The 56,394-nt window shown below is 33.5% G+C and carries 66 protein-coding genes (1 of these 66 only partly in view); 53 read left to right on the top strand and 13 right to left on the bottom strand.

What is annotated here, in order from left to right:
• The 3 genes in view from ACZIYX_RS15590 to ACZIYX_RS15580 are tightly spaced (at most 19 nt apart) and all read right to left on the bottom strand, a layout consistent with a single transcriptional unit that may run on beyond the window.
• Nucleotides 1-90, bottom strand: the 5' portion of a protein-coding gene (locus ACZIYX_RS15590; protein WP_462683177.1) for a hypothetical protein. Its footprint begins 777 nt before the window's first position; 90 of the gene's 867 nt are visible here — the first part of the coding sequence; it begins with the start codon at nt 88-90; its stop codon lies beyond the left edge, outside the window.
• Between the two features lie 16 nt (nt 91-106).
• Complete coding sequence (locus tag ACZIYX_RS15585; RefSeq protein ID WP_462683176.1) at nt 107-1,735, bottom strand: SusD/RagB family nutrient-binding outer membrane lipoprotein; 1,629 nt, start codon at nt 1,733-1,735, stop codon at nt 107-109.
• A 19-nt stretch (nt 1,736-1,754) separates the two neighbouring features.
• Nucleotides 1,755-4,979 carry a SusC/RagA family TonB-linked outer membrane protein gene (locus ACZIYX_RS15580; protein WP_462683175.1) on the bottom strand — a complete coding sequence of 1,075 codons (3,225 nt, stop codon included), beginning with the start codon at nt 4,977-4,979 and terminating at the stop codon, nt 1,755-1,757.
• A gap of 482 nt (nt 4,980-5,461) precedes the next feature.
• Between ACZIYX_RS15580 and rpsL the strand changes: the two genes are divergently transcribed.
• The 39 genes from rpsL (at nt 5,462) to ACZIYX_RS15385 (ending at nt 30,163) form a co-directional block, all read left to right on the top strand.
• The gene (gene rpsL, locus ACZIYX_RS15575; RefSeq protein WP_024770883.1) at nt 5,462-5,836 is read left to right on the top strand and encodes a 30S ribosomal protein S12; all 375 of its coding nucleotides are present in this window, start codon (nt 5,462-5,464) and stop codon (nt 5,834-5,836) included.
• Between the two features lie 22 nt (nt 5,837-5,858).
• A complete protein-coding gene (rpsG, locus tag ACZIYX_RS15570) occupies nt 5,859-6,335 on the top strand; it encodes a 30S ribosomal protein S7 (RefSeq protein WP_462683174.1) in 477 nt (158 codons plus the stop codon).
• A gap of 10 nt (nt 6,336-6,345) precedes the next feature.
• The gene (gene fusA, locus ACZIYX_RS15565; RefSeq protein WP_462683173.1) at nt 6,346-8,472 is read left to right on the top strand and encodes an elongation factor G; all 2,127 of its coding nucleotides are present in this window, start codon (nt 6,346-6,348) and stop codon (nt 8,470-8,472) included.
• Nucleotides 8,473-8,483: 11 nt separating this feature from the next.
• A complete protein-coding gene (rpsJ, locus tag ACZIYX_RS15560; protein ID WP_010181931.1) occupies nt 8,484-8,789 on the top strand; it encodes a 30S ribosomal protein S10 in 306 nt (101 codons plus the stop codon).
• 179 nt (nt 8,790-8,968) lie between these two features.
• On the top strand, nt 8,969-9,586 hold the full coding sequence (gene rplC / locus ACZIYX_RS15555; RefSeq protein WP_462683172.1) for a 50S ribosomal protein L3: 618 nt from the start codon (nt 8,969-8,971) through the stop codon (nt 9,584-9,586).
• Nucleotides 9,586-10,215 (top strand): 50S ribosomal protein L4, encoded by a 630-nt coding sequence (rplD, locus tag ACZIYX_RS15550; RefSeq protein WP_462683171.1) that lies wholly within the window; start codon nt 9,586-9,588, stop codon nt 10,213-10,215. The genes rplC and rplD overlap by 1 nt, the downstream gene beginning before the upstream one ends.
• 5 nt (nt 10,216-10,220) lie before the next feature.
• Nucleotides 10,221-10,511 carry a 50S ribosomal protein L23 gene (gene rplW / locus ACZIYX_RS15545; protein ID WP_462683170.1) on the top strand — a complete coding sequence of 97 codons (291 nt, stop codon included), beginning with the start codon at nt 10,221-10,223 and terminating at the stop codon, nt 10,509-10,511.
• A 9-nt stretch (nt 10,512-10,520) separates the two neighbouring features.
• On the top strand, nt 10,521-11,345 hold the full coding sequence (rplB, locus tag ACZIYX_RS15540) for a 50S ribosomal protein L2 (protein ID WP_462683169.1): 825 nt from the start codon (nt 10,521-10,523) through the stop codon (nt 11,343-11,345).
• Nucleotides 11,346-11,351: 6 nt separating this feature from the next.
• A complete protein-coding gene (gene rpsS, locus ACZIYX_RS15535) occupies nt 11,352-11,630 on the top strand; it encodes a 30S ribosomal protein S19 (RefSeq protein ID WP_019386271.1) in 279 nt (92 codons plus the stop codon).
• Nucleotides 11,631-11,638: 8 nt separating this feature from the next.
• A complete protein-coding gene (rplV, locus tag ACZIYX_RS15530; protein ID WP_462683168.1) occupies nt 11,639-12,046 on the top strand; it encodes a 50S ribosomal protein L22 in 408 nt (135 codons plus the stop codon).
• Between the two features lie 8 nt (nt 12,047-12,054).
• Entirely contained in the window at nt 12,055-12,789 is a 735-nt protein-coding gene (gene rpsC / locus ACZIYX_RS15525) for a 30S ribosomal protein S3 (RefSeq protein WP_462683167.1), read from the top strand.
• 20 nt (nt 12,790-12,809) lie between these two features.
• The gene (gene rplP / locus ACZIYX_RS15520; RefSeq protein ID WP_462683166.1) at nt 12,810-13,229 is read left to right on the top strand and encodes a 50S ribosomal protein L16; all 420 of its coding nucleotides are present in this window, start codon (nt 12,810-12,812) and stop codon (nt 13,227-13,229) included.
• A 13-nt stretch (nt 13,230-13,242) separates the two neighbouring features.
• Entirely contained in the window at nt 13,243-13,437 is a 195-nt protein-coding gene (rpmC, locus tag ACZIYX_RS15515) for a 50S ribosomal protein L29 (RefSeq protein WP_462683165.1), read from the top strand.
• Between the two features lie 12 nt (nt 13,438-13,449).
• On the top strand, nt 13,450-13,707 hold the full coding sequence (rpsQ, locus tag ACZIYX_RS15510; protein ID WP_024770871.1) for a 30S ribosomal protein S17: 258 nt from the start codon (nt 13,450-13,452) through the stop codon (nt 13,705-13,707).
• A 2-nt stretch (nt 13,708-13,709) separates the two neighbouring features.
• Nucleotides 13,710-14,078 (top strand): 50S ribosomal protein L14, encoded by a 369-nt coding sequence (rplN, locus tag ACZIYX_RS15505; RefSeq protein WP_027411971.1) that lies wholly within the window; start codon nt 13,710-13,712, stop codon nt 14,076-14,078.
• Between the two features lie 13 nt (nt 14,079-14,091).
• Entirely contained in the window at nt 14,092-14,403 is a 312-nt protein-coding gene (gene rplX / locus ACZIYX_RS15500; RefSeq protein ID WP_462683164.1) for a 50S ribosomal protein L24, read from the top strand.
• 2 nt (nt 14,404-14,405) lie between these two features.
• Nucleotides 14,406-14,957: a 50S ribosomal protein L5 gene (rplE, locus tag ACZIYX_RS15495; RefSeq protein ID WP_462683163.1), complete on the top strand. Its 552-nt coding sequence runs from the start codon at nt 14,406-14,408 to the stop codon at nt 14,955-14,957.
• Between the two features lie 2 nt (nt 14,958-14,959).
• Entirely contained in the window at nt 14,960-15,229 is a 270-nt protein-coding gene (gene rpsN, locus ACZIYX_RS15490) for a 30S ribosomal protein S14 (protein WP_149624741.1), read from the top strand.
• Nucleotides 15,230-15,251: 22 nt separating this feature from the next.
• A complete protein-coding gene (rpsH, locus tag ACZIYX_RS15485; RefSeq protein ID WP_462683162.1) occupies nt 15,252-15,650 on the top strand; it encodes a 30S ribosomal protein S8 in 399 nt (132 codons plus the stop codon).
• Between the two features lie 20 nt (nt 15,651-15,670).
• Complete coding sequence (gene rplF, locus ACZIYX_RS15480; RefSeq protein WP_462683161.1) at nt 15,671-16,213, top strand: 50S ribosomal protein L6; 543 nt, start codon at nt 15,671-15,673, stop codon at nt 16,211-16,213.
• A gap of 11 nt (nt 16,214-16,224) precedes the next feature.
• Nucleotides 16,225-16,581, top strand: coding sequence for a 50S ribosomal protein L18 (gene rplR / locus ACZIYX_RS15475; protein ID WP_462683160.1), 357 nt, complete (start codon nt 16,225-16,227; stop codon nt 16,579-16,581).
• A gap of 6 nt (nt 16,582-16,587) precedes the next feature.
• A complete protein-coding gene (rpsE, locus tag ACZIYX_RS15470) occupies nt 16,588-17,112 on the top strand; it encodes a 30S ribosomal protein S5 (protein WP_462683159.1) in 525 nt (174 codons plus the stop codon).
• Nucleotides 17,113-17,123: 11 nt separating this feature from the next.
• Complete coding sequence (gene rpmD, locus ACZIYX_RS15465; protein ID WP_024770862.1) at nt 17,124-17,303, top strand: 50S ribosomal protein L30; 180 nt, start codon at nt 17,124-17,126, stop codon at nt 17,301-17,303.
• Between the two features lie 9 nt (nt 17,304-17,312).
• On the top strand, nt 17,313-17,765 hold the full coding sequence (gene rplO, locus ACZIYX_RS15460) for a 50S ribosomal protein L15 (protein ID WP_462683158.1): 453 nt from the start codon (nt 17,313-17,315) through the stop codon (nt 17,763-17,765).
• A gap of 11 nt (nt 17,766-17,776) precedes the next feature.
• The gene (gene secY, locus ACZIYX_RS15455; protein ID WP_462683157.1) at nt 17,777-19,114 is read left to right on the top strand and encodes a preprotein translocase subunit SecY; all 1,338 of its coding nucleotides are present in this window, start codon (nt 17,777-17,779) and stop codon (nt 19,112-19,114) included.
• Complete coding sequence (infA, locus tag ACZIYX_RS15450) at nt 19,114-19,329, top strand: translation initiation factor IF-1 (protein WP_010181908.1); 216 nt, start codon at nt 19,114-19,116, stop codon at nt 19,327-19,329. Before secY ends, infA begins: the two co-directional genes overlap by 1 nt.
• 118 nt (nt 19,330-19,447) lie before the next feature.
• On the top strand, nt 19,448-19,564 hold the full coding sequence (ykgO, locus tag ACZIYX_RS15445; protein WP_013621733.1) for a type B 50S ribosomal protein L36: 117 nt from the start codon (nt 19,448-19,450) through the stop codon (nt 19,562-19,564).
• A gap of 2 nt (nt 19,565-19,566) precedes the next feature.
• Nucleotides 19,567-19,941, top strand: coding sequence for a 30S ribosomal protein S13 (gene rpsM, locus ACZIYX_RS15440; RefSeq protein ID WP_462683156.1), 375 nt, complete (start codon nt 19,567-19,569; stop codon nt 19,939-19,941).
• A gap of 8 nt (nt 19,942-19,949) precedes the next feature.
• Complete coding sequence (gene rpsK / locus ACZIYX_RS15435) at nt 19,950-20,333, top strand: 30S ribosomal protein S11 (protein WP_027411960.1); 384 nt, start codon at nt 19,950-19,952, stop codon at nt 20,331-20,333.
• Nucleotides 20,334-20,460: 127 nt separating this feature from the next.
• A complete protein-coding gene (gene rpsD, locus ACZIYX_RS15430) occupies nt 20,461-21,066 on the top strand; it encodes a 30S ribosomal protein S4 (RefSeq protein WP_462683155.1) in 606 nt (201 codons plus the stop codon).
• A gap of 23 nt (nt 21,067-21,089) precedes the next feature.
• Nucleotides 21,090-22,082, top strand: a complete 993-nt coding sequence (locus ACZIYX_RS15425) for a DNA-directed RNA polymerase subunit alpha (RefSeq protein ID WP_462683154.1) — start codon at nt 21,090-21,092, stop codon at nt 22,080-22,082.
• A gap of 60 nt (nt 22,083-22,142) precedes the next feature.
• Nucleotides 22,143-22,616: a 50S ribosomal protein L17 gene (gene rplQ, locus ACZIYX_RS15420; RefSeq protein WP_462683153.1), complete on the top strand. Its 474-nt coding sequence runs from the start codon at nt 22,143-22,145 to the stop codon at nt 22,614-22,616.
• A gap of 111 nt (nt 22,617-22,727) precedes the next feature.
• Nucleotides 22,728-23,441, top strand: a complete 714-nt coding sequence (locus ACZIYX_RS15415; protein ID WP_462683152.1) for a hypothetical protein — start codon at nt 22,728-22,730, stop codon at nt 23,439-23,441.
• 97 nt (nt 23,442-23,538) lie between these two features.
• Nucleotides 23,539-24,654: a glutamine-hydrolyzing carbamoyl-phosphate synthase small subunit gene (carA, locus tag ACZIYX_RS15410; protein WP_462683151.1), complete on the top strand. Its 1,116-nt coding sequence runs from the start codon at nt 23,539-23,541 to the stop codon at nt 24,652-24,654.
• 183 nt (nt 24,655-24,837) lie between these two features.
• Complete coding sequence (gene eno, locus ACZIYX_RS15405) at nt 24,838-26,127, top strand: phosphopyruvate hydratase (RefSeq protein WP_462683150.1); 1,290 nt, start codon at nt 24,838-24,840, stop codon at nt 26,125-26,127.
• A gap of 162 nt (nt 26,128-26,289) precedes the next feature.
• Nucleotides 26,290-27,576: a citrate synthase gene (locus ACZIYX_RS15400; RefSeq protein ID WP_462683149.1), complete on the top strand. Its 1,287-nt coding sequence runs from the start codon at nt 26,290-26,292 to the stop codon at nt 27,574-27,576.
• A gap of 193 nt (nt 27,577-27,769) precedes the next feature.
• Nucleotides 27,770-28,732, top strand: a complete 963-nt coding sequence (locus ACZIYX_RS15395) for an arginase (protein ID WP_462683148.1) — start codon at nt 27,770-27,772, stop codon at nt 28,730-28,732.
• A 36-nt stretch (nt 28,733-28,768) separates the two neighbouring features.
• On the top strand, nt 28,769-29,677 hold the full coding sequence (gene ctlX, locus ACZIYX_RS15390) for a citrulline utilization hydrolase CtlX (RefSeq protein ID WP_462683147.1): 909 nt from the start codon (nt 28,769-28,771) through the stop codon (nt 29,675-29,677).
• Between the two features lie 75 nt (nt 29,678-29,752).
• Nucleotides 29,753-30,163 carry an RrF2 family transcriptional regulator gene (locus tag ACZIYX_RS15385; protein ID WP_462683146.1) on the top strand — a complete coding sequence of 137 codons (411 nt, stop codon included), beginning with the start codon at nt 29,753-29,755 and terminating at the stop codon, nt 30,161-30,163.
• Between the two features lie 57 nt (nt 30,164-30,220).
• On the opposite strand, the gene ACZIYX_RS15380 is transcribed toward ACZIYX_RS15385, so the two are convergent.
• Both ACZIYX_RS15380 and ACZIYX_RS15375 read right to left on the bottom strand, forming a co-directional pair.
• Nucleotides 30,221-30,838, bottom strand: coding sequence for a chromophore lyase CpcT/CpeT (locus ACZIYX_RS15380; protein WP_462683145.1), 618 nt, complete (start codon nt 30,836-30,838; stop codon nt 30,221-30,223).
• A gap of 80 nt (nt 30,839-30,918) precedes the next feature.
• Nucleotides 30,919-32,346 carry an SDR family oxidoreductase gene (locus ACZIYX_RS15375; RefSeq protein WP_462683144.1) on the bottom strand — a complete coding sequence of 476 codons (1,428 nt, stop codon included), beginning with the start codon at nt 32,344-32,346 and terminating at the stop codon, nt 30,919-30,921.
• A 164-nt stretch (nt 32,347-32,510) separates the two neighbouring features.
• On the opposite strand from ACZIYX_RS15375, the gene argS reads away from it, so the two are divergent.
• From argS to ACZIYX_RS15355, 4 genes are all read left to right on the top strand, one after another.
• The gene (argS, locus tag ACZIYX_RS15370; RefSeq protein WP_462683143.1) at nt 32,511-34,292 is read left to right on the top strand and encodes an arginine--tRNA ligase; all 1,782 of its coding nucleotides are present in this window, start codon (nt 32,511-32,513) and stop codon (nt 34,290-34,292) included.
• A gap of 143 nt (nt 34,293-34,435) precedes the next feature.
• Nucleotides 34,436-34,903 carry a GNAT family N-acetyltransferase gene (locus tag ACZIYX_RS15365; protein ID WP_462683142.1) on the top strand — a complete coding sequence of 156 codons (468 nt, stop codon included), beginning with the start codon at nt 34,436-34,438 and terminating at the stop codon, nt 34,901-34,903.
• A 150-nt stretch (nt 34,904-35,053) separates the two neighbouring features.
• The gene (gene ffh / locus ACZIYX_RS15360) at nt 35,054-36,382 is read left to right on the top strand and encodes a signal recognition particle protein (protein ID WP_462683141.1); all 1,329 of its coding nucleotides are present in this window, start codon (nt 35,054-35,056) and stop codon (nt 36,380-36,382) included.
• Between the two features lie 53 nt (nt 36,383-36,435).
• The gene (locus ACZIYX_RS15355) at nt 36,436-37,323 is read left to right on the top strand and encodes a bifunctional 5,10-methylenetetrahydrofolate dehydrogenase/5,10-methenyltetrahydrofolate cyclohydrolase (RefSeq protein WP_462683140.1); all 888 of its coding nucleotides are present in this window, start codon (nt 36,436-36,438) and stop codon (nt 37,321-37,323) included.
• 1,242 nt (nt 37,324-38,565) lie between these two features.
• On the opposite strand, the gene ACZIYX_RS15350 is transcribed toward ACZIYX_RS15355, so the two are convergent.
• From ACZIYX_RS15350 to rho, 3 genes are all read right to left on the bottom strand, one after another.
• Complete coding sequence (locus tag ACZIYX_RS15350; RefSeq protein WP_462683139.1) at nt 38,566-39,744, bottom strand: SH3 domain-containing protein; 1,179 nt, start codon at nt 39,742-39,744, stop codon at nt 38,566-38,568.
• Between the two features lie 543 nt (nt 39,745-40,287).
• Entirely contained in the window at nt 40,288-40,950 is a 663-nt protein-coding gene (gene msrA / locus ACZIYX_RS15345; RefSeq protein WP_462683138.1) for a peptide-methionine (S)-S-oxide reductase MsrA, read from the bottom strand.
• Between the two features lie 186 nt (nt 40,951-41,136).
• Nucleotides 41,137-42,855, bottom strand: coding sequence for a transcription termination factor Rho (rho, locus tag ACZIYX_RS15340; RefSeq protein ID WP_462683137.1), 1,719 nt, complete (start codon nt 42,853-42,855; stop codon nt 41,137-41,139).
• Between the two features lie 199 nt (nt 42,856-43,054).
• Between rho and ACZIYX_RS15335 the strand changes: the two genes are divergently transcribed.
• Nucleotides 43,055-43,465, top strand: coding sequence for a DUF4293 domain-containing protein (locus ACZIYX_RS15335; RefSeq protein WP_462683136.1), 411 nt, complete (start codon nt 43,055-43,057; stop codon nt 43,463-43,465).
• Nucleotides 43,466-43,644: 179 nt separating this feature from the next.
• Here ACZIYX_RS15335 and ACZIYX_RS15330 read toward each other — a convergent pair whose 3' ends face one another.
• Nucleotides 43,645-44,139 carry a metallophosphoesterase family protein gene (locus tag ACZIYX_RS15330; protein WP_462683135.1) on the bottom strand — a complete coding sequence of 165 codons (495 nt, stop codon included), beginning with the start codon at nt 44,137-44,139 and terminating at the stop codon, nt 43,645-43,647.
• Nucleotides 44,140-44,343: 204 nt separating this feature from the next.
• On the opposite strand from ACZIYX_RS15330, the gene truA reads away from it, so the two are divergent.
• Both truA and ACZIYX_RS15320 read left to right on the top strand, forming a co-directional pair.
• The gene (gene truA / locus ACZIYX_RS15325) at nt 44,344-45,090 is read left to right on the top strand and encodes a tRNA pseudouridine(38-40) synthase TruA (protein WP_462683134.1); all 747 of its coding nucleotides are present in this window, start codon (nt 44,344-44,346) and stop codon (nt 45,088-45,090) included.
• Nucleotides 45,091-46,854 carry an ABC transporter ATP-binding protein gene (locus ACZIYX_RS15320; protein WP_462683133.1) on the top strand — a complete coding sequence of 588 codons (1,764 nt, stop codon included), beginning with the start codon at nt 45,091-45,093 and terminating at the stop codon, nt 46,852-46,854.
• A gap of 15 nt (nt 46,855-46,869) precedes the next feature.
• Here the strand turns inward: ACZIYX_RS15320 and ACZIYX_RS15315 are convergent, their stop codons facing one another.
• The 3 genes from ACZIYX_RS15315 to folP all read right to left on the bottom strand — a co-directional run bounded on the left by ACZIYX_RS15315 (nt 46,870) and on the right by folP (nt 49,349).
• Complete coding sequence (locus ACZIYX_RS15315) at nt 46,870-47,643, bottom strand: DUF3667 domain-containing protein (RefSeq protein WP_462683132.1); 774 nt, start codon at nt 47,641-47,643, stop codon at nt 46,870-46,872.
• A complete protein-coding gene (locus ACZIYX_RS15310) occupies nt 47,643-48,419 on the bottom strand; it encodes a diadenylate cyclase (RefSeq protein ID WP_462683131.1) in 777 nt (258 codons plus the stop codon). Before ACZIYX_RS15310 ends, ACZIYX_RS15315 begins: the two co-directional genes overlap by 1 nt.
• Nucleotides 48,420-48,518: 99 nt before the next feature.
• Nucleotides 48,519-49,349 (bottom strand): dihydropteroate synthase, encoded by an 831-nt coding sequence (gene folP, locus ACZIYX_RS15305; RefSeq protein ID WP_462683130.1) that lies wholly within the window; start codon nt 49,347-49,349, stop codon nt 48,519-48,521.
• A gap of 172 nt (nt 49,350-49,521) precedes the next feature.
• On the opposite strand from folP, the gene ACZIYX_RS15300 reads away from it, so the two are divergent.
• The 7 genes from ACZIYX_RS15300 (at nt 49,522) to ACZIYX_RS15270 (ending at nt 55,997) form a co-directional block, all read left to right on the top strand.
• Nucleotides 49,522-50,067, top strand: coding sequence for a DUF1599 domain-containing protein (locus ACZIYX_RS15300; RefSeq protein ID WP_462683129.1), 546 nt, complete (start codon nt 49,522-49,524; stop codon nt 50,065-50,067).
• Nucleotides 50,068-50,249: 182 nt separating this feature from the next.
• Nucleotides 50,250-51,344 carry a BT_3928 family protein gene (locus ACZIYX_RS15295; protein WP_462683128.1) on the top strand — a complete coding sequence of 365 codons (1,095 nt, stop codon included), beginning with the start codon at nt 50,250-50,252 and terminating at the stop codon, nt 51,342-51,344.
• A gap of 33 nt (nt 51,345-51,377) precedes the next feature.
• Nucleotides 51,378-52,451, top strand: coding sequence for an ABC transporter permease (locus ACZIYX_RS15290; RefSeq protein WP_462683127.1), 1,074 nt, complete (start codon nt 51,378-51,380; stop codon nt 52,449-52,451).
• A 53-nt stretch (nt 52,452-52,504) separates the two neighbouring features.
• Nucleotides 52,505-53,257: a triose-phosphate isomerase gene (tpiA, locus tag ACZIYX_RS15285; protein ID WP_462683126.1), complete on the top strand. Its 753-nt coding sequence runs from the start codon at nt 52,505-52,507 to the stop codon at nt 53,255-53,257.
• An 83-nt stretch (nt 53,258-53,340) separates the two neighbouring features.
• Complete coding sequence (gene prmA / locus ACZIYX_RS15280; protein WP_462683125.1) at nt 53,341-54,177, top strand: 50S ribosomal protein L11 methyltransferase; 837 nt, start codon at nt 53,341-53,343, stop codon at nt 54,175-54,177.
• Between the two features lie 65 nt (nt 54,178-54,242).
• Nucleotides 54,243-54,518: an ATP-dependent Clp protease adaptor ClpS gene (locus ACZIYX_RS15275; RefSeq protein WP_462683124.1), complete on the top strand. Its 276-nt coding sequence runs from the start codon at nt 54,243-54,245 to the stop codon at nt 54,516-54,518.
• Nucleotides 54,519-55,160: 642 nt separating this feature from the next.
• The gene (locus tag ACZIYX_RS15270) at nt 55,161-55,997 is read left to right on the top strand and encodes a M57 family metalloprotease (protein WP_462683123.1); all 837 of its coding nucleotides are present in this window, start codon (nt 55,161-55,163) and stop codon (nt 55,995-55,997) included.
• Between the two features lie 81 nt (nt 55,998-56,078).
• Here ACZIYX_RS15270 and ACZIYX_RS15265 read toward each other — a convergent pair whose 3' ends face one another.
• Nucleotides 56,079-56,324, bottom strand: a complete 246-nt coding sequence (locus tag ACZIYX_RS15265) for a hypothetical protein (protein WP_462683122.1) — start codon at nt 56,322-56,324, stop codon at nt 56,079-56,081.
• Between the last annotated feature and the right edge of the window lie 70 nt (nt 56,325-56,394).

Here is a 56,394-nt window from a genome sequence, read left to right as displayed (position 1 = left end):
TGGATCCTTATCATCATCTTTACACGAAACAACCAAAGCGAATGATGTAGCCAATACAAATATGGTAAAAAATTTATTTATTTTTTTCATCACTATTTTTTTAAAATTAATCTAAGTTATCTGGGTTTATATCCCAAAACGTTTTTTCACTAACTTGCTTCTGGCTAATGTTAGAATTAGAATTTACTACAGCAGCAGGGTATAACAAAGTTCTTGGGAATAATCCAGGAGTATCAACATGATTAGATAGATCACTTGGGAAGCTAGTTCTTCTGTAGTTATTCCAAGCTTCATATCCATTACCCCAAAGAGCAATATAATACTCTTTTATAATAATATCTAATCTTTCTTTGTCTGTTGTAGCTGTATCATATAGATTTTTTACAAAAGCAACATAAGCTTCAATCTCCGTAGGTTTCGCTGCAAAAGTAGGATTTACTTTAGCAATGTTAAAGTTAATTACTTTGTCTATAGATGCTCTGATCCCTTCTTCCATTAAAGCTTTAGGATCTCCGGTAGTACCACTCATTAAAGCAGATTCTGCCTGCAAAAATTTAACATATGATGATAGCATGATAGGGAAAATACCAGCTCCCTCTGCACCTCTATTGTTATTTGTATTAGTGAAATTATCAGCATCAAAAGCACCTCCAATAGGATATAAACCATAAGTAGACCTTAAACGTTGATCTGGTTGAACTCCGTTCTTATTACCGTGATCTCTGGTCCAATAACCATTACCTATATAGCAAAAGTTAATTACCGCATCATTAGCGCAAACTAAAAAGTCCCCTTGTGGATCGTTTTTTGTCTGTCTATAGAAATAATATCTTAATCTTGGGTCAGCGAAGCCATTACCATCTTTGTTTTTTAAAAGATTTACATAATAACTATTTAAGTAATCATCTGGACCACCTTGATCGTAGTTTAATATATAATATGGATGTCTACTATCATTAGGGCTATTTATTGTTGAATATTCGAACTGAAAATCACCATCTTTTCCAGTAATTACTCCTAGGCTAAGAACCTCATTAATTTCATTAGTAAAATCCCCTATAAGGCGCATTTGAACATACATCTTTAACTTAAGTGTTCTACCCAAATCCATCCATTTTTTTCTGTTACCATGATAATAAAGGTCATTTGGCATAATGGCATCATCCGTTTCATTAATTGAAGCAATTCCTTCATCAATTATTTTCAACATGGCATTATATATATCTCGTCCGCTATCCGTTTTTGGATTTTGAAAATCATTACCCAGAAGTGCTTCAGAATAAGGAACATCACCAAATGCATCTACTAAAATAACATAAGTATAAGCTTTAAGAATTTTGGCTACACCAGTATGTCCCGTCAATCCAGATTCTTTGGCTATTGGGAATAACGTTTCTATATCTTTTAGAGTCTCTCTGTAGAAAGGAATCCAAAGATTATTATTAATATTGGTAGCGGTCAAAGAAAATCCACCAGTGTAGGAACCAAATAAATGTTGCATTCTCACAAATTCAGCGGCTCTTACATTCAAGCCGTCTTCATTATCTTCATTATGAGCAAGAGCAAAAACAAAGTTCAATTGTGCATTATTCAGAAGAGATTCAGCATCAGAACTTTCTGGTGTTAGTCGACTAGGATTTGTAGTCAAATCCAACTCGGTCGTTTCGCAACTTACCATACAAAGTACAGCAAGGGCTACGACTAATATATTTAGTCTGTTTTTTAATGTTTTCATTTCTTATTATTTTAATAGTTTAGAAGGAAGCTTTTACGCTAAATCCATATTTTTTTGACGAAGGAGCCGTTTGTAAATCTAAACCTGCACCATTTCCTACTCCAGTACTAATTACTTCTGGGTCGAAATTTGTATATTTAGGTACATTAGGAGCCCAATACCACATGTTCTGCCCTAATAGTGAAAATGAAATAGAACCAAAAGGAGTATTGTCAATAAACTTTTTCGGAACGTTATAAGATAATGATACTTCTCTTAGTCTCACTACAGATCCGTCATATATTCCTTTGTTAGCTGGATCAACTAAGTTAAGAAAATAAATATCATTTGCTCCTAATTGAATTGTGTTAGAGATCTTATTGCCAGAAGCATCTAATAATGGACTTCCAGTATTTGGATTTGCTAAAACACCTACTATTGCTTTAGTTCCTTCCCTGTTTTCAGTATCTCTGGTTACTCCTCTTCTAATCAAACTATTGATAGTAGTAGATGAAAAATCACCTCCATGAGTATACTCCATTTGAGCGGATAGGCTAAATCCTTTATAAGAAAAAGTATTTATGTTAGTAAGTTTCCAATCGGGATTAGGATCTCCAATAACTTTGTCAGCTAACCCAAGATCGCCACTACCAATTACCTTACCATTACTTGGGTTAATTAATAAATTACCTTCATCATCAGTTACAGCATAGCTACCTCTTAAAACTCCAAGAGGCTGCCCTTCAATCGCATAGTTACCTATATTAGAGAATCCCGCAATAAAAACATCATCACCACCTGGTAGTTCTTTAACTTCGTTTTGAGTAGCGTTAAAGTTTAAGTTAGAAACCCATTTAAAACCATCGATATCAGAACTGCTAAAAGGAGTCACAGCTAAATCAATCTCAATACCTTGAGTTTCAATTTTACCTGCATTTATAGTAGTACTTGTAAATCCGGTAGAGGCATCCAAGGTTTTAAATAATATCTGATCTTTTGAATCTCTTTGATATACACTTACTTCAAGACTAACTCTGTTATTTAATAATTTGGCTTCGACTCCTGCTTCAAGTTCTCTGTGCAATTCAGCTTTAAGACCTGGATTAGGAAGAGTACTTGAATTAGAAACTGTATTAACAACTCTTGACCCTCTATCAATAAATGCAGAAGTAGTTTGTATAAGTTGTGGTCTTGTTTGATATGTAGATGGAAAACCTGCTGATGTACCATAGCCAAATCTTAATTTTAAGAAATTTAAAGCATCAGATTTTAACTCAGGTATGGCAGATGTCGGTACAAATGCTATAGATGTACTAGGGTAAAATAAAGAACGATTTTCTTTTTCTATAGTAGAACTCCAGTCATTTCTTCCTGCTAATGTAAGATATAGATAGTCATCATAATCAAACTGGAATTGTCCATATAAACCAATAGTATTTTGCTTATCTATAAAATCTAATGAACTGCCAAAAGGATCTTGGTTGCTTTGAGTCTGGAAATTGTTATGATCTATAAATCCAAAAACAACTTGATTGCTGCTAAAAATACCAAATTTGTTGTATGTTTCAGAATTTAAGTTAAACCCAGTAGAACCACTGAAACCAAGTTTTTCTGATATAGCGATATTTTTAATATTGAAAATTAAACTGTGATCCCAAGTAGTGTTTGTAGCAGCAGTAGATTTTAAAAATCCGATTGTTGCAAGGTCTGAACTAACACCTCCCTTGTTTACATAAAAATGTTGTTTTTCAGTATAAGTATCTAATCCTACTCTATAGGTTAATGCAAAATTGTCATTAAAGTCATAAGCAGTACTTATAGAATTATAAAAACGATCTGTTTTTATACCTTCTTGCGAATTTGCAACTAACCAACGAGGATTTTCAATATCTGTTCTGTAAAATACATTTTCTCCAGTATTTGGATCTTGAAATGGAAGACCATTAAGATCAAAATTTCTTGGAAGGTATAATGTTCTTGTAAAAATTGAGAAGTTATTTGTTCCACCACTAGCTGCAATTGGAGGAGTAGTAAAGTCACTGGTAGCAAAGTTGAAAGAAGCATTAACTCTCATCTTGTTGCTTAGTTTTATACTTCCACCTATACCAAAGTTTGTTCTTGTAATATTGTTGCCAGGAACGTAACCATCTTCATCAGTATGACCAAAGTTTACATTATAGGAAAGGTCTTCAGTACTCTTAGATACATTTAAAGAAGTAGTAGTACCGAAACCTTGTCTAAAGAAATCTTTTATATTGTTCTTAACTGGAGCATATATAACATTAACTCCTTGGTATTCTGGAAAAGATCTTGCAAAACCAGATTGGTTATAATGATGACGAACTTCAGTTTCACCATCAAATCTGCCTCCCCAACTCCCAACAAATCCAACATTAATATTGTTGTCACCACCTTGTCCGTATGTGTTTTGATAATCAGGTAGTCCGGATATTTCATTTACAAATACAGATTGGTTAAAAGTTACTTCAAAACCTTTGTTAACCAGAGCTGTTGATCCAGTTTTTGTTGTGATTAAAACCACACCATTTCTTCCTGCATCACCATATAGTACAGTTGCACTTAGTCCTTTAAGGACACTTACATCAGTAATACTGTTGGGGTCGATGTCTAAGAATCTACTGGATGCTGAAACAGAACCATTTCCAGTAGTAGTATTGCTTTCGGCATTTGTGCTAGTGTTAAAAGGTACACCGTTAACCACAAAAAGAGGTTGGTTGTTACCAGTAATAGACACATTACCTCTAATAGAAATATTTGTTCCACTACCTGCAACACCACCAGTTCCTACAACATTTACTCCTGCAATTTTACCCGTTAATATCCTACCTATATCTGCTTCAGGTCTGCTTTCAACAGCTTCAGATTTAAGAGTAGTAACGGCATATCCAAGAGATTTCTTTTGTCTGGAAATACCTTGTGCTGTTACAACAACTTCTTCAAGCTCTGCCGCATTCTCTAATAGTTGAACATTAATTGTGTTGTTATCTCCGATAACAATTTCTTTCGCTGCAAAGCCTACATAACTATAGGTTAACACAGCACCTCTGTTTGCACTGATGGAATAATTACCATCAAAATCGGTTTGTGTACCTGTAGCAGTACCTTTTACAACGATATTTACCCCGGGTAAAGGAAGACCACTATTGTCTGTCACATTACCAGAGATCGTTTTTTCTTGTGCAAACGATAGTTGCACTACAAACGCTAGGATTAGCGTTAGAATTCCACTAAACTTTGTTCTCATTTTTATGATTTATTTGAATTAGCCAATGCCAAAAATCACAATAATATCTTTATTAAACAACTTTTTATTGCAAAAATTTAACTATTCTTTATAATTTATAATGGTATTCTTAATTACTATATGTGTTTTTATGCATATTTATAAATATTAGATTTTGTTTGTTAAGACAATGTTGGTTTTGTATAGCTCTTGATTTCTAATGTTTTAATGCTAGTGTAAGTTGTTTTTGATTTGGTTGTACTATTGTATTATGTCTTTTTTGATCTTTATATAAAATAACAAGAAACCTTTTTGTAAATTTTGGATAATAGTGCGTTTTTTTTTGATTAGGGTAGTGTCTTTTAATTAGGTATTTGAATAAAATAACGGCATGTGTTTTAAAATTAATCCCTTAAGATTTGATTTACTGAAAATTATTTCTACCTTTGCAGCCCTTTAAGAAGGATATTTGAAAAAATAATAATAATAGTGTAAAGCAAATTATGCCAACAATTTCACAATTAGTAAGAAAAGGTAGAGCCAAAATAACTAAGAAGAGTAAATCGGCTGCTTTGGATTCGTGCCCGCAACGCCGCGGTGTTTGTACGCGTGTTTATACTACAACTCCTAAAAAACCAAATTCAGCTATGCGTAAAGTAGCGCGTGTTAGGTTAACAAATGGAAAAGAAGTAAACGCATACATCGGTGGTGAAGGTCATAACCTCCAGGAGCACTCGATAGTATTAGTTAGAGGTGGAAGGGTAAAAGATTTACCAGGAGTTAGATATCATATTGTTCGTGGAGCTCTGGATACCGCAGGTGTCGAGGGTAGAACACAACGTAGATCTAAGTACGGTGCAAAACGCCCTAAGAAGTAATTAAAAACTTTAAGAAGAAGACATGAGAAAAAGAAAGGCTAAAAAAAGACCTATTTTGCCAGATCCACGTTTTAATGATCAGTTAGTCACACGTTTTGTTAATATGATGATGTGGGATGGTAAAAAGTCAACTGCTTTTAAAATTTTCTATGATGCTATCGATATCATAGAGGAGAAAAAACAAAACGAAGAAAAAACTGCATTAGAAATGTGGAAAGACGCATTGTCTAACGTAATGCCTCACGTAGAAGTGCGAAGCAGACGTGTTGGAGGAGCTACTTTTCAGATACCTAATCCAATCCGACCAGATCGTAAGATATCTACCGCTATGAAGTGGTTGATTCAGTTTTCTCGTAAAAGAAACGAAAAATCAATGGCTCAAAAATTAGCTGCAGAGATTATAGCTGCAGAAAAAGAAGAAGGAGCTGCTGTTAAGAAAAGAGTAGATACTCATAAGATGGCTGAAGCAAATAAAGCATTCTCACACTTTAGATTTTAATCCTTAAGAAATGGCTAGAGATTTAAAATATACTAGAAATATAGGAATTGCTGCTCATATTGATGCAGGGAAGACTACTACAACAGAGCGTATCCTTTATTATACAGGGGTAAGTCACAAGATTGGAGAAGTTCATGATGGTGCTGCGACTATGGATTGGATGGAGCAAGAGCAAGAAAGAGGTATTACTATTACTTCTGCGGCAACAACATGTACTTGGAATTTCCCTATAGAAAATGGTGAAGCTGTTGAAGATACTAAAGGATATCATTTTAATATTATTGATACTCCTGGGCACGTTGATTTTACTGTAGAAGTAAACCGATCTCTGCGGGTTTTAGATGGTCTTGTTTTCTTGTTTAGTGCAGTAGATGGTGTAGAGCCGCAATCTGAAACAAACTGGAGACTTGCAGATAATTATAAAGTTCCAAGAATTGGATTTGTAAATAAAATGGATCGTCAAGGATCTAATTTTATGTCAGTTTGTCAACAAGTAAAAGATATGTTAGGTTCTAACGCAGTTCCTATTGTATTAAACATCGGTGATGAAGCTGATTTCAAGGGTATTGTAGACTTAGTAAAGAATCGTGCAATTATTTGGCATGATGAAAGCCAGGGAGCTACATTTGACGTTGTGGATATCCCTGAAGATTTAAAAGAAGAAGCAAGAATCCTTCGTGGTAAACTTATTGAAGAAGTTGCTGCTTATGATGAAGATCTTTTGGAAAAATATATGGAAGATGAAGACTCGATAACAGAAGAAGAAGTGCATGCTGCACTTCGTGCTGCTGTAATGGATATGTCTATTATTCCTATGATCTGTGGATCAGCCTTTAAAAATAAAGGAGTTCAATTCCTTTTGGATGCAGTATGTCGTTACTTGCCTTCTCCTATGGATAAAGAAGGTATTGTGGGAATTAACCCAAAAACAGATAAAGAAGAAATACGTAAACCAGATGTAAAAGAGCCTTTCGCTGCTTTAGCATTTAAAATCGCGACAGATCCTTTTGTTGGTCGTTTGGCATTCTTCAGAGCGTATTCGGGACGTTTGGATGCAGGGTCTTATGTGTTAAATAATCGTTCAGGTAATAAAGAGCGTATTTCGCGTATCTATCAAATGCATGCCAATAAGCAAAATGCAATTGATTATATAGAGGCAGGAGATATTGGAGCAGCTGTTGGATTCAAATCTATAAAAACTGGAGATACACTTTCAGATGAAAAACACCCTATAGTTTTAGAATCAATGAATTTCCCTGATCCTGTAATAGGTATTGCGGTGGAGCCTAAAACTAAGGCAGATGTTGATAAGCTTGGTATGGCTTTATCAAAATTAGCAGAAGAAGATCCTACGTTTACAGTAAGGACAGATGAGGCTTCAGGTCAAACAATTATTTCAGGAATGGGAGAGCTTCATTTGGATATTATTGTGGATCGTTTAAGACGAGAATTTAAAGTTGAAGTTAATCAAGGGCAACCACAAGTAGAATACAAGGAAGCAATTACTGCTAAAGCTGAACATAGAGAAGTTTATAAGAAACAATCTGGTGGTCGTGGTAAGTTTGCGGATATTGTATTTACACTTGAGCCTGCTGAAGAAGGAAAGGTAGGATTAGAGTTTGTTTCTGAAATCAAAGGAGGTAATGTTCCTAAAGAATTTATACCTTCTATTGAAAAAGGATTTAGATTAGCAATGGTCAATGGTCCTTTGGCTGGATATGAAGTAGATGCAATGAAAGTTACTTTAACAGACGGATCTTATCATGATGTCGATTCAGATCAGTTATCTTTCGAATTAGCAGCAAAAATAGGGTTTAAAAACTCAGCAAAAGCAGCTAAAGCCGTAATTATGGAGCCAATTATGAAGCTTGAAGTTATTACTCCGGAAGAAAACATGGGGGATATTGTTGGAGATTTAAATCGTCGTAGAGGTCAGGTAAGTGATATGGGTGATCGTGCAGGTGCAAAAACAGTAAAAGCAACTGTTCCACTTTCAGAAATGTTTGGATACGTTACAACGTTAAGAACATTGTCATCAGGTAGAGCAACTTCTACAATGGAATTCTCGCACTATGCAGAAACTCCTTCTAATATTTCAGAACAAGTAATTGCAGCTGCAAAAGGAGTTAACTCTTAATTATTACAGAAATGAGTCAAAAAATTAGAATAAAATTAAAATCTTACGATCATAACTTGGTAGATAAATCTGCAGAGAAAATCGTAAAGACGGTAAAGAGCACAGGAGCTGTAGTAACTGGTCCAATTCCTTTGCCAACACATAAAAAGATTTTTACGGTGCTACGTTCACCTCACGTAAATAAAAAATCCAGAGAGCAATTTCAATTAAGTTCTTATAAAAGACTTTTAGATATTTATAGCTCTTCTTCAAAAACGATTGATGCGTTGATGAAACTGGAATTGCCAAGCGGAGTTGAAGTAGAGATTAAAGTATAATTACGCTATGGCTTTATGTTTGGTGATCTTGGTCATTGAATAAAACCAAAGTAAAATGTCCCAAGCTGCGTGCAAGGGAAAAACGGCAAAAAATACATTCAGGGTTGAAGTATTATTTTGACCCTGTTTTTTTGTAAAATATTTAGATTAAATATAATAATAACTAATAATTAATAAATATGTCTGGGTTAATAGGAAAAAAGATCGGTATGACCAGCATCTTCGATGAGAATGGAAAAAATATTCCATGTACAGTTATCGAAGCTGGCCCATGCGTGATTACCCAAGTCAGAACTCAAGAAATTGACGGTTATGAAGCTGTTCAATTAGGTTTCGATGACAAAGCAGACAAAAATGCTACTAAAGCGGCTTTAGGTCACTTTAAAAAAGCAGGTACTGTTGCTAAACGTAAAGTTGTCGAATTCAAAGGTTTTGAAAAAGGGTACAAGTTAGGAGATACAGTAACGGTAGAGAGCTTTACTGAAGGTGAGTTTGTGGATATTTCGGCAACTTCTAAAGGTAAAGGTTTTCAAGGAGTTGTAAAAAGACACAATTTTGGTGGTGTGGGTCAGGCAACTCATGGTCAACATAACCGTTTAAGAGCTCCGGGCTCTATAGGTGCTGCATCATACCCTGCAAGAGTTTTTAAAGGGATGAAAATGGCAGGAAGAATGGGTGGAGATCAAGTAAAAATTGAAAACTTAAGAGTGTTAAAAGTAGTTCCTGAAAAGAATCTGCTTGTTGTTAAAGGATGTGTTCCTGGGCATAAAAACACGTATGTAACGATTCAGAAGTAATGAAAGTAGCGGTAATTGATATTAACGGGAAAGAAACAGGAAGAAAGGCAGACCTTTCTGAAGCTGTTTTTGGTATAGAACCAAATGATCACGCTGTGTACTTAGATGTGAAACAATACTTGGCTAATCAACGCCAAGGTACTCACAAAGCTAAGGAACGTGCAGAGATTGCTGGAAGTACCAGAAAAATAAAGAAACAAAAGGGAACAGGTACAGCCAGAGCAGGAAGTATAAAATCTCCTGTATTTAAAGGTGGTGGTAGAATCTTTGGACCAAGACCACGTAACTACTCTTTTAAATTGAACAAAAATTTAAAAAAATTAGCTCGTAGATCTGCGCTAAGTATTAAAGCAAATGACAATGCTATCACGGTAGTAGAAGATTTTACATTTGATACAATAAAAACAAAGAATTTTACAGCAGTTTTAAAGTCTTTAGGGCTTGAAAATAAAAAATCTTTGTTTGTGTTGTCTGAGTCAAATAAAAATGTATATTTGTCGTCACGCAATTTAAAAACCTCAGAAGTTATAACTACCTCAGAATTAAGTACATATAAAATACTTAATGTGAATAATTTAGTTCTTCTGGAGAGTTCTTTGAAAGGAATTGAAACGAATTTAAGTAAATAGAAGCCATGAGTATCTTAATAAAACCTATTATTACAGAAAAGGCTACTGCGGATAGTGAAGTTTATAATCGCTATGGTTTTGTAGTAGACAAGAACGCGAATAAGGTAGAGATCAAAAAAGCAGTAGAATCTGCTTATGGAGTATCTGTTACTAAAGTTCGTACAATAAATGTCCGCCCGGACAGAAGTACACGTTATACAAAAACGGGTATGGTCACTGGTAAAACAAGTGCTTATAAAAAAGCAATTGTACAGGTGGCGGAAGGTGAAGTAATTGATTTATATAGTAATCTTTAAGACTAAAGGATGTCAGTAAGAAAATTAAAACCAATTACCCCAGGTCAGCGTTTTAGAGTAGTTAATGGATTTGACGCCATTACTACTGATAAGCCGGAAAAAAGCCTATTGGCTCCGAAAAAAAGATCTGGAGGTAGAAACAGTCAAGGAAAAATGACTATGCGCTACAAAGGTGGTGGTCATAAAAGGAGGTATCGTATTATCGATTTTAAACGTGATAAGCAGGGGATTCCTGCCACCGTATCTACAATAGAATACGATCCTAACAGAACTGCGTTTATAGCGTTATTGAATTATCAAGATGGTGAAAAGCGTTATGTTATTGCTCAAAATGGTCTTCAAGTAGGTCAAAATATCGTTTCAGGTAGTAATGTTGCTCCTGAAATAGGTAATGCAATGCCTCTTAGTGATATTCCCTTAGGAACAATCATTTCTTGTATAGAGTTACGTCCAGGTCAAGGTGCTGTTATGGCACGTAGTGCAGGTTCGTTTGCACAATTAATGGCAAGAGATGGTAAATTTGCTACAGTTAAATTACCTTCTGGAGAAGTAAGAATGATATTAGTTAATTGTGTTGCTACCATTGGTGCAGTGTCTAACAGTGATCATCAATTGATCGTAGGAGGTAAAGCAGGTAGAACAAGATGGTTGGGTCGTCGTCCACGTACAAGACCAGTAGCAATGAACCCTGTTGATCACCCAATGGGTGGTGGAGAAGGACGTTCTTCCGGAGGTCATCCTCGTTCTAGAAAAGGTCTTCCTGCAAAAGGATACAGAACCCGCTCTAAGACGAAATCGAGTAATAAGTATATTGTAGAACGTAGAAAGAAATAATAAGATATGGCACGTTCATTAAAAAAAGGACCTTACGTTCACTATAAGTTAGAGAAAAAAGTAGCTGCAAATGTAGAAGCTAATAAAAAGTCTGTTATAAAGACTTGGTCTAGAGCATCTATGATTACTCCTGACTTTGTAGGGCAAACAATTGCAGTTCATAATGGTCGCCAGTTTGTACCGGTATATGTTACCGAGAATATGGTAGGTCATAAATTAGGAGAATTTTCGCCAACACGTTCCTTTAGAGGACACGCGGGTGCTAAAAATAAAGGTAAAAAATAATTTAAGTCATGGGAGTTCGTAAAAGAGAAATGGCAGAAAGAATTAAGGAAGAAAAAAAGCAACTTGCTTTTGCAAAACTTAATAACTGCCCTACGTCACCTCGTAAGATGCGCTTAGTTGCAGATTTAGTACGTGGTGTAAAAGTTGAAAAGGCGCTTCAGATTCTTAGATTTAATCCTAAAGAAGCATCACGTCGTCTGGAAAAACTATTGCTTTCTGCAATAGCTAACTGGCAAGCGAAAAATGAAGATGATAGCATCGAAGATGCAGATCTTTTTGTAAAAGAGATTCGGGTAGATGGTGGAAGTATGTTAAAAAGACTTCGTCCTGCTCCTCAGGGTCGCGCACACAGAATAAGAAAACGCTCTAATCACGTTACTATCGTGGTTGCAGCAAACAATAATACACAAAGCTAATATAAACTATGGGACAGAAGACAAATCCAATCGGAAATCGCCTAGGTATCATCAGAGGATGGGAATCCAACTGGTATGGAGGCAATGACTACGGTGATAAACTTGCCGAAGACGATAAGATTAGAAAATATGTACACGCACGTTTATCAAAAGCTAGTGTATCAAGAGTAATTATTGAGCGTACTCTTAAACTTGTAACCGTTACTATCACTACTGCCAGACCTGGTATTATTATCGGAAAAGGTGGACAAGAGGTAGACAAGTTAAAAGAAGAGCTTAAAAAAATTACCGATAAGGAAGTTCAGATCAATATTTTTGAAATTAAGAGACCAGAATTAGATGCATTTCTGGTAGGGTCTAGTGTTGCAAGACAAATCGAAAGCCGTATTTCATATCGTCGTGCTATTAAAATGGCTATCGCAGCTGCGATGAGAATGAATGCAGAAGGCATTAAGATTCAAATTTCAGGACGTCTGAATGGTGCCGAAATGGCACGTGCAGAGTCTTACAAAGAAGGTCGTATTCCTTTATCTACATTTAGAGCTGACATTGATTATTCTTTAGTTGAGGCGCATACTACTTATGGTAGACTGGGTATCAAAGTATGGATCATGAAAGGTGAAGTGTATGGTAAAAGAGAGCTTTCTCCTTTAGTTGGTTTATCCAAAAAACAAGGAAAAAGTGATAGCAGCAACAAAGGTGGACGAAGTGGTGGCAATAATAAATCACGTCGTAGAAAGTAATTTTTTAAAGTAAATTAGCAATGTTACAGCCTAAAAGAACAAAATTCCGTAAGCAACAAAAAGGACGTATGAAAGGTATTTCCCAAAGGGGGCATGAACTTTCTAACGGGACTTTCGGAATAAAATCATTAGATACAAGTTTTGTTACTGCCAGACAGATAGAAGCAGCTCGTATTTCAGCTACTCGTCACATGAAGAGAGAAGGTTCTCTGTGGATTAAAATTTTCCCGGATAAGCCAATAACAAAAAAGCCTCTCGAAGTACGTATGGGTAAAGGAAAAGGTGCCGTTGAATACTGGGTAGCAGTAGTAAAACCAGGAAGGATTTTATTTGAAATAAGTGGAGTGCCTTATGACGTAGCTAAAGAAGCATTACGTTTGGCAGCACAGAAACTTCCTGTGAAAACTAAGCTTATCGTAGCTAGAGATTATCAAGACTAATATTTGAGAGACTATGAAACAATCAGAAGTAAAAGAATTATCTACAGCTGAATTACAAGAGGAACTTGGTAAAACTCAAAAAACGTATTCAGATTTAAGAATGGCTCACGCAATGTCTCCTTTAGAAAATCCTTTACAATTACGTAAAGTTAGAAGATCTATAGCGAGAATGGCTACAGAGCTAACAAAAAGAGAATTAAACGGTTAATTCTGCTGAAAGATGGAAAAAAGAAACTTAAGAAAAGAGCGTATAGGGGTTGTTACTAGCAACAAAATGCAAAAATCAATTGTAGTTGCCGAAGTAAAAAAAGTAAAACACCCAATGTACGGAAAGTTCGTGTTAAAAACGAAAAAATACGTTGCCCACGACGAAAAAAACGACTGCAATATTGGTGATACTGTAAAGATCATGGAAACAAGACCTATGAGTAAAACCAAATGTTGGAGATTAGTAGAAGTAATTGAAAGAGCGAAGTAATTATGGTACAACAAGAGTCTAGATTAAAAGTAGCCGATAACACAGGTGGAAAAGAAGTTTTGGTCATTCGTGTTTTAGGTGGTACAGGAAGAAGATACGCCTCTGTAGGAGACAAAATAGTTGTCAGCGTTAAAGAAGCAACTCCAAATGGAAACATTAAAAAAGGAGCCGTTTCAACTGCAGTTGTAGTTCGTACTAAAAAAGAAGTGCGCAGACCAGATGGTTCTTATATCCGTTTCGATGATAATGCATGTGTTTTATTAAACCCTGCTGGCGAAATGAGAGGAACTCGTGTATTTGGTCCTGTTGCAAGAGAACTTCGTGATAAGCAATTCATGAAGATTGTTTCACTAGCGCCAGAAGTGCTTTAAAACATTTGTAAAGATGACAAAGCTAAAAATAAAATCAGGAGATACAGTACGTGTAATTGCTGGAGACAATAAAGGTCAAGAGGGTACAGTACAAAAAGTATTGAAAGACAAAAACAAGGCGATTGTAGAAGGTGTTAATTTAGTTTCTAAACACCAAAAACCTAGTGCTACTAATCCTCAGGGAGGAATAGTAAAACAAGAAGCGCCTATTCATATATCTAACTTGTCGTTATTGACCTCAAAAGGTGAAACAACCAGAGTAGGATATAGAATAGAAGGAGATAAGAAAGTGAGATTTTCTAAGAAATCTAATGAAGTAATATAGTTATGGCTTATATCCCAAGATTAAAACAAGAGTACAAAGACAGAGTAGTGTCTGCTCTTACAGAAGAATTTAGCTACAAAAATGTAATGCAAGTACCTAAACTTAAAAAAATAGTTGTAAGTAGAGGTGTTGGTGCAGCAGTAGCTGATAAAAAGTTAATTGATTACGCAGTAGATGAATTAACAACAATCACAGGTCAAAAAGCCATATCAACTATATCTAAAAAAGATATCGCTACTTTCAAATTACGTAAAGGAATGCCTATTGGAGCTAAAGTTACTTTACGAGGAGAAAGAATGTATGAATTCTTAGATCGTTTAATTACTTCAGCTTTACCACGTGTAAGAGATTTTGGAGGAATTAAAGCTACAGGTTTTGATGGTAGAGGTAATTACTCTTTAGGGATTACTGAACAAATTATTTTTCCAGAAATTGATATTGATAAAGTAAACAAAATATCAGGAATGAATATTACTTTTGAAACTTCAGCGGATACAGATAAAGAAGCAAAATCATTGTTAACCCAACTAGGTTTACCTTTTAAAAAGAATTAATTATGGCTAAAGAATCAATGAAAGCCCGTGAGGTGAAGAGAGCAAAAATAGTAGCTAAGTATGCTGAAAAACGTAAAGCTTTAAAAGAAGCCGGAGATTATGAAGCATTACAAAAGTTGCCAAAAAATGCTTCTCCAATTCGTAAGCATAATCGTTGTAAGTTAACGGGGAGACCAAAAGGATATATGCGTCAGTTTGGGATTTCTCGTGTTACATTCAGAGAAATGGCTAATCAAGGATTAATTCCAGGAGTAACAAAAGCTAGTTGGTAATAATATTTTAAAGGAGATAACAATGAATACAGATCCTATAGCAGATTATTTAACCAGAATTCGTAATGCAAACAGAGCTCAACATAGAGTTGTTGAGATACCAGCATCGAAGGTTAAAAAAGAAATCACTAAAATATTATTCGATCAAGGATATATTTTAAGTTATAAATTTGAAGATAATACAGTTCAAGGTACTATTAAGATAGCACTTAAATACGATAAGATTACAAAAGAACCAGTAATAAAAGAATTACAGAGAATTAGTAAACCGGGTTTACGAAAATACTCAGGTTCTGATAATATTCCTAGAATTCTTAACGGATTAGGTGTTGCAATTGTTTCTACTTCTCACGGTGTTATGACTGGTAAACAGGCAAAGCAAGAGAATGTAGGAGGAGAAGTACTTTGCTACGTTTATTAACAGTAAAAAAGACAAAAGAAATGTCAAGAATAGGAAAAAATCCAGTAACTATTCCGTCTGGTGTCACTGTTGAAGTGACAGGTAATGTTGTTACTGTTAAAGGAAAATTAGGAGAACTTACTCAAGAAATCGATAGTATCGATGTAAAAATTGAGGATAGCCAGGTAGTTCTAGAAAGACCTAGTGATACCAAAGATCATAAAGCAAAGCATGGTTTATACCGTTCGTTGATTAATAATATGATATTAGGTGTTTCTGAAGGGTTTACTAAACAGTTAGAATTAGTAGGAGTTGGATATAGAGCTTCTAATCAAGGTCAAAAGCTAGATTTGGCTTTGGGATTCTCTCACAATATAGTATTAGACTTAGCGCCAGAGGTGAAAGTTGAAACTATTTCAGAAAAAGGTAAGAACCCTATGATAAAATTGACTTCTCATGATAAGCAATTGGTAGGACAGGTAGCAGCTAAGATTAGAGGTTTCCGTAAACCAGAACCTTATAAAGGAAAAGGAGTTAAATTTGTAGGAGAACAATTAAGAAGAAAAGCAGGTAAATCTGCATAATGATTAACGTTATGGCATTCTCAAAAGATTTAAGAAGATTAAAGATAAGAAAGCGTATCCGCGGTAATGTAAGTGGAACAGAGCAACGTCCTAGATTATCTGTTTTTAGAAGTAACAAAGAAATCTATGCTCAGATCATAGATGATGTATCTGGTAAAACTATCAGTGCTGCTTCTTCAAGAGATAAAGACATAGCTTCGGCAGCTGGAAATAAAATAGAAAAAGCAAGCTTGGTTGGAAAAGCACTTGCCGAAAAAGCAATGAAAGCTGGTATAGAAACAGTATCCTTTGATAGAGGAGGATATTTGTATCATGGTAGAGTAAAATCATTAGCAGACGGTGCTAGAGAAGCAGGACTTAAATTCTAAGAAATTATGTATCAAAAATATAAAAACGCAGAATTAGTAAAACCAAGCGGACTTGAGCTTAAGGATCGTTTAGTTGGCGTGCAACGTGTAACTAAAGTAACTAAAGGAGGTAGAGCATTTGGTTTCTCTGCAATAGTTGTTGTAGGAGACGAAAAAGGAGTTGTAGGTCATGGTTTAGGAAAGTCTAAAGAAGTAGCAGAAGCAATCGCTAAGGCGGTAGAAGATGCAAAAAAGAATTTAGTTCGTATTCCATTACATAAAGGTACACTACCTCACGAGCAAAAAGGAAAGTATGGTGGAGCAAGAGTATTGCTAATGCCTGCAGCGACAGGTACAGGAGTGATTGCCGGTGGAGCTATTCGTGCAGTATTAGAATCTGTTGGAGTACATGATGTACTTTCTAAAAACCAAGGATCGTCTAACCCACACAATGTGGTGAAAGCAACGTTTGATGCTTTGTTACAAATGCGTAGTGCGCAACAAGTAGCAGCTCAACGTGGTGTTTCACTTGAGAAAGTGTTTAAAGGATAAATTTAGGAACGATGGCAAAGATTAAAATTACTAAAGTAAAAAGTGCGATTAACCGTACTCAGAGACAAAAGAGAACTCTAGAGGCTCTAGGTCTTAAAAAGATCGGCCAGGTTGTGGAGCATGAAGATACTCCTAATATCCTTGGGATGGTAAATAAAGTTAAACATTTAGTTTCTATAGAAACAAAATAATAAAAGCACATGGATTTAAGTAACTTAAAACCTGCTGCAGGTTCGGTAAAAAATGATGGCAAGCGAGTAGGTCGTGGACAAGGTTCTGGTAAAGGAGGAACCTCTACTCGTGGTCACAAAGGAGCAAAATCACGTTCTGGATACTCAAAAAAGATAGGTTTTGAAGGAGGGCAAATGCCACTTCAAAGACGTGTCCCAAAATTTGGATTCAAGAATGTTAACAGAAAAGAGTATCAGGGGATTAATTTAGACACACTACAAAAATTAGTAGATGATGGAAAAATTAAAGATACTGTAGATCTGGATTTGATTTTAGCTACACGTCTTGCTGGGAAAAATGATTTGGTTAAAATATTGGGAAGAGGTGAGTTGAAGGCTAAATTAAAAGTCTCGGCTCATAAATTTACAGCCACTGCAAAAGCTGCTATCGAAGCAGCAGGTGGTGAAGCAGTAACCTTATAATTGACAATTTCATGAAATTTATTGACACAATAAAAAACATTTGGAAAATCGAAGAACTAAAAAATAGAATCTTAGTTACTTTAGGATTGCTTTTAGTATATCGATTTGGAGCACAAGTTGTACTTCCGGGAGTAGATGCTTCAGAATTAGCAAATCTGGGAACACAAACCCAAGATGGTTTGTTGGGATTACTTAATGCATTTACAGGAGGAGCTTTTGCTAACGCTTCGGTATTTGCTTTAGGGATTATGCCATATATATCAGCTTCAATCGTAGTACAGTTAATGGGGATTGCTATCCCTTATTTACAAAAGCTACAAAAAGAAGGGGAAAGTGGTAGAAAAAAAATTAATCAAATTACTCGTTGGCTAACCATAGCTATAACTTTAGTTCAAGGTCCCGGGTACATTTATAATTTATTTGCAACACTTCCGGCAGAAGCCTTTGTGATGCCCAATCAAACTATTTTTGTTGTGTCTTCAGTAATTATAATATCTACAGGTTGTATTTTTGCAATGTGGCTAGGAGAAAGAATTACAGATAAAGGTATCGGTAATGGTATTTCTTTACTGATTATGGTAGGTATTATAGCAACATTACCACAATCGTTTGTTCAAAATTTTGCATCGAGAACATCTGGTGATAGTGGAGGAATGATAATGGTACTAATAGAGTTGGTTATCTGGTTTGTTGTTATTTTAGCATCTGTATTATTGGTAATGGCAGTTCGTCAAATACCAGTTCAATATGCCCGAAGAACTGCAGGAGGAGGATACGAAAAAAATGTATTTGGTTCTCGTCAGTATATACCTTTAAAACTTAATGCCTCTGGAGTAATGCCAATTATTTTTGCTCAGGCAATCATGTTTGTGCCTTCAGCAGTTGCAAGTCTTTCCGATTCTGAATTTTCTCAAGGCATAAAAGCTGCTTTCAGTGATATTTTTGGATTATGGTATAACTTAGTATTTGCGCTGTTAATTATCATTTTTACCTATTTCTATACTGCAATTACAGTTCCTACCAATAAAATGGCAGATGATTTAAAGCGTAGTGGTGGTTTTATTCCAGGGATTCGTCCGGGGAGTGAAACATCTGAATATTTGGACAAAATCATGTCTCAAATTACTTTGCCGGGATCTGTCTTCTTAGCATTAGTGGCAATTTTTCCTGCAATAGCAGTTAAGCTTCTTAATGTTCAACAAGGATGGGCATTGTTTTTTGGAGGTACCTCCTTACTTATTATGGTTGGGGTAGCTATAGATACTATGCAGCAGATTAATTCATATTTATTGAATAGACATTATGATGGATTAATGAAAACCGGTAAAAATCGTAAAGCAGTAGCATAATGGCAAAACAACCTGCAATAGAGCAAGATGGTAGCATAATCGAAGCATTGTCTAATGCAATGTTTAGAGTAGAATTAGAAAATGGTCATGTAGTGACAGCTCACATTTCTGGTAAAATGCGTATGCATTATATTAAATTACTACCAGGAGATAAGGTTAAATTAGAAATGAGCCCTTATGATTTATCAAAGGCTCGGATTACATATAGATATTAATAGTGTATTAATATATTAGTTAATTAAGATTTTTTATGTACTTTTGCGGGCTGAAAAATCTTGTTACTGATTCCTTCAAGATGTATAACAATATGTTTTGAAAATAAAAAACAAAGAGATGAAAGTTAGAGCATCAATAAAAAAGAGAAGTGCCGAGTGCAAGATTGTACGTAGAAAAGGCCGACTTTACGTGATTAATAAAAAGAATCCTAGATTTAAACAAAGACAAGGGTAATTATGGCAAGAATTGCAGGGGTAGATATACCTAAACAAAAGCGAGGAGTTATAGCATTAACCTATATCTTCGGAATTGGTAGAAGTAGAGCTAAAGAAATTTTAGCAGCTGCCAAAGTAGATGAAAGTACAAAAGTTTCTGATTGGGATGATGATCAAATTGGTCGTATTCGGGAAGCTGTTGGGGTTTATACCATAGAAGGTGAATTACGTTCTGAAGTACAATTAAGTATCAAACGTCTTATGGATATAGGATGTTATAGAGGTATTCGTCATAGAGCTGGTTTACCACTTAGAGGACAACGTACTAAAAACAATTCTAGAACACGTAAAGGAAGAAGAAAAACAGTTGCTAACAAGAAAAAAGCGACTAAATAATAAGTAGTATGGCAAAGTCAACTTCAAAAAAACGTAAAGTAATTGTTGAATCTGTAGGAGAAGCACATGTAACTGCTTCTTTTAACAACATTATTATTTCGTTAACAAATAAAAAAGGAGATGTAATTTCCTGGTCTTCTGCTGGTAAAATGGGTTTCAGAGGTTCTAAAAAGAATACTCCGTACGCTGCTCAATTAGCCGCAGAAGATGCTTCAAAAGTAGCTTTAGAAGCAGGGCTTAAAAAAGTAAAAGTATACGTGAAGGGCCCGGGAAATGGTAGAGAATCAGCAATACGTTCTCTTCATAATGCAGGTATAGAAGTTTCAGAAATCATTGATGTAACACCAATGCCTCATAATGGATGTCGTCCTCCTAAAAGACGTAGAGTATAATTACTACCCCGAACTTTGTTCGGGTTCTTTTTATATAATTAAATAAGTAAATCTAAAAGAGGAGTATTAATTATCGAAGGAAAGAGACCTTAATTCATAATTATCCTTTATAACTAAATTATTAATAATGGCAAGATATACTGGTCCAAAAACTAAAATCGCCCGTAAATTTGGCGAAGCAATTTTCGGAGATGACAAATCTTTCGAAAAAAGAAATTATCCTCCTGGGCAACATGGAAACAACAGAAGAAGAGGTAAAAAAAGTGAATATGCAATCCAATTAATGGAAAAGCAGAAAGCAAAATATACTTATGGTGTTCTTGAACGTCAATTCCGTAATATGTTTGAAAAAGCTACTCGTTCTCAAGGTATTACAGGTGAGGTTTTGCTTCAGTTATGTGAATCTCGTTTAGATAATGTAGTATTTAGAATGGGGTTGTCAAATTCTCGTAGTGGAGCAAGACAATTAGTTTCTCACAGACATATTACTGTAAACGGGCAACAAGTTAATATCCCTTCTTATCAACTAAAATCTGGAGATGTTGTTGGAGTGAGAGAAAAATCTAAATCGTTAGAAGTAATCCAAAATTCACTTGCTAATAATAGTAAAGTATATGAGTGGATTACGTTTAATAATGATACAAAACAAGGAACTTTTGTATCAGTTCCGGCAAGAATTCAAATTCCGGAAAATATTAACGAACAATTCATCGTCGAATTATACTCTAAGTAATAACTCTAAGAAGAAACAATAACATGGCAATATTAAATTTTCAGAAGCCCGATAAAGTTATCATGATCGACTCTACTGAGTTCGATGGTAAATTTGAATTTAGACCATTAGAACCAGGGTATGGATTAACAGTTGGTAACGCTTTGCGAAGAGTTTTGCTGTCTTCTTTAGAAGGATTCGCTATAACTTCTCTTAGGATAGAAGGTGTAGATCATGAGTTCTCAACTATCTCTGGAGTTGTAGAAGATGTTACAGAGATTATTTTAAATCTTAAACAAGCACGTTTTAAGCGTCAGATAGAAGATATAGATAATGAATCTGTAACTATATCAATTTCTGGTCAGGAACAGCTAACTGCTGGTGATTTTCAGAAATTTATTTCTGGATTTCAAGTTTTGAACCCGGATTTGGTTATCTGTAATATGGATAAAAAAGTAGCACTTAACCTTGAAATTACCATTGAAAAAGGTAGAGGTTATGTACCTGCTGAAGAAAATAAGAAGGCTAACGCTCCTATTGGAACCATTTTTACAGATTCAATCTATACGCCAATCAAAAATGTTAAGTATAGTATAGAGAATTATCGTGTAGAGCAAAAAACAGATTACGAAAAATTAATTTTCGAAATTGTAACAGACGGGTCTATACACCCTAAAGATGCATTAACTGAAGCTGCTAAAATATTAATCCATCATTTCATGTTGTTCTCTGATGAACGTATAACATTAGAAGCTGATGAGATTGCACAGACAGAAACTTATGATGAAGAATCACTTCACATGAGACAGTTGCTAAAAACTAAATTGATCGATATGGATCTTTCTGTACGCGCACTTAACTGTTTAAAAGCAGCAGAAGTAGACACTTTAGGTGACTTGGTATCTTATAATAAAAATGACTTAATGAAGTTTCGTAACTTTGGTAAAAAGTCTTTAACTGAACTTGAAGAATTGGTGAATGTTAAAGGACTTAACTTTGGTATGGATCTTTCCAAATATAAATTAGATAAAGACTAATCTGTCATATTTTGCTCCCCAGAGAGGGTTGTAGCAAGATGATGATTAAAATTAAATGTCATGAGACACGGAAAAAAAGTAAATCATTTAGGAAGAAAAACAGCACATCGTAAAGCTATGCTTGCCAATATGGCTTGTTCCTTAATTGAACACAAAAGAATAAATACTACAGTAGCAAAAGCTAAAGCGCTTAAGCAATTTGTAGAGCCATTGGTAACAAAATCTAAAGAAGACACAACGCATAATCGTCGTATTGTATTTAGTAGATTGCGTAATAAATATGCAGTTACTGAGTTGTTTAGAGATGTTGCCCCTAAAGTAGGAGACAGACCAGGAGGATATACAAGAATTATCAAACTAGGTAATCGTCTTGGGGATAATGCAGATATGGCAATGATTGAATTAGTAGATTATAACGAGTTGTACAATGCTGGTAAACCTGCTAAGAAAAAATCAAGAAGAAGAGGCGGAAATAAAACAGGTGCTGCTCCCGTAGCTCCCGTAACTGAAACTTCTACTTCTGAAGAAGAATAAATGAAAGATGCGAATCGTACATAATATAAAAAAGGATAAACGTTCATCGTTTATCCTTTTTTTGTTTCTAGTAGTATTTTTGTAATGTATTAAAAATAAATAACTAAAATTATGAACTCAAAATTAATTACCATGGGATTAGTCATAATAGGGCTAATTCAGTTTTCATTTGGACAAGGAGGGGTTGGTCTTGATAATAATGTTAACCAATTGGCAAAATCTATAGAATCTATGAGTATTGGAAAACAGCAAAGTATTGCTACTTTTGTTAGGATTCCTCCACGTAAAATTCTTGGATCCTATCATATATTTGATACATGGGAGAATAAAGGTGTAATTTATGTTAATAAGGAAAAAGCATATAATATTAACAATATTAATGTAAACGTAAAAGAAAACAGGTTTGAATCAAGAACTTCCAAGGATTCTGTTTTTGCATTTGATACGCAGGTACTTGATTATGTGTTGATTAATGACAGGAAGTTTAAGCGTGTTTATTTTGATCCTTTTCGAGATTATAAAATTTGCGAATTGATCGTAGAGGAAGATGATTATAAGATTTTCAAAGTATATAGATCAGATGTAAAGAAAAATGACCCAGACCCATTAATGATAAAACCTAATGGGGATGAATTTGTTGTCAATTCGTGGTATTATATTAAAAGAGGAGAAGATATAGAGAGGTTTAAATTAAATAAAAAATATATTCTTGAGTTGCTCTCCAATCATAAAAAAGAAATAGAAAGTTTTGCCAAGAAAAATAAACTTTCGTGGAATAAGGTAGAAGATTTTAAACAGATGTATCTAAAATGGAAGACATTATAAGAGGATAGTTACAAATGTTTCAAGGAAACTGTTTTGATTTATCCTTTTTCGCACAATTTCGCAATACATTTATAATAATTTAATTAAGATTTAGGTTTTGAAATATCAATCTCGAAAAAAAGCAATACTCTTATTAGCAGATGGAACCATTTTTCATGGTAAAGCAGTAGGAAAAGAAGGTAACGCCTTTGGTGAAGTGTGTTTTAACACAGGTATGACAGGTTATCAGGAAATTTTTACAGATCCTTCTTATTATGGACAATTAATGGTAACTACTAATGCGCATATTGGTAATTATGGTACTAATGAAGAAGAAATAGAATCTGATTCGATTAAGATTTCAGGTTTAATTGTTAAAAATTTTAGCTATGAATTTTCTAGAGATCTTGCGGACAGTTCGTTACAGGATTTTTTGGAAAAACATGGTCTTCTTGCAATTTCAGATGTAGACACCCGTGCATTAGTTAGTTATATAAGAGATAATGGAGCAATGAACGCTGTTATTTCTACAGAAGTAGATAATATAGACGCTTTAAAAAAGCAACTACAAGATGTTCCGGATATGAACGGATTAGAATTAGCGTCTAAAGTGTCAACAGTAAAACCATATTTTTTTGGAGACCCTAATGCTACATATAAAATATCTGCATTGGATTTAGGAATTAAAAGAAATATACTTAGGAATTTGGCAAAAAGAGATGCGTATATAAAAGTATTCCCTTTTGATGCCTCATTCGAAGAAATGGATGATTGGAATCCGGATGGGTTCTTTTTGTCGAATGGTCCCGGGGATCCGGAACCATTATTTCAGGCAATTGCTACTGCCAAAGAGATTATAAAAAATAACAGACCTCTTTTTGGGATTTGTTTAGGGCATCAGGTAATCGCATTGGCAAATGGGATTAGTACTTATAAAATGCATAACGGACATAGAGGAATAAACCATCCTGTCAAAAATTTGATTACAGGGAAGGGAGAGATAACATCTCAAAATCATGGATTTGCTATAAGTAGAGAAGAAGCCGAAGAACATCAGGATATTGAAATAACACATATCCACCTTAATGATAATACAGTAGCGGGTATTAGAATGAAAAATAAAAACTGTTTTTCTGTACAATATCATCCAGAAGCCAGTCCTGGTCCAAATGACTCAGTGTATTTATTTGATGAATTTATTGAAAATATTAAAAAATCAGAAATTACAATATAAAATAAAGGGTATTTGGTTAAAAACCAGTTGGTTTTGATAATGATTAATCTATAACGTTATAGTTGATAACTTCATAGCTATATTGTAATTAGGAATATAAATTAAGGTTTTTTGCAGTTATAAAAATTTACTGGTTTTGTATATTGCATCGAATTAAAATTATCCAACAAATAAATTGAAAACATGAGTGTAATTATTAATATTCACGCTAGACAAATCTTAGATTCAAGAGGTAACCCAACAGTAGAGGTAGATGTAATTACCGAAAATGGTATTTTAGGTAGAGCCGCTGTTCCTTCAGGAGCTTCTACAGGAGAACATGAAGCGGTAGAATTAAGAGACGGGGGGTCTGCATACATGGGCAAAGGAGTTCTTAAAGCTGTAGAAAATGTAAATACGATAATTGCTGAAGAGTTATTAGGGTATTCTGTATTTGAACAAAATTTATTAGACCAAACAATGATTGAATTGGATGGTACTCCAAATAAATCAAAACTAGGTGCTAATGCAATATTAGGAGTTTCATTAGCAGCTGCAAAAGCAGCCGCAAACGAGCTTAATATGCCATTATATCGTTATGTAGGAGGAGTGAGTGCTAATACATTACCAGTGCCAATGATGAATATTATAAATGGAGGTTCACATAGTGATGCACCAATTGCATTTCAGGAATTTATGATAATGCCGGTAAAAGCAAATAACTTTACTCATGCAATGCAAATGGGAACCGAGATTTTTCATAACCTTAAAAAAGTATTGCATGATCGTGGATTAAGTACAGCAGTAGGAGATGAAGGTGGTTTTGCTCCAACATTAAATGGTACCGAAGATGCTTTGGATTCAATAGCATTAGCTGTAGAAAAAGCAGGATATAAGTTTGGAGACGAAATAATGGTGGCATTAGATTGTGCAGCGGCCGAATTTTATGTTGATGGTAAATATGACTACACTAAATTTGAAGGAGATAAAGGGGTTGTGCGTAGTAGTGAAGAACAAGCAGATTATCTGGCAGAGCTAGCCTCAAAGTACCCTATTATATCAATAGAAGATGGTATGGATGAAAATGATTGGGAAGGATGGAAATATCTTACAGACAAAATAGGGGATAAAGTTCAATTGGTAGGAGACGATTTGTTTGTAACTAATGTAGAGCGACTTTCAAAAGGAATCAAAAACGGTATTGCAAATTCAATACTAATTAAAGTAAATCAGATAGGAACTCTTACAGAAACTATAGCGGCAGTAAATATGGCACATAATGCAGGGTATACCTCTGTAATGTCTCATAGATCAGGAGAGACAGAAGATAATACTATTGCAGATCTTGCAGTTGCCCTTAATACAGGACAAATTAAAACAGGATCAGCTTCTCGTAGTGATAGAATGGCAAAGTACAATCAACTACTTCGTATCGAAGAAGAATTAGGTACTGTAGCCTACTATCCTAAAAAGGATGCGTTTAAAATAAAATAAAAGCAGTTTTGATAAAAAAGAGACAATCTTTAAAGATTGCCTCTTTTTTATGTTTAAAAATATTTTGTAAGGTTAAAAATGATGATACGATTAATAATATATTAACACTATATTTTGTAATTTAGCGATCCTACAATAATAGAAAAATTCTAAAATAATCACATGTCAAAAAAAGCTACGTTAGAAATCGACGGTAATAGATATGAGTTCCCAATTATAGAAGGAACAGAGAATGAATTAGGAATTGATATCAAAACACTTAGAGAAGTAACCGGAGGGGTTACTACCTTGGATCCCGGATATAAAAATACAGGAAGCTGTGAGAGTGGTATCACTTTTCTTGATGGAGAAAAAGGAATCTTAAGATATCGAGGATATTCTATAGAAGAATTAGCAGAAAAGGCAGATTTTTTAGAAGTTGCATATCTGTTAATATTTGGAGAACTTCCTACCAAAGCACAGTTAGATAAGTTTGATAAAGACATAAAAGAAGAATCCCATGTAGATGAAGACATGAAGAAAATTCTGGATGGCTTTCCTAAGAGTGCCCATCCAATGGGAGTATTATCATCATTAACAAGTGCATTAATTGCTTTTAATCCTGGTTCTGTAGATGTAGCATCAAACGAGGCTATGTACAATGCAATTGTAAAAATAATGGCAAAATTCCCAGTGCTTGCCGCATGGACAATGCGAAAGAGAAAAAGTCTTCCTTTAGATTATGGAGACGATTCATTGGGATATGTTGAAAACTTACATAAAATGATGTTTTCAAGACCTAATAAAGCATACGAACCTAATCAAATTGTAAATGATGCATTAGATAAACTATTAATCCTTCATGCAGATCATGAACAAAATTGCTCTACTTCTACAGTTAGGATAGTAGGTTCTTCTCATGCAGGATTATTTGCGTCCTTATCAGCTGGGATATCTGCATTATGGGGCCCCCTTCATGGAGGTGCAAATCAGGCAGTTATTGAAATGCTGGAAGCAATTAAAGCAGACGGAGGAGATACAGCAAAGTATATTAATAAAGCAAAAGATAAAAATGATCCATTCCGGTTAATGGGATTTGGGCATCGAGTGTATAAAAATTTTGATCCAAGAGCTAAGATTATAAAGAAATCTGCTGAAGAAGTTTTAGGAAGTTTAGGTATCGAAGACCCTGTTTTGGATATAGCCAAAGGATTAGCATTAGTAGCTCTGGAAGATGAGTATTTTGTGGAAAGAAAATTATACCCTAATGTAGATTTCTACTCAGGAATAATTTATAGAGCCTTAGGGATACCTACAGAAATGTTTACTGTAATGTTTGCTTTAGGCAGATTGCCAGGATGGATAGCACAATGGAGAGAAATGAGACTTCGCAAAGAACCTATTGGCAGACCCAGACAAATATACACCGGAAAAAACTACAGGCCTTTTGTAAAGGTAGAAGAGAGGTAAAAAGACATATTTTGAAATATAAAGCTTTACATTATTTTATGAATTTGTAAAGCTTTTGTTTTTTATTTTATATGAAGGTGTTTTTAGAATTGATAAGAAACACAGTTTGGTTTAAAAGCTTAGATATAGAATCAAAGATTGTTTGTTTTGTTTATTGCACTCTAAGTGATAATTAAAAACAATAAAATGAGTCATGAAAGAAATTAAATTAATTAAAAATAGGTCTGATATCGGAGCAGGAACCAGGGGTTCTGATCTGGGAATTGATGCAATAGAAATAGCAGCTATTAATAATAAAGATGATTATTTTAATCTGTATAAGTATGAAAATGTAGAAACAGAAAATGAAACGATCTATGATAAAGTAAATAATTCTTTTGCTAAACGCATAGTAAGCGTAATTAATGTGTGTACCAGATTAAGTAATAGTGTAGCAAAAAGCCTGCAAAATAAAGAGTATCCAATTGTGCTATCTGGAGATCATTCTTCTGCATTAGGAACTATTAGCGGGATAAAAACAGCAAACCCCGACAAAACATTAGGAGTGATATGGATAGACGCACACGCAGATGTACATTCCCCTTATACATCACCTTCAGGAAACATACATGGTATGCCATTGGCAGCAGCGCTTTCTGATGATAATTTGGATTGTAAAATAAATGAAGTTTCAGAAGAAACCGTTGTTTTGTGGGACAAAATGAAAAACATTGGAATCCATGGGCAGAAAATTAAACATGAACATATAGTATATTTTGGGGTAAGAGATACAGAAGAACCTGAAGAAAAAGTTATAGAACAAAATAAAATTAAAAACTATACAGTAGAAGAAATACGCTATCGCGGTTATAAAAAGTGCTTAGAAGAGGCCGTTCAGAGATTGGAACCCTGTGATGTTCTGTATATATCTTTTGATGTGGATAGCCTGGATTGTGATTTAATATCTAAAGGAACCGGTACCCCCGTATCTAGAGGATTTGATATTGACGAAGTTATTTGTATAATTCAGGCATTTGTAAATACTAAGAAAACCGTATGTTTTGAAGTGGTAGAAGTTAATCCTACTCTTGATGATAAAGGAAACAGAATGGCAGAAGCAGCTTTTGAAGTTTTAAAAGCAACAACAGGCACCATTATACAAAAAATGATACATTAATTTATATTGGAAAAACAAGTTACAAACACAATAGTTATGATTCGTCCTGTACAGTTCAGGATGAACGAGCAAACAGCCGTAAATAACTATTATCAAGAAGATACAGGGATAATATATAAAGAAGCTAATCTAAAAGCACAATCAGAGTTTGACCAATTTGTGAAAAAACTAAGAGAAACAGGAGTGCAAGTTATCGTTATTAATGATGACGATGCTAGTGATACTCCAGACTCTGTTTTTCCAAATAATTGGGTTTCTTTTCATCAAAATGGTAATGTAGGATTATATCCAATGTTTGCAAAAAACAGAAGGAAAGAACGTAAACCAGAAGTTTTAGATCGAATTGAAGAATTTGGTTTTGAAATAAAAAATATTATCGATTATACAAGTGCCGAAGAAGAAGGTTTGTTTCTGGAAGGTACAGGAAGCCTTGTATTGGACAGGGTAAACAGAAAAGCTTATTGTGCACTATCTCCTAGAGCAAATGAAGATTTGGTAATAGAGTTTTGTGAAGATTTTGAGTATACCCCTGTTATTTTTACAGCATATCAAACAGTAAACTCTAATAGGTTGCCAATATATCATACAAATGTTATGATGGGAGTTGGAGAAACATTTGCAGTAGTATGTTTGGATTGTATAGATGATAAAAAAGAACGTAAAAACCTTATTAATCATTTAAAACTAGACGGTAAAGAAATTATTGCAATAACAGAAAATCAGGTAAATAACTTTGCAGGTAATGTACTTCAAGTTGTAGGTTTAGGAGATAAACGTTATCTTGTAATGTCGACAGCAGCGTTCAATAGCCTGGCTAAGGACCAAATAACCAAGATAGAAAAGCATTGTGCTATTCTTTATAGTGATTTAACTACTATTGAAAAATTAGGAGGAGGTAGTGCTCGTTGTATGATGGCAGAAGTTTTTCTTCCTGTACGTTTATAACTTATACTCATAAAGTTAGGTTTTTAAATATACCTGTACTATAATTATGAGTTGTATTCTGAAACTAATTAAAATATGCTTTCTAAAAAAACTAAATACGGTCTAAAGGCGCTTACATATATTGCAAGAAAAAAATGTAACCTTCCTGTTTTAATATCAGAAATTGCAATTAGTGAAAATATCTCTCAAAAGTTTTTGGAAAGTATCTTATTAACCTTAAGAAAAACAGGATTTTTAGGATCAAAAAAAGGAAAAGGAGGGGGGTATTATCTTATTAGAGATCCAAAGGATATTACAATGGCTTCTATAATAAGGGTTTTAGAAGGTCCAATTGCAATGGTTCCGTGTGTTAGCCTTAATTTTTATGAAAAATGCGATGATTGCCCAGACGAAGATAAATGTGCAGTACATAGCGTTATGATTGAAGTAAGGGATAGCACATTAAAAGTTTTAGAAAATAAATCTTTGGCAGATTTTATTAAGTAAATCTTGCAGATAATATACTTTGATTTTTCAGGATGTTTAAAAGAATAAGCAAACCCTTTATTCTTTTAACCTTTTATATGTGTAAGGGCCCTTTATTACTCCCCAAACTTGTTTTCCTTTACTATCGTATCCTTTTGTCCAAATAGAGATTTTGTTTTTACTAATTACAAAAGAACTGGTAATATAATTAATGTAATCAACATTGCTAAGGCAGGATTTCTTTTTTATTTTTCCAGAATATATCGTAGAAGTTTTTTTCTTAAAGTACATTTGGCAACCATCTTTTACCCTGATACTGTCTTGGGTTAGTTTATTAAAAAGTTCAGGTTTTGCTTGAGCACCTTTATAATTTTCAGCATTAAGAATCGTATAACTTGTACTTACAAAAGTTGATGCATCTGCTCTTTTGTAATTTATAATTCGTTGACTATATATCAGACTGCTGTTTTTTGCGTCAGAAATTTCTGAATACAACCAATATTCGGGTTTGTTTTCCCAAATCCTTATATTTCTTAAATTTAAATGAGTAAAGCTAATATCGTTTTCTGCTTGTTCTTCGTTAGAAAATTCACCTGTTAAAAGCATTACCAATTTATGTAATTCAATATCTTTTACAGGTTTAGAATCACAAGATAATAATATAGATAGCAGAATAAATAGTAAAAATAACTTCATACAGTTTTTTACTAAATATATAAAAAATAAGAAAAAAAATGCAATTTATCGATAAAACTAAGCGTTTTATCCTAGTATAATTAACTTAGAGCAGCTATTTTTTTTATCATACCCGAAAAAATGAAGAAATGAAAAGGAATCATAGAATACCAATACAATCTTCCCCAAACCCCTTTAGGTCTGAAGGTGGCAGTTTGATGCAGGATATTATCTTTATCAATATTAAACTCTAACCAAGCTTCTCCCGGGATTTTCATTTCGGCAAAAAGTAATAAACGTTTATTGTTTTTATCAGCAACAAGAACCCTCCAAAAGTCCAGAGCATCCCCAGAAGATATTTTATCCAGATGCGTTCTTCCCCTTCGTAGTCCAACCCCTCCAAAAAACTTATCGATATAACCCCTTATTTTCCATACCCAATTTCCATAATACCATCCATTTTCACCTCCTATAGCCCAAATTTTTTCTACAGCTTTTTCGATGTTTGTTATTTTAGTTTTTTTGTAATCTTTAAAACACCCTCTTTTTGGAACAGATACATATTTTTGAATGCTATTTTCAAAACGGCCGCTAATAGCAGAGTCTTTCCAACTAGAAACAACCTGATTTTGTTCTATTTTTATAAATGCCAATTCTAAAGCTTTGGCGTAATTCATAGGTGTAATATCTAATATTTCCTGAAGATGTTTGTCTTTGGCTATAACAGGTATTCTCATACTGTCTACTAGATTTAATGCCAGTTTATAAGAGGTAGATGTCACAAAATAAAGCCAGTAAGAAGATAATTTTGGGGTCATAACCGGTATAGTAAATATGAATAATTTGAGCCTCCTTACTTCAGCATATAGATAAAGCATCTCTTTATAACTAAGGATATCAGGTCCGCTTACGTCAAAAGATTGATTGTAACATTTTTTGTTTCCTAAAACACCTGTCATAAAAATTAAAACATCCCTAATGGCAATTGGTTGCGTTTTGGTATTAACCCATTTTGGGGTAATCATTACAGGAAGTTTTTCACATAAATCACGTATAATTTCAAAAGATGAGCTTCCGGACCCCACTATGATACCTGATCTTAAAACGGTAAGGTTATATTTGCCCCTGTATAATATATTTTCTACATTTTTACGAGACCATAGATGTTTAGATAAGTTTTTTTCATTTACAATGCCACTTAGGTAAATTACCTGTTGAATGGTAGTCTTTTCTATATATTTAATAAAATTAAGAGCAGATACCTCTTCTTTTTTGTCAAAATCGGTAGTAGAAGAACTCATGGAGTGGATAAGATAATATGCAACATCAATGTTTACAGGTAAAATAGTGAGATCAGGTTCCTTTAGAAAATCAATTTCTACTATGGTAATTTTGTTTCTGATTTCTTCATCTACAGGCAATCTGTTTTTGTCTCTTACACAACATAGTACGTCATGCCCAAGATCTAATAATAAAGGTAATAGTCGCATTCCTATATACCCATTAGTTCCGGTAAGTAGTATTCTCATTTTTTTTTAAAAGATACAAAGAATTTAGGATGAGACAGGTTGTTTTTGAGATTACACTTTGATTATTTACTATTCAATTTTTAAGGGTAATAAAATGAAATGATATCAAAACACATAGAACACTCTGTAATTTCTGCTATCTTTGTAGCTTAATTTTTTATAAAATGAGTTTACAAAAAACCATTTCTGGTAAAGTAAAAGAAGCAATATTACAATTGTTTGATGCAAACCTGGAGACTGTAGAGCTACAAGCAACCCGAAAAGAATTTGAAGGAGATATTACAGTAGTTGTATTTCCTATGCTTGGTGTAGTAAAAGGAAATCCTGTGCAGATAGGAGAAGCTATAGGTAAGTACCTGGTAGAAAATGTAAAAGAAATAAAAGATTATAATGTTGTCAAAGGGTTTCTTAATTTAGTTATTTCGGATTTTTATTATCTTGATTTTTTTTCAAAAATTAAAGAAGATAAACAATATGGGTTTGTATCTCCGAAGAAAGGGGAGAAGGCTGTAATAGTTGAGTACTCTTCGCCAAACACTAATAAACCATTGCATTTAGGTCATGTTAGGAATAATCTTTTGGGATATTCTGTTGCAGAGATAATAAAAGCGAGTGGTAAAAAAGTATATAAAACTCAAATTATTAATGATAGAGGTATTCATATTTGTAAGTCTATGTTGGCATGGCAAAAATATGGCAACCACGAAACACCAGAATCTACTGGACTTAAAGGAGATAAATTAGTTGGTAATTATTATGTAAAATTTGATCAGGTATATAAAGAACAGATAGCACATTTAATTGCAAAAGAAGGGAAAACAGAAGAAGAAGCAAAAAAGGAAGCGCCTTTTATATTAGAGGCTCAGGATATGCTTCGTAAATGGGAAGCAGGAGATGAAGAAGTTGTACAACTATGGAAAATGATGAATGAATGGGTATATGAAGGTTTTGATCAAACATACAAAGCTTTAGGAGTTAATTTTGATAGTTATTATTATGAAAGTAACACCTATTTATTAGGGAAAGATAATATCGAAGAAGGACTTGCTAATGGTGTTTTTTATAAAAAAGAAGACGGATCTGTTTGGTGTGATTTAAGTGAAGAAAAGCTAGATGATAAACTAGTATTAAGAAGTGATGGCACTTCTGTATATATGACGCAAGATATAGGTACAGCAATACAGCGTATTAAGGATAATCCTGATGTTGGGGGGATGATTTATACTGTTGGGAATGAACAAGATCATCATTTTAATGTGTTATTTGCAATACTAAAAAAATTAGGCTACGATTGGGCAGAGCAATTATATCATTTAAGCTATGGGATGGTAGATTTGCCTAGCGGTAAAATGAAAAGCAGAGAAGGTACTGTAGTAGATGCAGATGAACTTATTGCAGAAATGATATCTACGGCAGGAGATATATCTAAAGATCTGGGAAAATTAGAAGGATATACAGAGAAAGAGAAGAATGAAGTGTACAATATTATTGGTCTTGGGGCTTTAAAATATTTTATTTTGAAGATAGACCCTAAAAAGCGTATTCTTTTTGACCCTAAAGAATCTGTAGACTTTCAAGGCAATACAGGACCATTTATACAATATACCTATGCCAGAATTCAAGCAATTTTGCGTAAAGCAAATTTTGATTACAAGGATAATGTTATGGATATAAGATTACACAAAAAAGAAAAAGAGCTTATTAAGCAATTAGAATATTATCCAGAGATTATTCAGACAGCAGCAAATGAACATAGTCCTGCCATAATTGCTAATTACACCTATGATCTGGTAAAAAGCTATAATTCATTTTTTCAAAATGTATCTATATTTGGAGCAGATACAGATAAAGAAAAAATATTTAGAGTACAACTCTCCGGATTAGTAGGGGATACCATAAAATCCGCATTTGATCTTTTGGGGATTGATGTTCCTGATAGAATGTAAATCTTTGATTTGTCTGTTGTTTTTTGTTTCAGGTTTTGAAAAAATTAACCAAATAGCGGTTTTCTTACCTCTTTTGTCTATTAACCGGGATAAAAATCAAACAAGATTATAAAAGTAAAGGATTTGTTTTTTATTTTAGTAACATGTATTGTAATATATCTCGGGCAACTTTTCAGGATTTACCATTAATGCAACATTTGTTTTACCAAACGGTAATAACTTATGGAACAAAGTTGTTTACAAAATCTGAAATAAAAATTTACTCTCAGTTAGCTGTAAATAAAACATATTGGCAAGAAAAATTCAAAAATGATTTTATTTATAATGCCAAATTAAATGGTGAGGTTGTTGGTTCTTTTTCAATGGATACAAAAGGTAATATTGAATATATTTTTGTTCACATGAATTATCATGGACAAGGTATAGCTAGTGATTTATATACCAAAATTGAAGAAGTAGCCAGAGATTCGAGTATTAAAACTCTCACTACCCAAGTAAATGAAGTTACCCGGCCTTTTTTTGAGAGCAAAGGATTCGAGATAACTAAAAATTCAGTAAAAGTCGTAGGAGGAGAGGAAATAGTAAGCTATGGTGGAGTTAAGCATCTTTAAAAACCCTAGAGCCATAAATTTCTCAAAATAACTTTAATTCACAAGGTTATATATAATTCTGCAAATGTATACTTTATTTATACACTTCAAATTCTTAAATTTGCAACCAATCTATCGATAAAGATAGTGTTTTGAAAATACCAGAAATATATGTTTGATAATTTAAGTGATAAGTTAGACAAGGCCTTACATATCTTAAAAGGGCATGGGCAGATAACCGAAGTAAATGTTGCAGAGACACTTAAAGAGGTTCGTAGAGCGTTAGTAGATGCCGATGTAAATTATAAAATAGCAAAAGAATTTACTGCTACTGTAAAAGAAAAAGCATTAGGACAAAATGTTTTAAAAAGCTTAAAGCCCGGGCAATTAATGGTGAAGCTTGTCAAAGATGAGCTAACAGAGTTAATGGGGGGCGAAGTTGCAGGAATAGACTTATCGGGTAAGCCATCGGTTATTTTAATGTCTGGCTTACAAGGATCTGGTAAAACAACTTTTTCTGGAAAACTTGCTAATTTTCTTAAAACAAAAAAAACAAAGAAACCACTTCTTGTAGCGTGTGATGTGTATCGACCTGCTGCAATAGATCAGTTACATGTAGTTGGAGAACAGATTAATGTAGAAGTTTTTAGCGACAAAGGAAATAATGATCCTGTTGCAATAGCAACAGCAGGTATTGCACACGCAAAAGCAAATGGGCATAATGTGGTGATTATAGATACAGCAGGACGTTTGGCTGTAGATGAAGTAATGATGACAGAGATAGCAAATATACATAAAGCTATCCAACCTAACGAAACTTTGTTTGTTGTAGACTCTATGACCGGGCAAGATGCAGTTAATACGGCAAAAGCCTTTAATGATGTATTGAATTTTGATGGGGTAATTTTAACTAAACTGGATGGAGATACCAGAGGTGGAGCAGCAATATCTATAAAATCTGTAGTTAATAAACCTATTAAATTTATTGGTACGGGAGAAAAAATGGAAGCTATTGATGTTTTCTATCCTTCTCGTATGGCAGATCGTATTCTGGGGATGGGGGATGTTGTGTCTCTTGTAGAAAGAGCGCAAGAACAGTTTGATGAAGAAGAAGCCAGAAAACTACAAAAGAAAATAGCAAAGAACCAGTTTGGATTTGATGATTTCTTAAAACAAATTCAGCAGATCAAGAAAATGGGGAATATGAAAGACCTTATTGGAATGATCCCCGGAGCAGGAAAGATGATGAAAAACATGGATATAGATGATGATGCCTTTAAGCATATTGAAGCAATTATACATTCTATGACCCCTGAAGAGAGAACTAAGCCACAAATTATTAATTCTAGTAGAAAAAAACGTATCGGAGCAGGTTCAGGAACCTCAATTCAACAAGTAAATCAATTATTGAAGCAGTTTGACCAGATGAGCAAGATGATGAAAATGATGCAGGGCGGCGGCGGAAAACGGATGATGCAAATGATGGGTAAAATGAAATAACCACAAAATTTTATTATAAACATATTAATCAATTAAAGAAACCAAAAAGGGGAATGGAAATATTGGATGGTAAAAAAGTTAGTAATGATATTAAAGATGAAATAGCTGCAGAAGTTCTTAAAATGAAAGAACGTGGAGAAAAAGTACCACATTTGGCAGCAGTTTTGGTAGGTAATGACGGGGCTAGTTTAACTTATGTAGGCAGCAAAGTCAGAGCCTGTGAACGAATAGGTTTTGAGTCTACCTTGGTTAAAATGCCAAGTACAACTAGTGAAATTGAATTACTGACTAAGATAAAAGAACTGAATGAAAATGAGGATATAGATGGTTTTATAGTTCAACTGCCTTTGCCACCACAAATCGACACACAAAAAGTATTACTAGCTGTAGATCCGGATAAAGATGTAGATGGTTTTCATCCTATGAATTTTGGTAAAATGGCATTAGATATGTCAACTTTTATTCCGGCAACTCCTTTTGGAATTCTAGAGTTGCTAGAGCGCTATAATGTGGATACCAAAGGAAAACATACAGTTGTTATTGGTAGAAGCCATATTGTTGGTAGACCGATGAGTATTTTAATGGGAAGAAAAGGCTGGCCGGGCAATTCTACAGTTACTTTAACACATAGTCATACAAAAAATATTACCCAAATCATTTCTCAGGCAGATATTGTGATTTCTGCATTGGGAGTTCCTGATTTCTTAAAAGCAGAAATGGTAAAAGACGATGCTGTAGTCATTGATGTTGGGATAACAAGAGTTGCAGACGATTCTAATCCAAAAGGATATAAGATTGTAGGAGATGTAGATTTTGAAAACGTAAGCAAAAAAGCTTCTTTTATTACCCCTGTGCCAGGTGGTGTAGGACCAATGACCATTGCCATGTTGCTTAAAAACACATTATTGGCAAGAGAAAGACACCGTAGCGGTCTTAAATAATAATACATATAGAAAAGATAAAAAGCTTGTGCCAGATCAAATCTGGCACAAGCTTTTTAATGAAGAACAGATGAAAAAGAAACAATTTATTAGTTTTGTTTCAAATCTAAAATACTATTTTAGATTATGTAATAGAAAATCTATTATCCCTTTTAGTCTACTGCAAATACAACCGTTACACTTTATTTTTATTTACCTGCCCATAGCAATGCCGTGCTAAAACATGATATCTTAAAGTCTTATGACGAAGTTCTATTGCATGATCCGGTTAAGCTTTTAAGACAGAAACTCAGTTTTTTAGTTGTCTGAGAAAAAGGGATTGAAGTGTATCTGGAAAAAATAATGGTGAATAAACAAAGAAATATTGTCAGAATTGAGAAAGAATTAGGTATGTCAATCAGTTATAATATAACAAATTAAAAAGCACTTGACTTCGCTCAGTGTGACAAAGAATTTTGAATATATCCTTAACTAAACAACATTGATGATCCGGCTTAAACCAAAATAGAAAAAAGATTGTCAGGGTCATAATCAAATTTTCGTCTTTCTTTTTTGTAAGATTAAAATCGGAGCTATTACGTATGCTCTTTTACTTTGTATCCTTTACAGAGCATTCATTCCTTTTGTAAAATGTAACTTTGTCAACTGCAATAACAGGGTTGTTAATTAATTTGAAGCCTGAAGCCGGTGTGCCAGTTTTTATTGGTATAACACTTCTTTTTTGTGTTATGGTCTCTATCCCTGGAGTATCAACAACAAAGTACATTTTGTTAATATATATATGTATAACAACATCGCGCTTGTAGGGCTATTTTGGCATGTATATTTGGTCAACTTCAAATTGATAAAGGTCAGGATAATCTTCTACATGCTTTGCGCAAAGCATCCGGATCCACCTTGGTTGATGGATTGTTTATGGTAGTTTTGGGTTCTATTTGGTTTAGCTACCGGAAAACCAAACTTATTACCGACCTTTGAACATAACTTGTTTGCGAAAATCTAATAAATATGCCATAAAATAATATGGTGTGATGCTTTTTTAAAAAAAGTAAAGCATATTTAGTATGTGTCTCTATTCTGTTAGGTGCTATTTGTGCCGTAGGATAGATTATTTTAATGCAAAAAAGCAACCATATATGGTTGCTTTTTAGAACTATATTAGAGTGAAAAGTCTGAGATTCATGTAGGAATCTCAGACTTTTCTATAAAGTTACATTTATTTTTGGTGATTAAATGTGTTTCTTAATTTTCGTTGAATTTTTCGCTAGTAATATTGTCTTCTTGACCACCGGCATCGTATCCACCACTAGTAAGATCCAATGCTAAGTTATATGAAGGAACGTTAATACCTTTTGATGTTTTAACAGTGTTAAAGTTTAGTATAGATTCGCTCTTTTCATATAAGGCATTCTTGGTAAATGTACCAAACTTTTTACCGTCTACGATAGTTTCTCTCCAGTCTATACCGTATGCAATTTTAAGGTAGTACTCTCCTTCAGGGATATTTCTGATAAACTGTGTAGTATTAGAGTTAATATAGGTTACACGAACTAACTCATCATCAGCTTCGGTTTTACCCATTTTGTACATTTTAACTACTACTTCTGTGTTTTTACCAACTTTTATTTTAAGATAATTGTCTAACTTATAATCAAACTTACCTTTAAAATTAAATGATGTTGGAGTAGCACCAGATTTATATGTCTTTTTCTCCCAACTAGAATATTTGTCTTCTCTGGATATTTCAATAGAAGCGGATCTAGGAGAACTGTTACTGGATGCTGTGCTAGTATTACTACTAGTATTAGAAGATGATCCATAAGAAGGAGTTGTAGACTCTATTGGTGTAGAGCTTAAGTCACCACCTCTTGCGGCTCTTCTTTGAGCTTCTTCAACAGCTTTTCTTGTTTCTTCGGTATCTGCCAAAGCTCTTCTTGCAGCTGCATCTTTGGATTTAGCTGCTGCGTCAGCTTGTTCAATTGCTGCTGCTGCTGCTGCTTCAGCTTCTCTTTTTAAGCGTTCTGCTTCAGCAATCGCTTTTCTTGCTGCTTCTTCTGCGGCTCTTTTTGCTGCTTCAGCTTGTGCAATTGCTTGTGCTGCTGCTTGCTTTGCAGCTTCTCTTTTTGCTGCTGCTTCTTTTGATGCTCTTTCTGCATCTGCAATTCGGCTGTCTTCGGTTAAGTATTTTGTAATAACAAAACCGTTCATACTTTTGTACTGTATAGCACTCCAGTCTCCGTAGTTAGAACTCATTACATATACCTGGGTTCCTTGAGGAACTTCGGCAATAGTATTAAATTGTAGGCCAGGACCACTTCGAACTTCCAATTTGTTAGAAGACATTAAGTATTGCCCATCTTGAGCATGAGCAGACGAGAAGGTAATCACCAAAAGCAGAATAAATGTAAAAATAGACTTCATATCGCTTGTTTTTAAGTAGATTGGGTTATAATTCTTATTGTTATATTATTATTTTCTTAGTTTAAATTTATTAAAAAAATATAATTTACCGTCAAAATTTGATCTTCAAAAAAGATGCCAAAAGCATTTTAGCTCTATTTTCTGCTTTTTAAAACATTTGTCAAAAGGATTAAAAAACTCACTTTATTAAAGAACAATTTTATATTTAATCGCCTTGTTTTCAACAACTTAAGCTATGTTTGCTTTAGTATAACTTCAGTGTTTTTGATTAAATTACTGAAAAGAAAACTATTAAATCAGACTCAAAAGTAATGTTTTAATATGAAAAACACAACTTGTTTTTAATTTATTTATGTAAAAATATTAATTTCTTTTCACTTATTTGTGTTTTTCAACGATATTTTTTGTTGTTATAACCGATTTAATTTATGGTTTTAAAGATCCTAGTCGGTTTTGTAAGTTAAGGGGTACAAAGTATAAAAGGCTTTGGTTTGGTGTGGGTATAACAGTGGCGATATTTTGATTGATTTGGGTATCTTTTTTTTAGTGCCTTTCTTTTAGAAGCTCAGGGAATTTGGTTTGAAACTTTTTTAATCTTGGTATAGATATATTTTGTATGTATGGATTGTCGGGATTTCGTTTTTCATAATCCTGATGATATGCTTCTCCTTTCCAGAATTTTTGAAAAGGAAGTATCTCTGCTGCTATTTTTCTGTTTATTTTTTTGGAAAGAGCTTCTTTTTTTTCTTCTATTATTTTTCTTTGTTCTTCGTTTTGATAAAAAATAATAGATCTGTATTGCGATCCATGATCTGGTCCTTGCCCATTAATTTGGATGGGGTTTTGAGATCCAAAGTATACGTCTATCAGGGTAGAAAAAGATATAATTTTTGGATTATAAATAATTTCTACGGTTTCTGCGTGTCCGGTTCTGCCTGTGTTGCTTGTTTGGTATGTAGGGTTTTGGGTATGACCGCCAGAATAGCCGGATACGGATTCTTCAACTCCTTTCAGACTTTCGTAAATAGCTTCGACACACCAAAAACATCCGCTGGCAAAATAAGCTCTTTCCAATCCGTTAATTGATTTGACTTGTACGGGAGAGATGTTCTTGGTTTTTTTTTCTTTGTTGGTGGGTTGGCTATTGCTTTGGCAGCTGGAGAACAATAAAAGTATACTCCATAATATATATAGTATGTTTTTCATAACAATATGTGTTTTTTGTACTTGGTCTTTTTCTTTGCAATAAACTTTCAAACTGTGTGTTAAAAATAGTTAAAATATGCAGAAATAATGGTTTGGGGTGGTTTGTTAAGCGGAGGTTAAAAAGGATATGGCTGTCCATTTGGGCAGCCATATCCTTTTTTGATTATTTTTTGTTGCTCTGATCTGTTATCCGTTCATAGAGATAAGAAACTCATCGTTGTTTTTGGTTTGTTTAAAACGATCGTTGATAAATTCCATTGCTTCTACTGGGTTCATATCTGCAAGATATTTGCGCATTACCCACATTCTTTGAATTGTGGTGTCATCAAGTAATAAGTCATCGCGGCGCGTACTTGAAGAGGTAAGGTCGATGGCAGGAAAAATACGGCGATTTGATATTTTTCGATCCAGTTGAAGTTCCATGTTACCGGTTCCTTTAAATTCCTCAAAGATTACTTCGTCCATTTTTGAACCTGTTTCAGTTAAAGCTGTTGCAATTATGGTAAGAGAACCACCATTTTCAATATTACGAGCGGCTCCGAAAAAACGTTTTGGTTTGTGCAAAGCATTTGCGTCTACACCTCCACTTAGTATTTTTCCAGAAGCTGGTTGTACAGTGTTGTATGCTCTGGCTAAACGGGTTATAGAGTCTAATAGTATTACTACGTCATGACCGCACTCTACTAGTCTTTTTGCTTTTTCAAGAACAATATTAGCGACTTTTACATGTTCATTAGCTTCTTTGTCAAAAGTTGAAGCAACAACTTCTCCTTTTACATTGCGTTGCATGTCGGTAACCTCTTCTGGTCTTTCGTCGATTAGAAGGATCATTTGGTATACTTCGGGATGATTTGCGGCAATTGCATTGGCTACATCCTTAAGTAGCATAGTTTTACCTGTTTTGGGCTGAGATACGATCATCCCACGTTGTCCTTTACCTATTGGTGCAAAAAGATCCATGATTCTTGTGGATATTGTGCTTTGTCTTTCTGCTATATTAAACTTTTCCTGAGGGAATAATGGTGTTAAATGCTCAAAAGATACTCTGTCACGCACCACTTGCGGGTCAAGACCGTTAATTTTGTTTACTTTAATAAGGGGAAAGTATTTTTCACCTTCTTTAGGGGGTCTTACTTGTCCTAATACGGTGTCTCCTGTTTTTAATCCAAAAAGACGTATTTGTGATTGCGATACATATATATCATCTGGTGAAGAAAGATAGTTGTAGTCGCTGGATCTTAAAAAACCATATCCATCCTGCATAATGTCAAGAACACCTTCGCTTTCGATTATAGCGTCAAATTCAAAATCAGGCTCTTTGTATCGGTTTCGGTTGTCTCTGTTTCCGTTGTCCCGATTTCCATTATCTCTGTTTCCGTTGTCCCTGTTTCCGTTGTCTCTGTTTCCATTATCCCGATTTCCACTATCTTTTTTATTAGGATTGTTGTTGGTGTTTCTGGGTTTGTTTGGCAGAGATTTGTCATTGCCTCGGTTTCGGCTATCTTTTTTATCTTCCTTGTTAGGAAGAGGCTTGGCTCTGTCGCTGTTTTCGTTATTTTTGGCAATGTTTTCCTCTTTTGAAACAGTAGCAGAAACAGGAGTTTCTTTTTTGTGTTCATGAGGAGCTTTCGTTTCCTTTTTTACAGGAATCGGGGTTTCTTCGGGTCTCGTAGCACGAGGTCTTCTTGGGCGAATATTGGATTTTGGTTTTTCAGAAGATGTTTTTTCTGAAGAATCTTCTGTAATCACTTCTTTTACCTTATTAGGATTTGCTGCTTGGTAATCTAATATTTGGTATACTAAGTCTAGTTTTTTTAAGGTACGATATTTAGGTACGTTAAGGTTCTTTGCAATATCTTGCAGTTCAGGAAGCTTTTTTGCTTTTAATTCAGAAATCTCTAACATTTAAATTTGTTATATAATTTACGTTTAGGTATAAATTTTCAAAAGAAGAATTCTAGGAAAATTTTATTTTGAAGGTAAGTAACCTTAGTTGAGAAGGTTACAGATTTTGTGATGCAAGTATACAACTTTATTTTTAATTATTTGCATATATTTGTAAAAAGAAACTCTTATTTTTGCTTTTTCATAAGGGAAAATTATAATGTTACAAAGAGTTCAAACCATATATTTAGTATTAGCAGCTGCTGTATCAGCAGGATTGAGTATGTATTTGCCTTATGGGTTAGATAAAGATGCAGTAGCACTTTATTCAAAAACAGAACCATTTCTTTTGACAATGTTTGTGGGATCTGCAATATTATCCTTAATTTCGGTGTTTTTATTTAAAAATAGAAAGCTTCAATTTGTATTGGGGCGTATCAATATCTTATTAAACTTTATTTTACTAGGAGTATTTGTTTATTGGTCACTAACGGTATCTGGAGAAGCTCATGTTTCTGAGAAAGGTATTGGGATGATCATTCCTGTTATTTCTATCGTTTTATTAGTAATGGCCAATAAGGCTATTAAAAAGGATGAGAATCTTGTAAAATCAGTAGATCGATTACGATAAACCTAAGATCTTAGTAGTATTAGTGCGTTAAAACCCGGAGTATGCCAACTCCGGGTTTTATTTTTAATACCTCATCAAGGGGTTGATTTTTTCAAAGTTAGCCTCAAAAACAAAATATATCTTTATCAAAAACATATCTGGTGGGCTTGAGATTGTTGACCAATAATTATTAAGGGTTTCTATTTTTTTCCTAACTCAATGACTTCAAGGTTTTCAATTTTTCCAGAATCTAAAGTAAACCGCAACATTGTTCTTATCTTATGAAACCCATATATTCCTGCTGCCCCCGGGTTCATGTGTAATACCCCGTTTTTTCTGTCTGGAATAACTTTAAGGATGTGCGAATGCCCGCAAATAAACAATTGGGGAGGATTGGTTTTAATTTCATCTCTCGTATTTATATTATATTTAGGAGGGTATCCTCCTATATGGGTTATCCAGACCGAGACCCCTTCACATACAAATCTCAAATTTAAAGGATAGTTGATTCTGGCTTTGTCATCATCGATATTTCCATACACAGCACGAAGAGGTTTTATTGCTTCGATTGCATCAGTAACTTTAAGATCCCCGATATCCCCTGCGTGCCATACTTCATCAGCTTCTTTTGCATAATGCAAAATGCGTTGATCGATATAGCTGTGAGTATCACTAAGTAAAAGTATCTTTTTCAAAATTGAAATAATAATGCGTTATAGAATGATAGGGAAAACTGAATACAAATTATAACTTTGGTCTCTATTTTATAAAGTATATTTGCGCTTAGTTTTATGCAAAAATAAAGTATTGTACTGAAAAATTAGAGGAATAGGAAAATCTTGATGATATAAAATATTGAAGGATGAAATTTTTTCTGGTTTTTTGTATGACATATTATAATGAGATATTTTTTAGAACTTTCATATAATGGCACCCCATATCATGGTTGGCAGAAACAGCCTAATGCGATTTCGGTTCAGGAGGTCCTTGAAAAATCTTTATCTACAGTGCTTAGAAATAAGATTGATATAACAGGGGCAGGCAGAACAGATACAGGTGTTCATGCAAAGCAGATCATGGCACATTTTGATTATGAAGAATCTTTAATAACAGATGAGCTTCAGTATAAGCTCAATGCTATTTTGCCATCTGAAATCGCAATTAAAAAAGTATATCTTGTTCAGGAAAATGCCCATGCCCGTTTTGATGCAACCAGTAGGTCTTATGAGTATCATATATCCTTTGTAAAAGATCCTTTTGGTATTTATAAATCCTACTATTTTAAGAAACCGTTGGATGTGGATGCAATGAATGAGGCTGCCAAAATACTGTTAAACTACACTAATTTTAAATGCTTTAGTAAGTCTAAAACCGATGTAAAAACGTATAATTGTACCATTACAAATGCCGTTTGGGAAAATAATGGAGATCAATTGATTTTTAAAATTTCGGCAAATCGTTTTCTAAGAAATATGGTAAGAGCGATTGTAGGAACACTTATTGAAATAGGAGAACATAAGTTAAACAACGAGGGATTGATAGCAATTCTTAAAAGTGAAGACCGAAGTAAAGCAGGGTACTCTGTTCCTGCGCATGGTCTTTATTTGACCGCTATAGAATATCCCCAAATAATATATAAAAAATAGATGGCAAAAAAGAGCGGTAATGCTTTTGATTTTAAACTTTTTAAAAGATTGATTAGGTATACTAATCCTTATAAGTTTGTTTTTTATTTTGTATGCTTTTCAGCTATATTATTGTCTGCATTTTCTGTTTTAAGACCTTATTTATTACAGCAGGCAATAGACAGAACCATTATTCCTAAAGATAACGAGCTTTTGGTTTTCTTTATTAGCTTGATGTTAGGTGTTTTGTTTTTGGAAGTTATCTCGCAATTTTTATTTATTTACTTTGCTAATTTACTTGGGCAAGAAGTTATCAGAGATATCAGGGTCAGGTTATTTAAGCACATGTTGGGGTTTAAAAAACAATATTATGATAAATCGGCAGTAGGCAGATTGGTAACCAGAGCAGTAAGCGATATTGAAACAATAGCAAGCATTTTTAGCGAGGGATTGTTTATGATTATTAGCGATTTGTTAAAAATGGTTGTTATTTTGGGCTATATGTTATACCAGAGTTGGCAGCTTACTTTGTTGGTTTTGATTATATTACCTTTTGTTTTGTATGCTACAAGAGTTTTTCAGAAAAAAATGAAGATTGCTTTTGAAGAAGTTAGAACCCAGGTGTCTAATTTGAATTCTTTTGTTCAGGAGCGTATTACAGGTATGAAGATTGTTCAACTATTTACAAGAGAAGAAACAGAGTATTCTATTTTTAAAGAAATTAATGAAAAACATAAAAAAGGCTGGATAAGAACCGTTTGGTACAACTCTATATTTTTTCCAATTGCAGAAATGTCCAGTTCTATAGCTATAGGGTTAATAGTTTGGTTTGGGGGGCTAAGGGCAGCACAAGGAGATGTAATTACATTAGGGGTAGTTATAGCTTTTATAGAGTTGTCACAGATGCTTTTTAGACCTTTACGGCAAATAGCAGATAAGTTTAATTCCTTACAAATGGGTATGGTTGCAGCTAATCGGGTATTTGCTATTTTGGATACAGATTCTAAAATTGAAAACAAAGGAGATATATTATTAGAAAATGTAAAAGGTAAAATTACTTTCAATAATGTACGATTCAGTTATATTAAAGAGGAAGAGATTTTAAAAGGAGTTTCATTTACGGTCAATCCGGGGGAGACTGTGGCAATAGTTGGGGCTACAGGTGCAGGAAAATCTACAATCATTAATTTGTTGAATAGATTTTATGAATTGGATAGTGGTGTGATTTCTGTAGATGATGTTGATATCGAATCTGTTGATTTAAAATCATTACGAAACCATATAGCAGTAGTGCTTCAGGATGTGTTTTTATTTGCAGATACCATTCTTAATAATATAACATTAAATAATCCCGATATTCCTGAAGAAAAAGTACACCAAGTAGCAAAAGAAATTGGGATTCACGATTTTATAAGCAGTCTGCCTAATGGGTATCATTATAATGTAAAAGAAAGAGGAGCTATGCTTTCCTCCGGGCAACGACAATTAATATCTTTTTTAAGAGCTTATGTAACCAATCCGGGAATTTTAGTATTGGATGAAGCAACATCTTCTATAGATTCTTATAGCGAACAATTAATACAAGATGCAACCAATAAAATCACCAAAGGCAGGACATCTATCGTTATTGCGCATAGACTAGCAACTATTAGGAATGCCGATAAGATTATTGTAATGGATCAGGGTAAAATTGTAGAACAAGGTAGTCATAACGAATTGCTGGAAATTGCAAATGGATATTATAAAAATCTTTACGAAGTACAGTTTGCAAACGTTTCCGATTAGTCTATATTGTAATAATTATTTATTTAGTGCTAATCCGATGATAACTCCTGCTATAATAATTATTGTGATATATAGAAAACTGATAATGCCAATAAATAGTAGTGTTTTAATTAATATCTTTTTTAGACTTATTTTATAAAGTTTTTTTAAAACGTATGCTACATATCCGATGTATACGATATATTGAATTAGGCTTATGGTGAAAATGTTATCGATAGCAAATGTAACCGGTAATAGAAAAAGAGCCATAAAACCAACTATATGGGAATAGGCGTATAGATAAATAACTAGATGTTCTGTTAAATTGTATTTCTTATAATTTAGAAATACCAAACGAGATATAGCAGCTAATATAGGGATAAGTAAAAAATTTATCAGAGATTGGTATTGAAAAGTATAATTTAAAACACTCTTTTGTATTTCAACTTGCTCTTGCGGTATTGAACTTAAGGCAATAGTCATAAGTTCAAACATGCGATCTTTTACTAAAAAAGCATAGAACCCTGTAATAGTTATAGAGATAGCAAAATATCCGAAAGCATTTACATAACGTTTCCTTAATCCATGTATATAACCATCAATAACCTCTTCGGGTTTGGTAAATAAATGAATAAACGTTTTGATAAAAGAATTGTCTAAATTAAAAAAGCGATCCACAAACTCAGAAACAAGATTCTTAAAAGTTATTCGATTGGTAATTTTTTTAGCTCCACAACCAGGGCAAAAATTATAAGTTTCTATTTGGTTTCCGCAATTCTTGCAGTTAGTAATAGTAATTAAATCACTCATTAAGCTAAATCCTTTTTAATTTTATCTATAAGTTCTTCGTCTGTTTTAAAAATAACAAATTCTCCATTTCTGATATAAGATAATTTGCCGGTCTCTTCGCTTACTACCAAAGCCAGAGCGTCTGTTTTTTCGGTAATCCCTACAGCTGCCCGATGCCGTAGGCCAAAACGTAAAGGGATATTGTTGTCATTTGTAACTGGTAAAATGGCTCTGGTGGCTACTATATGGTTGTCTTCAATAATCATAGCTCCATCATGAAGCGGACTGTTTTTGTAAAAAACACTCTCAATAATAGGGCTGTTTATACGAATATCCATAGAATCTCCAGATGTTTTTACAAAATCCAAAGATGTAGATCTCTTAATTACAATAAGGGCTCCAGTATGGGTTTTTCCCATTTCAGTACATGCATTTATAATTGCCTTTATGTTGGTAACAGTATCCTCAGGAGTATCTCGAATAAATTTTAATTGCCTTAAAAATTGGCGTCTTTTTCCAAAATTAGTAGAGCCAATCATTAATAAAAATTTTCGTATTTCTTGTTGAAAAACTACAATTAGAGCAAACATTCCAACCCCAATAAACTCTCCCAAAACACTACTTAGCATTTCCATTGCCAAAAACTGGGTGAGTTTCCAAACCAGATAAATAATAACTATTCCTATAAAAATATTAATTGCAGCGGTGCCTTTAACTAATTTATATATAGAATATAATAAAAAGGCAACGAGCACAATATCAAGTATGTCTAGTATTCTAAGATCGATTAAGTCCAAATGCCTGGGTGTTTATGTAAAAATAGAAAAATTAGTGAAATTTTGATGTTTATTCTATATTAGTTCTTTGTACTATAAAATAGATGCCGAAACAACAAATTAATTGGCTTGATTATAAGTATTGACCAGTGCAATACACTCCATGGCTTCTTTAACATCATGTACCCTTAAAATAGATGCCCCGTTAAGTAAAGCGATGGTATTTAAAGCAGTAGTGCCGTTTAAAGCTTTCTCTGGAGTATTGTTTAGTGTTTTGTAAATCATCGATTTTCTTGAAATGCCTGCAAGGATTGGTACATTATGGGACTTTAAAAGGCTAATGTGTTTTAAAAGATCAAAGTTTTGTAATGTGTTTTTGGCAAAACCAAACCCCGGGTCTATAATAATATCATTTATGCCAAATTTTCTGGCATCCGCCACTTTTTCAGAAAAAAAAGTATTGATATCTATCATTAGATTGTTGTAGTGGTCCAACGATTTCATGGTTTTTGGAGTCCCTTTCATGTGCATCATTATGCAAGGTACTTTTAATTCTCCTATGGTTGGTAACATTTTGTCATCCAGATTGCCAGAAGAAATATCATTAATTAATGCCGCTCCGGCCTCAATACTTAATTTTGCAATTTCACTTCTAAACGTATCTATAGACAATAAAATTTCAGGAAAATTGCCGAGTAGCAGGCGTATTACAGGGAGGATTCTTTTTTTTTCTTCCTCGATAGAAATATGGTCTGCCCCTGGTCTTGAGGAATATGCTCCTATATCTATAAAAGTAGCTCCCTCTTTAAGCATTAGCTCTGTTTTTTTTAAAATTTCATTTTCATTTTTATATTTGCCCCCATCATAAAAAGAATCCGGAGTAACGTTTAAAATGCCCATTACTTTTGGGGTAGACAAATTAATTAAAAAACCTTTACAATTGATAGTCATTATATGTGATGTGTGTTTTTTGAAGCCAAATTTAAGACACAATGATGTGCCATCATTTTTTCTTTTTATGATAATAATAAAGATTTTTAAATCCTTAAGTATAATTAATTTTTGGCTTCCATTTTTTTAATTCCCATATTAAAGCGAAATTTACGCAAAATTCAACAGTTTTATGCAAGATACGTCTACACAATATGATGCGGTAATTACTATATGTCGGGACTTGTTCATTAACAAAATGAAAGATTATGGTAGTGCATGGCGAATATTAAGATTACCATCCTTAACCGATCAGATTTTTATTAAAGCACAACGTATTCGTAGTCTGCAAGAAAATACGATTCGTAAAGTAGATGAAGGTGAGGTTTCAGAATTTATTGGTATTATTAATTATAGTGTCATGGCATTGATACAACTTGAAAAAGGAGTTGCCACACAGCCGGATTTATCTCCAGAAGAAACTACAGGGTTATACAATAAGCACATAGATATAACAAAAACCTTAATGATGAATAAAAATCATGATTATGGAGAAGCTTGGCGAGATATGCGTGTAAGTTCACTTACAGATTTAATTATTCAGAAATTGCTTAGGGTAAAACAAATTGAAGACAATAAAGGAAAGACTTTGGTAAGCGAAGGGATAGATGCAAATTATCAAGATATAATCAATTATGCAGTATTTGCCATGATTCACCTTGGAGAAGCAAATAGATAGAAACATAAAATACTGTTAAACTAAAAGTGACAAGATTTAAACCATGTTATCTTGTGCAAATTACAGTTAAAAATAATTAAGAATAGTAAAGTTGTAGTGCTGGCTGGGATTTTTAATAATAAATTTACCACTTGTACTTACCAAGTAGAAATATAATAATCAAAAACATTAAAATATAACAGATGAAAATATTAGTTACTTTCTGTAGGATATTTGTCGCAGCACTTTTTTTATTTTCAGGATTTATTAAATTAAATGATCCGCTTGGTTTTTCATATAAACTTCAGGAATACTTTGGAGAAGGCGTTCTTAATTTAGAATTTCTTATTCCGTACGCATTGCTTATAGCTGTTTTTTTAGTAATTTTTGAAATCATACTCGGGATTACATTAATACTAGGGTATCTCCCTAAATTTACAGTATGGTCCCTTTTATTAATGATAGTGTTTTTTACCTTTCTAACATTTTATTCTGCTTATTTTAATAAAGTTACAGATTGCGGATGTTTTGGCGATGCTTTGCCATTAACACCATGGGAGTCCTTTACCAAAGATTTGATTTTACTGGTTTTGATTTTGATGTTGTTTTTTGGAAAAAAATACATTACACCCATACAACCTGTTTCAGTACATAAATGGATTGTTTTTGCTTCTTTTACGCTATGTTTAGGTTTTGCATATTATGTTTTAATGCATTTACCTGTATTTGATTTTAGAGCATATAAAGAAGGAACAGATATGTTAAAAGGTATGGAAGTTCCTGAAGGAGCACCAAAAGCAGAGTTTGCTTATCATTGGAAGTTTAATGTTAATGGGGAGGAAAAAATTATAACTACCAGTGGAGATTACCCTAAAGTAGAAGGGGAATTTATAAACGTAGAAACAGAAGAATTGAAAGAAGGATATGAACCTGCTATTCATGATTTTGCAATAGAAAAAAATGGTAAGGATTATACGGTAGAGTTTCTTAAAAAAGAAAAACTCGTAATGGTAATTGCTTATAACTTATCTAAAAGTGAAGGGGAAGGTTTTTCTGCAATTAAAGAAATAACAGATAAGGCAAAATCCCAGGGATATACAGTAATAGGGCTTACGGCTTCCGGGATAAATGATATTTCTCATATAAGAGCTAAGTACGATTTGGATTTTTATTTTTTTGCAACAGACGAAACAGCTTTAAAAACCGTAATACGATCCAATCCAGGGATTGTAAAGTTAAAATACGGGGTTATTCAACAAAAACTACACTGGAATGATGCAGATAAATTATCCCTTTAATATTTAATGAGCAAATGTTAATATAATAGTAATATGAGTAGTTACCTCATTAGTAAAATAGGATATACTTTACTTACTCTGTTGGGGGTGGTTACTGTGATTTTTTTATTGTTTACATTGCTTCCGGGAGATCCTGCCCAAATGATGCTTGGACAAAATGAAACAGAAGAACAATTAAACAATGTGAGAAAGAAATATGGTTTTGATAAACCTGTTTCTTCACAATATTTGTATTATATAAACGACCTTTCTCCAGTTTCATTTCATAGTTTAAAATCCGATGATTTTTCATATTATAACCCTCAAAAATATACAGCAACTCCTTTGTTTACTGTAAACAAGGTTGTAGTAGTACTTAAATTTCCATATTTAAGAGAGTCTTTTCAGAAAAACGGAAAAAAAGTGAGTGAAGTAATAACCGAAACTTTGCCCAATACTGCGATTCTTGCATTTTTTGCAATATGTATCGCTATGGTTTCAGGTATTTTTTTGGGTATCATAAGTGCATTGACAAAAGATCGGTGGCCAGATAAATTAATCCAGTTGTTTAGCATTTTAGGAATGAGTGTACCCTCTTTTTTTAGTGCAATTATTTTTGCCTGGCTATTTGGTTATATATTGCAGGAGTATACTAATTTAAACATGACAGGTAGCTTATATGAAGTTGATGATTTTGGGGAAGGTAAATATATGCAATGGAAAAATCTTATACTTCCTGCCATAGTATTAGGCATACGCCCACTGGCAGTAGTTACCCAATTAATGCGAAATTCACTATTAGAAGTGATGAGCCAGGATTATATTAGGACAGCAAAAGCAAAAGGGCTGTCCCTATTTCAAATTATAAAAAAACATGCGTTAAAAAATTCATTAAACCCCGTGGTTACTGCAATATCAGGATGGTTTGCATCTATGTTGGCAGGTGCCGTATTTGTAGAATATATTTTTGGGTGGAATGGATTGGGAAAAGAGATTGTAAACGCTTTAAATACCTTAGATTTACCAATAATAATGGGTTCTGTATTGGTAATAGCAACCATGTTTATACTAATCAATATATTTGTTGATATAATTTATGGATGGTTGGATCCAAAAATAAGGAACTAAATTATTTTGAATAATGTAACCACACTTTTAACCACATATAAAATTTTGAATTAATGAGAAAAAAAATTGTAGCCGGAAACTGGAAAATGAATAAAAATCTGGCAGAAACCAAAACTTTGCTTTTAGAATTAAAAACCAAGCTTAGCAATGTATCTCAAACAGAAATTATGGTAGCGCCAGCATTTACCAATTTAAGTAATGCCGTAGATATTTTAAAAGATTCGTCTATTACTGTTGCTGCACAAAATATACATCAAGCAGAAAACGGAGCATATACTGGTGAGATATCTGTTGATATGCTTAAGAGCATAGGAGTAGAGACCGTTATTTTAGGGCACAGCGAGCGTAGAGCATATTTTGGAGAGACAGATGAATTGCTGGCAAGTAAAGTAAATACAGCCTTAAAACATGATATGACAATTATTTTTTGTTTTGGAGAAGAATTGGAAGATCGCAAAAACAATAACCATTTTTTGGTGGTAGAAAACCAGTTGAAAAAAGGTGTTTTTCATATAGCAGAAGAGAATTGGAAAAATGTGATTCTTGCTTATGAGCCAGTTTGGGCTATAGGAACAGGCGAAACTGCATCGCCAGAACAAGCTCAGGAAATGCATGCTTTTATTAGAAAAACTATTGTAAACGCTTTTAATGAAAAAGTAGCAGATAAAGTTTCTATTTTATACGGAGGAAGTGTAAAACCCGATAATGCCGAAGAAATTTTTGCAAACCCCGATGTAGATGGAGGATTAATAGGAGGGGCAGCATTAGATGCAGAAAGCTTTGCTGTAATCGCTAATGCAATCTAACAGGAACAATTAGTGAATCAAAAAGCAAGGCACCTTATTATGTTGAGGTGCTTTGTGGTATATAATAGAATAAAAATAGTAGTATGTCAAATACAAAATACATTGGATATTATTTTAAATTTTCACCAATACAACCAGCATCAGAAATACTAATTGCAGAGCTAGGATATATTGGGTTTGAAAGCTTTGTAGAAACCGAAGAAGGGGTAAATGCATATATCCAAAAAGAAGAATGGAATAAAGATATCCTGGAAGAAGTATATGTACTAAGTTCCGGAGAGTTTGATATACAGTATACCATAGAAGAAATAGAGCAAATAAACTGGAATACAGAATGGGAAAAAAACTTTAATCCTATAGTTGTAGATGGTATTTGTAGTGTAAGAGCCCCGTTTCATGAAAAACCAAATACAGAATATGATATTGTTATAGAACCTAAAATGTCGTTTGGAACCGGACATCATGAAACAACACACATGATGATTCAACATCTTTTAAAAGCAGATTTAAACAATAAAACTGTTTTGGATATGGGATGCGGAACAGGTATTTTAGCAATTTTGGCAGAAATGAGAGGCGCAGGACCTACAGATGCAATCGATATTGATAATTGGTGCTACTTAAATACCGTTGAAAATGTAGAACGCAATGATTGTAAAAAAATTACGGCTTTTGAAGGAGACGCATCTCTCTTAAAAGAAAAAAGATATGATGTAATTATAGCAAACATTAATCGCAACATATTGCTTAATGATATCCAAACCTATGTACAATCTTTAAATAATAAAGGAACTTTGTTTGTAAGTGGGTTTTATAAGGAAGATCTGGATATGATAACAAAAGAATGCAAAAAAAATGGTTTAAAAATTATTGAGCATATTAGTAGAAATAATTGGGTAGCAGCATCTTATACTTTATAATTATATGTTAAATAGTTTGTATAATCCTCTAAGTTATTATATTTGTAATAAAATAATTACTCCTCATGAATACTCAGGAAAAAGTTTTAGAAGAAGTTCTTGAAAAACCTGTAGAGCAATGTAATAATGAGATCGTTTTGTATAATGATGATGTAAATACGTTTGATCACGTTATAGAAACGTTGATTCATTCTTGCGATCATACAGCATTACAAGCAGAGCAATGTGCTATGTTGGTGCATTATAAAGGAAAATGTACAGTAAAAACAGGTGTTTATGAAGAACTGGTGCCAAGATGTTCTAAGTTACTAGAAGCTGGTCTTAGTGCAGAGATCGTATAATATTAATCTTCTGCCAAAGGTTTTTAATTCCTCGGGGCTTGTTGTATTGCTTCGAAAACAAAATATATTTTCAAAAACACACCTCATTAGATTAGTTTGCTTTTGAGGTATTGGTTTTTGTTTTAAATAAAAAAACGATAGCCCTTTTTGATGGCTTTTTTATTGAATTGACCCCCTGTAAAATATAATAGTAGATATTTATAATAAAATATACCTTGTTTAAGGATAGTTGTTAAATATTCAAATAACAGAAAAAACAATCCTAAACTTTATGATTTGTAAGAAAAACCTTCCTTTTTTTTGTTTGTAGAACCCTACTTTATTTTATACGATATTCTTTTTCACCCTTTTATTTATATACTTTTTTATATAAATAAAGCTAATCAGTTGTGTATTTGATCGGTTTTTCGGGCACTAAAAAATATATTTTTTTTAGTATTTTTATTAGATAAATCCTATGGTTTATCCGTATTTACAAAGGATTGTGTAAAAAATTGGCACAATATTTAAAAAAAATATCATATCTTCAACTCGAAAAATTAAAAAAGTTCAAAGATTTTTAAATTTATTAGTAAATGAAACACAGGTCTTTAACACTATCTGTGTTTTGGTTTAGTAACTACACAAACTCAACTTATTAAAATGAAAAAAATCAAATTTTTAGCACTTTGTGTTATAACAGCAGGATTTGTAATATCTTGCCAAAAACAAGAAGTTTTTAAGGAAGCTCCACAAGAAGTAGCGGTAACTCCAACAAAAGATCAACTTATAAAGTTAAACAATCTTGGAGTAAATACCAGTGATGTAAAAATAGATAAGGTAACCTTTCCTGACGGGACCTCAGATAATTTCTTAATTTCAGGAGATATTGCAATTCCAGTTTCTGGTCTAGAAAAATTTAGTGATTTAGAAGATGTAGCAAATGGTAATAAGCAATACAGAACAAATAACCTTGTATCTAGTGGTAATAGAAATATTAGTGTTATAGGATATACAGGTTCTGGTTATGCATTAACAAGTAAAATGCGTACAGCTTTACAGTGGGCTGTTAATAACTATAATGAATTAAATTCATCATTGAATTTTACCCTTAGTTTTTCAGCTAGTACAAATGCAGATATGGTAGTTTATAACAATGGAGACTCTGGTGGTGGTGGATCTGCAGGTTTTCCTAGTGGAGGAAAAGCTTACAAATGGATCCAGATTAACCAAGGTACAGATGCTTATAATACTAATGTGATTGAGCATGTTATGACTCATGAAATAGGACACTGTATTGGATTCCGTCATCAAGATTGGAAATCACGCCAGAGTTGTGGTCAAAATTCTAATGAAGGTACTGCAGGAGTAGGAGCTGTACTAATTCCAGGAACACCATCTTCTGATAGAGCAGACTCTATAATGCTTGCTTGCTTTGGTTCAGGAGAGGATGGAGAATTTACCAGTACCGATAGAACAGCTATTAATACTTTGTATTAATAATTAATTTTTTAAAATATAAGCTTTGAACTTTTTGTTAAAGCCATCCTGCTAAACTAGGGATGGCTTTTTTAGTTGTAATTATTTAACAAAAAGAATTTCCTTTTCTTCTATAGCCTTTTCATAATTAGCTTTAACCACAGAAATACTATTAAAGAATTTGTGATCGTTTTCTCTTTTTAAAGTAATTTCTCTACTTCCATTTGCGTTTTTAGTTACTTTGGTAACTACTACTTTGGTTCCTGATAGGTTTTTGTAATTAGGAATCCCTCCTTTTTTAATAATAAAATTTTCTTTAGGAAAATAGATATGTATAAAACCATCCATTACTGGTTATCCAATAAATAATACCATTTTAACTTTGAAATAGTGCGTATAGAAATTGAATTTATTTTTT

The organism is Aquimarina sp. (genome assembly GCF_977115655.1).
The sequence above is the reverse complement of the archived record's forward strand: the minus strand, read 5'-3'. Positions and strand labels throughout refer to the sequence as shown.

Excerpts from the sequence above, each read along its gene's own strand:
- eno (WP_462683150.1), top strand. The coding sequence starts at position 24,838 with ATGAGTGTAATTATTAATATTCACGCTAGACAAATCTTAGATTCAAGA.
- rplP (WP_462683166.1), top strand. The coding sequence starts at position 12,810 with ATGTTACAGCCTAAAAGAACAAAATTCCGTAAGCAACAAAAAGGACGT.
- ACZIYX_RS15320 (WP_462683133.1), top strand. The coding sequence starts at position 45,091 with ATGGCAAAAAAGAGCGGTAATGCTTTTGATTTTAAACTTTTTAAAAGA.
- ykgO (WP_013621733.1), top strand. The coding sequence starts at position 19,448 with ATGAAAGTTAGAGCATCAATAAAAAAGAGAAGTGCCGAGTGCAAGATT.
- rpsQ (WP_024770871.1), top strand. The coding sequence starts at position 13,450 with ATGGAAAAAAGAAACTTAAGAAAAGAGCGTATAGGGGTTGTTACTAGC.
- rplD (WP_462683171.1), top strand. The coding sequence starts at position 9,586 with ATGAAAGTAGCGGTAATTGATATTAACGGGAAAGAAACAGGAAGAAAG.
- ctlX (WP_462683147.1), top strand. The coding sequence starts at position 28,769 with ATGATTCGTCCTGTACAGTTCAGGATGAACGAGCAAACAGCCGTAAAT.
- rplW (WP_462683170.1), top strand. The coding sequence starts at position 10,221 with ATGAGTATCTTAATAAAACCTATTATTACAGAAAAGGCTACTGCGGAT.
- rplF (WP_462683161.1), top strand. The coding sequence starts at position 15,671 with ATGTCAAGAATAGGAAAAAATCCAGTAACTATTCCGTCTGGTGTCACT.
- ACZIYX_RS15400 (WP_462683149.1), top strand. The coding sequence starts at position 26,290 with ATGTCAAAAAAAGCTACGTTAGAAATCGACGGTAATAGATATGAGTTC.
- rpsD (WP_462683155.1), top strand. The coding sequence starts at position 20,461 with ATGGCAAGATATACTGGTCCAAAAACTAAAATCGCCCGTAAATTTGGC.
- rplQ (WP_462683153.1), top strand. The coding sequence starts at position 22,143 with ATGAGACACGGAAAAAAAGTAAATCATTTAGGAAGAAAAACAGCACAT.
- prmA (WP_462683125.1), top strand. The coding sequence starts at position 53,341 with ATGTCAAATACAAAATACATTGGATATTATTTTAAATTTTCACCAATA.
- rpsK (WP_027411960.1), top strand. The coding sequence starts at position 19,950 with ATGGCAAAGTCAACTTCAAAAAAACGTAAAGTAATTGTTGAATCTGTA.
- secY (WP_462683157.1), top strand. The coding sequence starts at position 17,777 with ATGAAATTTATTGACACAATAAAAAACATTTGGAAAATCGAAGAACTA.
- ACZIYX_RS15315 (WP_462683132.1), bottom strand. The coding sequence starts at position 47,643 with ATGAGTGATTTAATTACTATTACTAACTGCAAGAATTGCGGAAACCAA.
- rplO (WP_462683158.1), top strand. The coding sequence starts at position 17,313 with ATGGATTTAAGTAACTTAAAACCTGCTGCAGGTTCGGTAAAAAATGAT.
- rpmC (WP_462683165.1), top strand. The coding sequence starts at position 13,243 with ATGAAACAATCAGAAGTAAAAGAATTATCTACAGCTGAATTACAAGAG.
- ACZIYX_RS15335 (WP_462683136.1), top strand. The coding sequence starts at position 43,055 with ATGTTACAAAGAGTTCAAACCATATATTTAGTATTAGCAGCTGCTGTA.
- ACZIYX_RS15395 (WP_462683148.1), top strand. The coding sequence starts at position 27,770 with ATGAAAGAAATTAAATTAATTAAAAATAGGTCTGATATCGGAGCAGGA.
- ACZIYX_RS15415 (WP_462683152.1), top strand. The coding sequence starts at position 22,728 with ATGAACTCAAAATTAATTACCATGGGATTAGTCATAATAGGGCTAATT.
- rpsS (WP_019386271.1), top strand. The coding sequence starts at position 11,352 with ATGGCACGTTCATTAAAAAAAGGACCTTACGTTCACTATAAGTTAGAG.
- ACZIYX_RS15275 (WP_462683124.1), top strand. The coding sequence starts at position 54,243 with ATGAATACTCAGGAAAAAGTTTTAGAAGAAGTTCTTGAAAAACCTGTA.
- ACZIYX_RS15290 (WP_462683127.1), top strand. The coding sequence starts at position 51,378 with ATGAGTAGTTACCTCATTAGTAAAATAGGATATACTTTACTTACTCTG.
- ACZIYX_RS15270 (WP_462683123.1), top strand. The coding sequence starts at position 55,161 with ATGAAAAAAATCAAATTTTTAGCACTTTGTGTTATAACAGCAGGATTT.
- ACZIYX_RS15580 (WP_462683175.1), bottom strand. The coding sequence starts at position 4,979 with ATGAGAACAAAGTTTAGTGGAATTCTAACGCTAATCCTAGCGTTTGTA.
- rpmD (WP_024770862.1), top strand. The coding sequence starts at position 17,124 with ATGGCAAAGATTAAAATTACTAAAGTAAAAAGTGCGATTAACCGTACT.
- rpsM (WP_462683156.1), top strand. The coding sequence starts at position 19,567 with ATGGCAAGAATTGCAGGGGTAGATATACCTAAACAAAAGCGAGGAGTT.
- ACZIYX_RS15380 (WP_462683145.1), bottom strand. The coding sequence starts at position 30,838 with ATGAAGTTATTTTTACTATTTATTCTGCTATCTATATTATTATCTTGT.
- ACZIYX_RS15385 (WP_462683146.1), top strand. The coding sequence starts at position 29,753 with ATGCTTTCTAAAAAAACTAAATACGGTCTAAAGGCGCTTACATATATT.
- ACZIYX_RS15295 (WP_462683128.1), top strand. The coding sequence starts at position 50,250 with ATGAAAATATTAGTTACTTTCTGTAGGATATTTGTCGCAGCACTTTTT.
- rplB (WP_462683169.1), top strand. The coding sequence starts at position 10,521 with ATGTCAGTAAGAAAATTAAAACCAATTACCCCAGGTCAGCGTTTTAGA.
- rplC (WP_462683172.1), top strand. The coding sequence starts at position 8,969 with ATGTCTGGGTTAATAGGAAAAAAGATCGGTATGACCAGCATCTTCGAT.
- ACZIYX_RS15300 (WP_462683129.1), top strand. The coding sequence starts at position 49,522 with ATGCAAGATACGTCTACACAATATGATGCGGTAATTACTATATGTCGG.
- rplN (WP_027411971.1), top strand. The coding sequence starts at position 13,710 with ATGGTACAACAAGAGTCTAGATTAAAAGTAGCCGATAACACAGGTGGA.
- tpiA (WP_462683126.1), top strand. The coding sequence starts at position 52,505 with ATGAGAAAAAAAATTGTAGCCGGAAACTGGAAAATGAATAAAAATCTG.
- rplE (WP_462683163.1), top strand. The coding sequence starts at position 14,406 with ATGGCTTATATCCCAAGATTAAAACAAGAGTACAAAGACAGAGTAGTG.
- ACZIYX_RS15365 (WP_462683142.1), top strand. The coding sequence starts at position 34,436 with ATGTATTGTAATATATCTCGGGCAACTTTTCAGGATTTACCATTAATG.
- rpsL (WP_024770883.1), top strand. The coding sequence starts at position 5,462 with ATGCCAACAATTTCACAATTAGTAAGAAAAGGTAGAGCCAAAATAACT.
- rpsC (WP_462683167.1), top strand. The coding sequence starts at position 12,055 with ATGGGACAGAAGACAAATCCAATCGGAAATCGCCTAGGTATCATCAGA.
- rho (WP_462683137.1), bottom strand. The coding sequence starts at position 42,855 with ATGTTAGAGATTTCTGAATTAAAAGCAAAAAAGCTTCCTGAACTGCAA.
- msrA (WP_462683138.1), bottom strand. The coding sequence starts at position 40,950 with ATGAAAAACATACTATATATATTATGGAGTATACTTTTATTGTTCTCC.
- rpsN (WP_149624741.1), top strand. The coding sequence starts at position 14,960 with ATGGCTAAAGAATCAATGAAAGCCCGTGAGGTGAAGAGAGCAAAAATA.
- ACZIYX_RS15265 (WP_462683122.1), bottom strand. The coding sequence starts at position 56,324 with ATGGATGGTTTTATACATATCTATTTTCCTAAAGAAAATTTTATTATT.
- rpsH (WP_462683162.1), top strand. The coding sequence starts at position 15,252 with ATGAATACAGATCCTATAGCAGATTATTTAACCAGAATTCGTAATGCA.
- fusA (WP_462683173.1), top strand. The coding sequence starts at position 6,346 with ATGGCTAGAGATTTAAAATATACTAGAAATATAGGAATTGCTGCTCAT.
- rplV (WP_462683168.1), top strand. The coding sequence starts at position 11,639 with ATGGGAGTTCGTAAAAGAGAAATGGCAGAAAGAATTAAGGAAGAAAAA.
- rpsE (WP_462683159.1), top strand. The coding sequence starts at position 16,588 with ATGTATCAAAAATATAAAAACGCAGAATTAGTAAAACCAAGCGGACTT.
- ACZIYX_RS15425 (WP_462683154.1), top strand. The coding sequence starts at position 21,090 with ATGGCAATATTAAATTTTCAGAAGCCCGATAAAGTTATCATGATCGAC.
- argS (WP_462683143.1), top strand. The coding sequence starts at position 32,511 with ATGAGTTTACAAAAAACCATTTCTGGTAAAGTAAAAGAAGCAATATTA.
- rplR (WP_462683160.1), top strand. The coding sequence starts at position 16,225 with ATGGCATTCTCAAAAGATTTAAGAAGATTAAAGATAAGAAAGCGTATC.
- ACZIYX_RS15350 (WP_462683139.1), bottom strand. The coding sequence starts at position 39,744 with ATGAAGTCTATTTTTACATTTATTCTGCTTTTGGTGATTACCTTCTCG.
- ACZIYX_RS15355 (WP_462683140.1), top strand. The coding sequence starts at position 36,436 with ATGGAAATATTGGATGGTAAAAAAGTTAGTAATGATATTAAAGATGAA.
- rplX (WP_462683164.1), top strand. The coding sequence starts at position 14,092 with ATGACAAAGCTAAAAATAAAATCAGGAGATACAGTACGTGTAATTGCT.
- infA (WP_010181908.1), top strand. The coding sequence starts at position 19,114 with ATGGCAAAACAACCTGCAATAGAGCAAGATGGTAGCATAATCGAAGCA.
- ACZIYX_RS15585 (WP_462683176.1), bottom strand. The coding sequence starts at position 1,735 with ATGAAAACATTAAAAAACAGACTAAATATATTAGTCGTAGCCCTTGCT.
- rpsG (WP_462683174.1), top strand. The coding sequence starts at position 5,859 with ATGAGAAAAAGAAAGGCTAAAAAAAGACCTATTTTGCCAGATCCACGT.
- ACZIYX_RS15375 (WP_462683144.1), bottom strand. The coding sequence starts at position 32,346 with ATGAGAATACTACTTACCGGAACTAATGGGTATATAGGAATGCGACTA.
- folP (WP_462683130.1), bottom strand. The coding sequence starts at position 49,349 with ATGACTATCAATTGTAAAGGTTTTTTAATTAATTTGTCTACCCCAAAA.
- truA (WP_462683134.1), top strand. The coding sequence starts at position 44,344 with ATGAGATATTTTTTAGAACTTTCATATAATGGCACCCCATATCATGGT.
- ffh (WP_462683141.1), top strand. The coding sequence starts at position 35,054 with ATGTTTGATAATTTAAGTGATAAGTTAGACAAGGCCTTACATATCTTA.
- rpsJ (WP_010181931.1), top strand. The coding sequence starts at position 8,484 with ATGAGTCAAAAAATTAGAATAAAATTAAAATCTTACGATCATAACTTG.